49 protein-coding genes and 1 tRNA gene (2 of these 50 cut by a window edge) are annotated in these 57,671 nt (G+C 56.3%); 18 read left to right on the forward strand and 32 right to left on the reverse strand.

Annotated elements, in window-relative coordinates:
• The 18 genes from AC2D8V_RS07300 to AC2D8V_RS07385 form a co-directional block, all read right to left on the reverse strand.
• Positions 1-4,256 carry the beginning of an Ig-like domain-containing protein gene (locus tag AC2D8V_RS07300; RefSeq protein WP_484732872.1) on the reverse strand. 8,767 nt of this gene lie to the left of the window's left edge, so 4,256 of the gene's 13,023 nt are visible here — the first part of the coding sequence; the start codon lies at positions 4,254-4,256; its stop codon lies beyond the left edge, outside the window.
• Positions 4,257-4,957: 701 nt separating this feature from the next.
• Positions 4,958-5,188 carry a hypothetical protein gene (locus AC2D8V_RS07305; protein ID WP_484732873.1) on the reverse strand — a complete coding sequence of 77 codons (231 nt, stop codon included), beginning with the start codon at positions 5,186-5,188 and terminating at the stop codon, positions 4,958-4,960.
• A 625-nt stretch (positions 5,189-5,813) separates the two neighbouring features.
• Positions 5,814-6,458: a sugar transferase gene (locus AC2D8V_RS07310; protein ID WP_484732874.1), complete on the reverse strand. Its 645-nt coding sequence runs from the start codon at positions 6,456-6,458 to the stop codon at positions 5,814-5,816.
• A gap of 27 nt (positions 6,459-6,485) precedes the next feature.
• Entirely contained in the window at positions 6,486-8,543 is a 2,058-nt protein-coding gene (locus AC2D8V_RS07315; protein WP_484732875.1) for a GumC domain-containing protein, read from the reverse strand.
• A 4-nt stretch (positions 8,544-8,547) separates the two neighbouring features.
• Positions 8,548-9,390, reverse strand: a complete 843-nt coding sequence (locus tag AC2D8V_RS07320) for a glycosyltransferase family 2 protein (RefSeq protein ID WP_484732876.1) — start codon at positions 9,388-9,390, stop codon at positions 8,548-8,550.
• Positions 9,387-9,929, reverse strand: a complete 543-nt coding sequence (locus AC2D8V_RS07325) for a glycosyltransferase (protein ID WP_484732877.1) — start codon at positions 9,927-9,929, stop codon at positions 9,387-9,389. Before AC2D8V_RS07325 ends, AC2D8V_RS07320 begins: the two co-directional genes overlap by 4 nt.
• Before the next feature lie 23 nt (positions 9,930-9,952).
• Positions 9,953-10,420, reverse strand: coding sequence for a UDP-N-acetylglucosamine--LPS N-acetylglucosamine transferase (locus AC2D8V_RS07330; RefSeq protein WP_484732878.1), 468 nt, complete (start codon positions 10,418-10,420; stop codon positions 9,953-9,955).
• Between the two features lie 85 nt (positions 10,421-10,505).
• Positions 10,506-11,762, reverse strand: coding sequence for a glycosyltransferase family 4 protein (locus AC2D8V_RS07335; RefSeq protein WP_484732879.1), 1,257 nt, complete (start codon positions 11,760-11,762; stop codon positions 10,506-10,508).
• Positions 11,759-12,694, reverse strand: coding sequence for a glycosyltransferase family 2 protein (locus AC2D8V_RS07340; protein ID WP_484732880.1), 936 nt, complete (start codon positions 12,692-12,694; stop codon positions 11,759-11,761). Before AC2D8V_RS07340 ends, AC2D8V_RS07335 begins: the two co-directional genes overlap by 4 nt.
• A 23-nt stretch (positions 12,695-12,717) precedes the next feature.
• A complete protein-coding gene (locus AC2D8V_RS07345; protein WP_484732881.1) occupies positions 12,718-14,025 on the reverse strand; it encodes a hypothetical protein in 1,308 nt (435 codons plus the stop codon).
• A gap of 3 nt (positions 14,026-14,028) precedes the next feature.
• Complete coding sequence (locus tag AC2D8V_RS07350) at positions 14,029-15,006, reverse strand: acyltransferase family protein (RefSeq protein WP_484732882.1); 978 nt, start codon at positions 15,004-15,006, stop codon at positions 14,029-14,031.
• The gene (locus AC2D8V_RS07355) at positions 15,003-16,262 is read right to left on the reverse strand and encodes a Coenzyme F420 hydrogenase/dehydrogenase, beta subunit C-terminal domain (protein ID WP_484732883.1); all 1,260 of its coding nucleotides are present in this window, start codon (positions 16,260-16,262) and stop codon (positions 15,003-15,005) included. Before AC2D8V_RS07355 ends, AC2D8V_RS07350 begins: the two co-directional genes overlap by 4 nt.
• Positions 16,259-17,497, reverse strand: a complete 1,239-nt coding sequence (locus AC2D8V_RS07360; protein ID WP_484732884.1) for an oligosaccharide flippase family protein — start codon at positions 17,495-17,497, stop codon at positions 16,259-16,261. The genes AC2D8V_RS07355 and AC2D8V_RS07360 overlap by 4 nt, the downstream gene beginning before the upstream one ends.
• A gap of 4 nt (positions 17,498-17,501) precedes the next feature.
• Positions 17,502-18,755 carry a polysaccharide pyruvyl transferase family protein gene (locus tag AC2D8V_RS07365; RefSeq protein ID WP_484732885.1) on the reverse strand — a complete coding sequence of 418 codons (1,254 nt, stop codon included), beginning with the start codon at positions 18,753-18,755 and terminating at the stop codon, positions 17,502-17,504.
• 779 nt (positions 18,756-19,534) lie between these two features.
• A complete protein-coding gene (locus AC2D8V_RS07370; protein ID WP_484732886.1) occupies positions 19,535-22,525 on the reverse strand; it encodes a calcium-binding protein in 2,991 nt (996 codons plus the stop codon).
• A gap of 440 nt (positions 22,526-22,965) precedes the next feature.
• Positions 22,966-23,055: transfer RNA gene (locus AC2D8V_RS07375), tRNA-Ser, on the reverse strand.
• 89 nt (positions 23,056-23,144) lie between these two features.
• Complete coding sequence (locus tag AC2D8V_RS07380) at positions 23,145-24,026, reverse strand: DNA adenine methylase (protein ID WP_484732887.1); 882 nt, start codon at positions 24,024-24,026, stop codon at positions 23,145-23,147.
• Between the two features lie 58 nt (positions 24,027-24,084).
• Entirely contained in the window at positions 24,085-25,566 is a 1,482-nt protein-coding gene (locus AC2D8V_RS07385) for an alpha/beta hydrolase (protein WP_484732888.1), read from the reverse strand.
• Between the two features lie 105 nt (positions 25,567-25,671).
• Between AC2D8V_RS07385 and AC2D8V_RS07390 the strand changes: the two genes are divergently transcribed.
• Complete coding sequence (locus tag AC2D8V_RS07390; RefSeq protein ID WP_484732889.1) at positions 25,672-26,067, forward strand: c-type cytochrome; 396 nt, start codon at positions 25,672-25,674, stop codon at positions 26,065-26,067.
• On the opposite strand, the gene AC2D8V_RS07395 is transcribed toward AC2D8V_RS07390, so the two are convergent.
• Positions 26,036-29,314: a chemotaxis protein CheB gene (locus AC2D8V_RS07395; protein WP_484732890.1), complete on the reverse strand. Its 3,279-nt coding sequence runs from the start codon at positions 29,312-29,314 to the stop codon at positions 26,036-26,038. The two genes, AC2D8V_RS07390 and AC2D8V_RS07395, sit on opposite strands and share 32 nt — an antisense overlap.
• 294 nt (positions 29,315-29,608) lie before the next feature.
• On the opposite strand from AC2D8V_RS07395, the gene AC2D8V_RS07400 reads away from it, so the two are divergent.
• From AC2D8V_RS07400 to AC2D8V_RS07410, 3 genes are all read left to right on the forward strand, one after another.
• Positions 29,609-30,247: a hypothetical protein gene (locus AC2D8V_RS07400; protein WP_484732891.1), complete on the forward strand. Its 639-nt coding sequence runs from the start codon at positions 29,609-29,611 to the stop codon at positions 30,245-30,247.
• Between the two features lie 50 nt (positions 30,248-30,297).
• On the forward strand, positions 30,298-31,242 hold the full coding sequence (locus AC2D8V_RS07405; protein ID WP_484732892.1) for an aldose epimerase family protein: 945 nt from the start codon (positions 30,298-30,300) through the stop codon (positions 31,240-31,242).
• A gap of 283 nt (positions 31,243-31,525) precedes the next feature.
• Positions 31,526-31,918 carry a TfoX/Sxy family DNA transformation protein gene (locus AC2D8V_RS07410; RefSeq protein ID WP_484732893.1) on the forward strand — a complete coding sequence of 131 codons (393 nt, stop codon included), beginning with the start codon at positions 31,526-31,528 and terminating at the stop codon, positions 31,916-31,918.
• On the opposite strand, the gene ndk is transcribed toward AC2D8V_RS07410, so the two are convergent.
• A complete protein-coding gene (gene ndk / locus AC2D8V_RS07415; protein ID WP_484732894.1) occupies positions 31,915-32,337 on the reverse strand; it encodes a nucleoside-diphosphate kinase in 423 nt (140 codons plus the stop codon). The two genes, AC2D8V_RS07410 and ndk, sit on opposite strands and share 4 nt — an antisense overlap.
• A 173-nt stretch (positions 32,338-32,510) precedes the next feature.
• Between ndk and AC2D8V_RS07420 the strand changes: the two genes are divergently transcribed.
• Genes AC2D8V_RS07420 through AC2D8V_RS07430 form a run of 3 tightly spaced genes read left to right on the forward strand, consistent with a single transcriptional unit; the run spans position 32,511 to position 35,712 of the window.
• A complete protein-coding gene (locus tag AC2D8V_RS07420; RefSeq protein WP_484732895.1) occupies positions 32,511-34,376 on the forward strand; it encodes an ABC-F family ATP-binding cassette domain-containing protein in 1,866 nt (621 codons plus the stop codon).
• Between the two features lie 55 nt (positions 34,377-34,431).
• Complete coding sequence (locus tag AC2D8V_RS07425; protein ID WP_484732896.1) at positions 34,432-35,070, forward strand: MarC family protein; 639 nt, start codon at positions 34,432-34,434, stop codon at positions 35,068-35,070.
• A gap of 60 nt (positions 35,071-35,130) precedes the next feature.
• Complete coding sequence (locus tag AC2D8V_RS07430; RefSeq protein ID WP_484732897.1) at positions 35,131-35,712, forward strand: retropepsin-like aspartic protease family protein; 582 nt, start codon at positions 35,131-35,133, stop codon at positions 35,710-35,712.
• Here AC2D8V_RS07430 and AC2D8V_RS07435 read toward each other — a convergent pair whose 3' ends face one another.
• Positions 35,713-36,174: a DNA polymerase III subunit chi gene (locus AC2D8V_RS07435; RefSeq protein WP_484732898.1), complete on the reverse strand. Its 462-nt coding sequence runs from the start codon at positions 36,172-36,174 to the stop codon at positions 35,713-35,715.
• Between the two features lie 4 nt (positions 36,175-36,178).
• Positions 36,179-37,648 (reverse strand): leucyl aminopeptidase, encoded by a 1,470-nt coding sequence (locus AC2D8V_RS07440; RefSeq protein ID WP_484732899.1) that lies wholly within the window; start codon positions 37,646-37,648, stop codon positions 36,179-36,181.
• Between the two features lie 138 nt (positions 37,649-37,786).
• On the opposite strand from AC2D8V_RS07440, the gene lptF reads away from it, so the two are divergent.
• The 6 genes from lptF (at position 37,787) to rsmA (ending at position 45,231) form a co-directional block, all read left to right on the forward strand.
• A complete protein-coding gene (gene lptF / locus AC2D8V_RS07445) occupies positions 37,787-38,917 on the forward strand; it encodes an LPS export ABC transporter permease LptF (RefSeq protein ID WP_484732900.1) in 1,131 nt (376 codons plus the stop codon).
• Complete coding sequence (lptG, locus tag AC2D8V_RS07450; RefSeq protein ID WP_484732901.1) at positions 38,914-40,011, forward strand: LPS export ABC transporter permease LptG; 1,098 nt, start codon at positions 38,914-38,916, stop codon at positions 40,009-40,011. Before lptF ends, lptG begins: the two co-directional genes overlap by 4 nt.
• Positions 40,012-42,129: an LPS-assembly protein LptD gene (locus tag AC2D8V_RS07455; RefSeq protein ID WP_484732902.1), complete on the forward strand. Its 2,118-nt coding sequence runs from the start codon at positions 40,012-40,014 to the stop codon at positions 42,127-42,129.
• A gap of 61 nt (positions 42,130-42,190) precedes the next feature.
• A complete protein-coding gene (locus AC2D8V_RS07460) occupies positions 42,191-43,357 on the forward strand; it encodes a peptidylprolyl isomerase (RefSeq protein WP_484732903.1) in 1,167 nt (388 codons plus the stop codon).
• Positions 43,354-44,334 (forward strand): 4-hydroxythreonine-4-phosphate dehydrogenase PdxA, encoded by a 981-nt coding sequence (pdxA, locus tag AC2D8V_RS07465; protein WP_484732904.1) that lies wholly within the window; start codon positions 43,354-43,356, stop codon positions 44,332-44,334. Before AC2D8V_RS07460 ends, pdxA begins: the two co-directional genes overlap by 4 nt.
• A gap of 54 nt (positions 44,335-44,388) precedes the next feature.
• Complete coding sequence (gene rsmA / locus AC2D8V_RS07470; protein ID WP_484732905.1) at positions 44,389-45,231, forward strand: 16S rRNA (adenine(1518)-N(6)/adenine(1519)-N(6))-dimethyltransferase RsmA; 843 nt, start codon at positions 44,389-44,391, stop codon at positions 45,229-45,231.
• A gap of 5 nt (positions 45,232-45,236) precedes the next feature.
• On the opposite strand, the gene AC2D8V_RS07475 is transcribed toward rsmA, so the two are convergent.
• The 3 genes from AC2D8V_RS07475 to prfA form a co-directional block, all read right to left on the reverse strand.
• Complete coding sequence (locus tag AC2D8V_RS07475; RefSeq protein ID WP_484732906.1) at positions 45,237-45,788, reverse strand: DUF4167 domain-containing protein; 552 nt, start codon at positions 45,786-45,788, stop codon at positions 45,237-45,239.
• A 221-nt stretch (positions 45,789-46,009) separates the two neighbouring features.
• Positions 46,010-46,825, reverse strand: coding sequence for a peptide chain release factor N(5)-glutamine methyltransferase (gene prmC, locus AC2D8V_RS07480; protein WP_484733873.1), 816 nt, complete (start codon positions 46,823-46,825; stop codon positions 46,010-46,012).
• Between the two features lie 14 nt (positions 46,826-46,839).
• Positions 46,840-47,892, reverse strand: a complete 1,053-nt coding sequence (gene prfA, locus AC2D8V_RS07485) for a peptide chain release factor 1 (RefSeq protein ID WP_484732907.1) — start codon at positions 47,890-47,892, stop codon at positions 46,840-46,842.
• Between the two features lie 62 nt (positions 47,893-47,954).
• Between prfA and AC2D8V_RS07490 the strand changes: the two genes are divergently transcribed.
• The gene (locus AC2D8V_RS07490) at positions 47,955-48,242 is read left to right on the forward strand and encodes a hypothetical protein (RefSeq protein ID WP_484732908.1); all 288 of its coding nucleotides are present in this window, start codon (positions 47,955-47,957) and stop codon (positions 48,240-48,242) included.
• On the opposite strand, the gene AC2D8V_RS07495 is transcribed toward AC2D8V_RS07490, so the two are convergent.
• From AC2D8V_RS07495 to AC2D8V_RS07510, 4 genes are read right to left on the reverse strand one after another with little or no spacing between them, the layout of a single operon-like run.
• Positions 48,180-48,587: a DUF1499 domain-containing protein gene (locus AC2D8V_RS07495; protein WP_484732909.1), complete on the reverse strand. Its 408-nt coding sequence runs from the start codon at positions 48,585-48,587 to the stop codon at positions 48,180-48,182. The two genes, AC2D8V_RS07490 and AC2D8V_RS07495, sit on opposite strands and share 63 nt — an antisense overlap.
• 34 nt (positions 48,588-48,621) lie before the next feature.
• The gene (speB, locus tag AC2D8V_RS07500; protein WP_484732910.1) at positions 48,622-49,572 is read right to left on the reverse strand and encodes an agmatinase; all 951 of its coding nucleotides are present in this window, start codon (positions 49,570-49,572) and stop codon (positions 48,622-48,624) included.
• Positions 49,572-50,540 carry an agmatinase gene (gene speB / locus AC2D8V_RS07505; protein ID WP_484732911.1) on the reverse strand — a complete coding sequence of 323 codons (969 nt, stop codon included), beginning with the start codon at positions 50,538-50,540 and terminating at the stop codon, positions 49,572-49,574. Before speB (AC2D8V_RS07505) ends, speB (AC2D8V_RS07500) begins: the two co-directional genes overlap by 1 nt.
• A 3-nt stretch (positions 50,541-50,543) precedes the next feature.
• Positions 50,544-51,713 (reverse strand): M20 aminoacylase family protein, encoded by a 1,170-nt coding sequence (locus tag AC2D8V_RS07510; protein WP_484732912.1) that lies wholly within the window; start codon positions 51,711-51,713, stop codon positions 50,544-50,546.
• Between the two features lie 63 nt (positions 51,714-51,776).
• Between AC2D8V_RS07510 and mazG the strand changes: the two genes are divergently transcribed.
• Positions 51,777-52,589 carry a nucleoside triphosphate pyrophosphohydrolase gene (mazG, locus tag AC2D8V_RS07515; RefSeq protein ID WP_484732913.1) on the forward strand — a complete coding sequence of 271 codons (813 nt, stop codon included), beginning with the start codon at positions 51,777-51,779 and terminating at the stop codon, positions 52,587-52,589.
• Here the strand turns inward: mazG and AC2D8V_RS07520 are convergent.
• The gene (locus tag AC2D8V_RS07520) at positions 52,586-53,038 is read right to left on the reverse strand and encodes a hypothetical protein (protein ID WP_484732914.1); all 453 of its coding nucleotides are present in this window, start codon (positions 53,036-53,038) and stop codon (positions 52,586-52,588) included. The genes mazG and AC2D8V_RS07520 overlap by 4 nt on opposite strands.
• 44 nt (positions 53,039-53,082) lie before the next feature.
• On the opposite strand from AC2D8V_RS07520, the gene AC2D8V_RS07525 reads away from it, so the two are divergent.
• From AC2D8V_RS07525 to AC2D8V_RS07535, 3 genes are read left to right on the forward strand one after another with little or no spacing between them, the layout of a single operon-like run.
• Positions 53,083-54,024, forward strand: a complete 942-nt coding sequence (locus tag AC2D8V_RS07525; protein WP_484732915.1) for a nucleoside hydrolase — start codon at positions 53,083-53,085, stop codon at positions 54,022-54,024.
• On the forward strand, positions 54,021-54,470 hold the full coding sequence (locus tag AC2D8V_RS07530) for a GNAT family N-acetyltransferase (RefSeq protein ID WP_484732916.1): 450 nt from the start codon (positions 54,021-54,023) through the stop codon (positions 54,468-54,470). Before AC2D8V_RS07525 ends, AC2D8V_RS07530 begins: the two co-directional genes overlap by 4 nt.
• A gap of 43 nt (positions 54,471-54,513) precedes the next feature.
• On the forward strand, positions 54,514-55,926 hold the full coding sequence (locus tag AC2D8V_RS07535) for a protein adenylyltransferase SelO (protein WP_484732917.1): 1,413 nt from the start codon (positions 54,514-54,516) through the stop codon (positions 55,924-55,926).
• On the opposite strand, the gene AC2D8V_RS07540 is transcribed toward AC2D8V_RS07535, so the two are convergent.
• Positions 55,923-56,813, reverse strand: a complete 891-nt coding sequence (locus AC2D8V_RS07540) for a DMT family transporter (protein WP_484732918.1) — start codon at positions 56,811-56,813, stop codon at positions 55,923-55,925. The two genes, AC2D8V_RS07535 and AC2D8V_RS07540, sit on opposite strands and share 4 nt — an antisense overlap.
• A gap of 58 nt (positions 56,814-56,871) precedes the next feature.
• Positions 56,872-57,671: the 3' portion of a DEAD/DEAH box helicase gene (locus tag AC2D8V_RS07545; protein WP_484732919.1), read on the reverse strand. The gene runs 520 nt beyond the window's last position; only the last 800 of its 1,320 coding nucleotides appear in the window; its start codon lies beyond the right edge, outside the window — the gene reads right to left on this strand; it ends in the stop codon at positions 56,872-56,874.

Here is a 57,671-nt window from a genome sequence, read left to right on the forward strand (position 1 = left end):
AGACCATCTATCGTGTATTCGTCGATCAGTGTCAGAACAATATCTGTCATCCGTTCGACTTCGGCATCGCGTATCGCGTACGCACTGGGTACGTCTTCTTCAGGCAAGACGCCATTGCCGTCTCGTCCTTGGTAAAAGGTAGAGGTTTCGATCTGCTCACCGTCAAATCCGCGGAACGTACCAACTGCACTGACCGCGTCGCCAATGGTCTCCCCGATCGCTTCGATCAGTGTCAGAGTGTTTTGTTGAAATTCATTCCAGGTCGACAGACCGTTTTCGGACAACCAATCGAGCAGGTTATAGCCTTTGCCGATAACAACATCATCATTGTCACCGCCAAACGAGCGCGCAATACGGCTGCCGATATTGATAACATGGTCTTCGCCCGCGCCGCCGTCCAGTTCAGTATCCCGACCAAAAGCAATCAGCAGATCGTCGCCTTCGTCACCGTCAACCCTGTGGTTGGCGCCAAAAGCAAAGATCGCATCATCCCCACCCTGACCGTAAACATTCGAGCGTTCCCCGGACACAACGATGAAATCACCTTGCGCCCGATCGTCCAAATCATCCCCATCCGATGCAGCTTCAGGGTCAAACACGTTAACGCCGACGTCGCCAAACACCTCCATGTCCGTTCCATTGACAAAGATCAGGTCGGAGCCCTTGCCGCCCTGCACATCTCCGCCGTCGAAAAGCAGTTGGGTCAGTTCATTGGATTTGATCCCTTTGTCGCCGACTTTGCCTTTAGAAAACAGGATGTCGTTGCCTGCACCGCCATCCATGGCGGTTAGACCTTTATGCGAGAAGAGAATATCGTAACCATCCCCGCCTTCAACAAAACTCAGATCACCCGATGCGATGACTTTATCGTTGCCTGTGCCACCATCGATAAAGACATTGCCCCCTTTGGCGATCAGCAGGTCATCGCCAAAGTCACCAGCCAGATCGACTGAGCCATCCGAACGAATGTCGGCTTGCGACAGCACCGGATCTGACCCACCCCCGTCACCGTCACCCTCATCGTTATCTCCGCCACCATCATTCTCTTCAGGCTCTTTGCGTCCGAACCCGAACAACAAGTCGTTTCCAGTCCCCCCAGAGAAAAGATTTCCGACACCTGCGCCGAGGATGATATCAGCGTCCTCTTGCCCAAAGACAAAGTTGAGGTTTGAGGCAAAAGCGACTGCAATGTCTTGACCCGTGCCCAAAAACGCCGTGTTCAGTTCACCGCCGATAAAGGCCAGATCGTCGCCCGCGCCCGCAAAGAATGTATTGTATTTACCAGCGGTCAGAACGATGTCGTGATCAAGCTCATCCGCGTCATCCTCGACGCCAGCCATAAAGATATTGAACTTACCGCCACCGACCAAAAGATCAGTGCCAGAGCCAGCAATAAACGTGTTGAACGTGCCGCCGCCAAGTAGCGCGTCATTGCCAGCCCGCGAATACAGCAGGTTAAATTTGCCACCACCGATCAGAAGGTCATCACCTTCGTCACCATCGATAATGTTGAACTTGCCACCACCGACTGCGATGTCGTTTCCTTCACCGCCAAACTGAGTGTTGAATTTTCCGCCACCCAAGATGAGGTCGTCACCGACCCCGCCCAGCATGGCATTCAGAGTGCCTGCGCCGAGCATAAAGTCATCGCCCGCACCGCCCAGAGCCACATTAAACTTTCCGCCCCCAAGAACGATGTCATTGTCCGCTCCGCCAGCAACGATGTTGAGCTTGCCGCCGCCGCCGACGATGTCACGACCGGAGCCGCCGATCAGAATATTGGCGAGGCCACCGCCGATCAGAATGTCAGCGTCCGTACCACCAGTGACAATGTTGAACTTGCCCGCTGCCCCCAGAATATCAGATCCTTCACCACCCGAAATGAGGTTGAGCAAGCCTACGCCCACAGCGATGTCGTCGTCCTGACCACCGGAAATCAAATTACCCTTGGCAATAGCGACCATGATGTCCGAACCATCGCCACCGAACTGCAAATTTGCCAGACCGGCGCCAATGATCAGGTCATCATCTTCCTGACCGAACAACAACGACGCCCCCGCCACAGAAACAAGGATATCACCGTCATCACCGTCAACCCGGTCATAAAGGTCAAAGTCAGGGAACGACAGATTTGGCAGACTGATGTCTGGCAGTGAAAATGATCCGCGCCCTTCGCCCGGTTGAAAAAAGCCCGCGCCTTCAAAGAGGCCAGACAGGTTGGACATGGTGTCGCCAAACGCGCCGAGCACGGCGCCGGATGGCAATCTCAAACCGGTCAAAAGATCAAGTGCTTTGCTCGGGTCAGGCAATTCAAAAGAGGGAAGCCCATCCAACAAGTTCGAGAAACCAAGATCAGGCAATCCACCTGTGCTGGTGTCCTCTCCGGGGAAATAGCTCAACACGCCGGACAGCGAAGACGATGAAAAACCAGAGGTGAAGTCGGTGAGAAAATCGCTGGCACTTGGTGGCTGCAACGAAGTAGTATCTAAGTCGGGCAACAACAGGCTGTTGGCCGCAATACCCGGGTCTGGCAGATCGATGATCCCGTCTACGCCGAGAATAATGTCATCCAGTTCGCTAAAATCGGGGGTTGCGGGCGCGCTAAACCCATCCAGCGCTTCAAACCCAAGCCTGTCGATGTCAAAAGGGTTGAGCGCGGGCAAGATAACGCCCGAAAAGTCAGGTTTAGAAAAGCCTGGGAACTCGAGTTCCGCAAAAGCATCCACCAACGGGTCGACACTATAGTTGTCAGGGTCAAAGAGCTCCGTGACCAGCGACAAAGAACCAAAGACATCCTTCATGCCTTCCCAGATGCCTTCGATAAAGGTCCCAGCCGCATCCAGACTACCGCTGTCGAAATCATCAAAACTTGGCAGGGTCGGCAGGCTCAGATCTTCAAACTCAAAGTCAGTGAACTGGAAGTCCAGAAATGTTTGCTCGGCAAATCCAATCAATCCATCAGTTTGGGACTGCTTGGCATCTTCGTCTTCGCCTTCTTCCGCAGCGACAAAATCAAACGGATTGTCGCCAAACATGATCCGCAACGTTCCGCCAACGCCGACAATCACATCTTGGCCAACGTCACCCAACTGGAAGGCAATGGTTGGCACACCGAGGCTGACCAGTACATCATCACCCGCGCCGCCTATCGCAAGATCCAGAGTTCCAAAGGACACCACTACATCATCGCCATCACCGCCCCAGATGCCATTTGCACCACCGACTGCAACGACGAGATCATCACCCTCACGACCAAAGACAAAGTTTCCCCCGCCCAGAGCAACAATTTTGTCATTGCCGGATCCGCCATCCGCCTTAACGCCTACGGCAAAGGACGTGATAATATCATTGCCGCCCATACCGTAGAGGAAGTTGGCACCACCAAAGGCCACGATGACATCATCGCCACCGGTGTTTGCGTTTTGGAACCTGCCAGACCCCAGAAAATCTCCGGTATCTGCGTCACCGTAGATTACATTGCCTGCACCGATGGCGACCAGCGTGTCGCGTCCGATGCCACCGTAAATCCTGTTGTCCAGACCAGCTGCGGCAATGACGTCGTTACCTTGGCTCCCGTACCCTTTGTTAAAGCCAAGACCAAGGAACAACCTATCATCGCCGGAGCCACCTCTTGCGGTGTTACTTCCGCCCAAAGCAACAATCAGATCGTTATCATCTCCACCATCGATGTCATTGCTCAGCCCGGCAATCGTCAGGATGTCATTTCCTGCTTCGCCCCTGATCGTGTTTGAGCCGCCCAAGGCAATGACGGTGTCACGACCCGACCCGCCATAAACAGTGTTTATGAAACCCGCACCCACTATAAAGTCGTTGCCGGTACCGCCATAAAGTCGGTTGTCACCTCCTAATGCGATAATCCTGTCATTGCCGCCGTCACCATAGATCGTAGGCAGACCCCCAAAAGCGAACATCGTGTCGTCACCACCATTTCCATCTAAAATCAGGCGGTTGTCATTATTATCGGCAAATTCTTCGACCAAAGAAGGACGCGTGTTACCGGACCAAAAATCAGCTGAAAAAAGCGTAGAGAAAGACAGTTTTAGAAAATTCGCGATTGAATTAAAATCAAGCCCGACAATCAGGTCGTTTCCCGACCCTCCCGACACAGTACCCGAAACGCCAAATTTGGTTGATGCCAGACCGGCAATAAAATTCCCGGCCCCTTCAAGGACGTCGCCAACCTTGTCGAAAAAACTTGGTACCGTCTCTGTTACGAACGTCGTAACTGGTTTCACGACCTTTTTCTTGACCCAATTAACGGCCGATGAAAATAAACCCACGTAAATCTCCTAAATCAATGACCCAGACTTTAGGAACCAAATTAACTTTGGGAAAGAATTTTTTTGCCCCAAAAAAACGGCGCCAAGTCAGTAGCTAAGCACGTCGTTCAACATAGCGTCGTCACCACGCCGCCCGAGGCGACCGCCTCTAATTGCGTGGCGGAATTGAGCACAAAGTGACCAGTTTCTGCCAGCTACGTTACGAATTGACGGTTTCTGGATTTCTTTCGATAGGCCAAAACCAACCCACCTAAAGAAATTGCTTGGAGCGCCCAGCTTGCGGGCAACGGGACCGGTGCAATTTCCGTCGTCGGAGTGATGCTTTAACACGAAAATACGCCGTTTCATCTACATTTCGAGCAAAGGCAAAATCGCCTGAAAACAATATGAGAAATGCGTCGCTGAACTCGTCCAGTTCAATAAAAGGTGGAAAATCTCGTGTTGAATACAGTCGTCGTATAATCGGAAAACTAAATAAATACAGCGGTATACCGGCCATTATTCAAGGGCATGATACTGCTCCGTATTCTGTTTACAGCAATCTCTGTGGGAAAGCTTTGCAAAACAAAGTTGTTTAGCACGAGGGTCGAGTTCTGCTCAGATAGAAGGTCATTGTACGAAAAGTCATCGATACTGAAACGGGAAGCGCTGAACTGTTAACCAGCCGGCGGCAGAAAGTCTTCTAGAAACATCGTACCAAACGATATTGTCCCAGTCAGATTTCTCTTCGCCACAGCGGTGTCCACATCAGTTGTTCGTTCAGGGTTATTCAAGCCAAGCGATCCATCGTAAGTAGCTTCAAAACTATATACTGAAGCAGGCAAAGCGGGTGTAGCCAAAGCACATAGAACACTGAAAATCATCAATAAAAATGAACGCCCATTCATTGTTCAACCCCTGTTCAACAGCCCATTACCTACCATTAATCGGTTGTGCGACCAACAAAACGGTGTTCTGAGAAATCATCGCCTTTTTCTCGTGCCTCCATGGAAGATGCCAAGTAAAAAAACCTGCGGGGCAAATTGCCTTCAAAGTCGAATGTTCGAATAATCTCGCTGCAAACTGTCTGGTAGCAGGACAGTTTTACCATCAACGAAGCACCTGATAGCACCCCCGAAAACTATGCGCGAAAATATTGTCAGTTCACGGGATAACGGTCGTCTGCCTGAAAGTTGGAATACTCCATATAATCTTCGCAATACCCTCGTGCGCCTGCCACTTCCTAATCAAAATTTCTGGCAGGTATTGGACCCGTATCTGTTGATCTCTGAGGCCAACATCGGGACAAGCCCGTTTCTCCCGTGGCGCAAAGATCCAAGCAGCTCCCTGTCGCTGCGTTTTCCACAGACGGCCTTTGAAAAAGTTAAACAATGCCGGAGACAGCCACGCAACATCACCACCATGCGATCTATCTCGGGTTGTTTTTAAAGTCTTTGAAGTGGGCAGGTTTGGTCATGGCCAATCGCCAAAGGACCGACCTGCCCCACTTATCACCAGTTGACGCTAATTGTGCTAATACGCTCCCTCACCGCTCGCAACCACACGAAATGTGCGAAGAAGTATGTTAAAGTCCGTTTTAGTGGAGCTGCGGCGAACGTAGTCCAAATCAAGCTCAATCATCTCGTCAAAACCGATGTCTGCCCGACCTGACACCTGCCATAATCCGGTGATACCTGGCGGAACGGCATGCCGAGCATGCGCATGGTCCGGATAAGCAGCAACCTCTTCTACCAGAGCCGGACGGGGCCCAACGAGTGACATATCTCCGCGGATCACGTTGAATAGCTGAGGAAGTTCATCCAAAGACCACCGCCTGATAATTCGACCGACAGGGGTGATGCGAGGATCGCACTTGATCTTGAGGCACAACCCGTCACGGTCGCTTGTGGCTGCGACTTCTGCACGACGCGCTTCTGCGTCCCGGTACATGGATCGGAATTTCAGCATATTAAATGTGCGACCATTCAGGCCCACTCGGGTTTGAACAAAAAAGACCGGTCCCGGCGAGGTACAGGCCACTGCTATGGCAACGCCCAGAAGGACGGGCCAAATCAAAAGCAAAATCAATGCGGTTAGTGAAACATCAAGAAGGCGTTTTGGTCCGATCAGGCGCGTTTTTTTGCCTGGCATTGTTGGTGCGAAGGTGATCATCGTCATCTTAAATCTCCAGATTTTTTTGTAATTTCAGGTACGAACTGCGACCCAAGGGTCACCGCGCAACGCGTTACGCATCACGGCGACACTCCCGTTTCGCGGCAGTTCGTTAAGGCGGTCGATTTGACCAAAAACATCGGCGCGCAGGTCCGAAGGCGATATTGCCAGGGTACCCAGATCGGAGTTCGACAGGATAAGCTGGGCGGAAAGACGGTCTTTCAGGCTCCCTGCAGACACGATGACTACATCAAAGGATTCTGAGGCTTTTTCGATAGCGCTCCTGACCATAGGCGCGGATACCATTCGATCTTCCAGAGCGGTCGGCGTTCCTTTGCCCAAATCCCACAACCCTTCGGTATCGGCGTTCGGACGTGGTTCCGATGCGTGCCCTAAGAGCATATCTCGCCAACCGGTAGTGCATGCCTCTGTTGCTGGTGCGCCGATATCAGCATCGATGAAAAGCGTCTTCATGCGCGCTCTGGCAAAGCTTTCGGCAAGCGATTGCGCCAAGGCCGTGGTTTCTCCGTCGCCAGCCTTGGTGACAGCAATTACCGGAGGTTTGCCGACGAGGCGCGGCTTGCGAAGGTTTTGCAATTGCAGTTCGTTGCGCAGCAGGTCAGCCGCGTGCGGATCTGCTTCATCTGCATCAGACACCTGCTGAACCGGGACACGGTTTTTAAAGGGCACCATTGTTTCGGCAAACCGCACTCTGCGCTCGGCCAATGCAAGGGCGAGGACAAGCATCGAAGCAAGACCAATGCCTCCGACCACTCCAGCTGCCATCAGCATTTTTCTGGTGTCTTCCGCAGGATCAAGAGCTTGAGACGGCGGCGACATGACTACCGCGTAGCCAGGGAGTGCGCGCCCGGACTCAAGCCGGATGACTTCCAAAGCCCGTTGCGTCTCTTCGAAAAGCCTCTCGGCCGCCTGGATCTCGTTCTGGACGCGGTCGAGGTCAATGCGCCGTCTGTTGAGATCACGAGCTTCTTCGCGCGCGACTTCCAGTTGACCGGAGACTTTATCGAACAGCGACCGGATTTCTGTAAGCGTGGTATCGTCGCTGCCTTCGGTGACATCCGTCAGGGCACCTGTTTGCCCCAGCACACGTATCTGTTCTCTGCGGTCCGACATTGCCTTTTCGATCACGGCAATTTCTTCAAGCTTGGCTTTTTGTTTTTGCTCGAAGCGAAGATTTGTATGTTCGGTGTAACCGGAGCGAAGTCCCGCCAATTCGCTCATGAGCTTGGCACGTTCAAAATTGAGGTCCGCCATTGCGCGATCCAGAAGTGTGGCGCGCATGATTTCCTGATCGGATGTGTCCGCAGAAGAGCCGGTGCTCTCAGCCTCAAGCGTTGCAAGCGTCGCCGCAACCTCGGATTTTCGGGCAGCCAAGCCGTCGATCTGAGCGATTTTCTCGATATGGGCCTTGGCAAGGGCGTTCAGGCCAAACTCGCCTCCCACTTCAAGCTGGTCTGCCCTGAGTGCCGTAAGTCGTTGTGAGAGTTCTGTTTCTCTCGCGTACAACTCTGACAGTCGCACGGCGGAACGTTTTTCCTCCGCTTCAGATTTCAAAGCCAAGTAGGACGCAATTACCGCATCCAGCTTTTCGTGAGCAAAATCACGATCTTTGCTGCGGGTTTTCAACACGATCAGACTGTCTGAACGTCTGATTTCAATTGATCCGGACAGGTCGGAGGTTTTCAGTTCATTGGCCAGATCCGGACGGGATTGCGCCAATGCTTCGACTGAACGCGCCATCACGGGTTCGGATGCCACATAGGTTGTTTCGGCTTTAACAAAACTGTCAAAAGTCTTGAGGACAGAGTCATTTCCCGTCGCGTAGAGAATGTTCGACTCTTGCGGGTAAACGCGGAGAATTGCCTGTGATTCATAGAGTTGAACACCGGCGAAGTACCCCGCCGCGGACAGTGCCGGCCCGAGCAGGACCGCACCGGCAGCCACGACTTTCCAGCGCCCGCGCATGGCGCGTGCGAGCGCCGCAATTGGGTTCGGTTGAGGGGCCTCAACAGCCGGAGGCATGTGAAATTCCTGCCTCTCATCGATAATGGGTGAAGCCGCAGCAACCATGGTGTTATCCTTCCACTCGCGTTGTCAGATCGCGTTCCCAATCGGCCTTCGGTTGAGACCTTTGGCATGCAAGTGCCGTGCGCACCCAGGCGTTGACGGCGAGGTAGACAGTTACCGGATACAGGCGCTTGGGATCGCAAATCGCGCGCCGTAACACGACGCCAATGCTCCCTCGTTCAGGGCTTGGGAAACCAAGATCGGCGACTTCACGTGCACCACGCAAACTGCGGCGACGAACGCGGATCAGGCTGTTGAGCGTCTTGGGGGCTCGCGCAGTAAACCGGCAGTCTGGGGCGAATACGACTTCCTGCAAAGCAAAGCTGCGACGAACAAATTCGTCGTCAGCTGTTATGTGAGGAAGTGGAAATACCCGCGCTGCGCCTGCCGGCGATACCGCAAAGAGGCCACCGAACTTTCCGCGGTCAAAGTATGGGTTGGTCTTCCAACCGTTGTAGTAAGCCCGTACAAAGTGTTGCGACGCACAGGTCTGGACATCCATACGTCCGCACGCAGCAAGCGCATTTTCCCTTTCCAAGGCTTCAATGAGCGACAGCAGCGCATCCAGAGTTACGTCAAGATCGGCGTCGAGGCAGATCACGGGTCGTTGCTTGTCCGCTTCGTGATATCCAAGATTGAGAGCGTTGCACTTGCCCGGCGTCGCAGTCTCCAAGACCGTTGCATGGGGTAGAACAGAGCGTGCTTTCGCCGCCGTCGCATCAGAGCAACCGTTCGCGATTACGACGACTTTGAATTCATTGCGAAGCGGACCGGTTGACAGGTTCATCAACGTTCTGCCGATAACTGCAACTTCGTTATGCGCGGGGATGAGGATCGTCGCCCGGGTCATGCCGCTCGTTTCCCGAATGCAGGGATTTGGGTTTCAGTCGCTTCGAACCCGGACCAAACGAAGTCCCGCACAGCCTCTATCAAAGGATCAAGTGCATTGATTTGCGAAACCGACGGCTGTGGTGCCATCTCGAAACCGCGCGAAACCGCAAGATCAAGCGCCTCGTGCAAATCGTCGTTGTCCTGCGCGACTGTCACATTCGACAGACGCGCCATCTCATTGGCCGTGTCTTGTTGATGATCGTTTCTGTGTTCTTGAAACTTGGCCCGACGCGGCATCAGAATGATTGGCTTGCCCAACTCGGCCGCCGAAAGGATGGATCCCATACCAGCGTGTGCCACGACCAGCCGAGCGGCTTCAAAACGTGCGCGGAACTCCGACTGGCTCAGGTGAGAGACTGTCTCGATATGAGGAAATTCATGAGTGCTGGATCCGGTCTGAGCCATGATTGGCACATCCGGATTTCGCATGGCCCAACTGTTGAGCCCGATCAGCAGACGGTCGAAAGGCAGCTGTGTGCCCACAGTAGCAAAAATCATGGTGAAATCCTTTGATTGATTTGTCAGATGACAGCGCCGCGGTATTCAGCGTCGGTCAGAGCGGCGACGCCCGGCCATTGCGAAAGCACCTGGTCTGCGACGCCCAAAGACAGGCGGGCCGAAATTGAGAGTTCGCGAGCATTTGCAATTGAGTCGATGAACATCGTGCGCGCACCGATCAAGCGTGCCAGCCTGATTGCAAGAAACCCGCCAGCTGCACCCGTTGAAATGACGACTTGCGGACGCAGTCGCAGTACAATCCAGGCAAGCTTCAAGACACAGATCAAAAGACGAATTGGCGTGTCTTTGTTTGCGTCAGGATACACATGCAACCGCGACGCGCCGACCTGATCTGCGGCGGATGCATCGGTTGTTGCGTAATGCACGTCTGCCCCGGAAAAGGCCGGTGCCAAACGTTGCATCTGGACCCAATGGCCGCCGCCGGATGAAACCGCGAGTACGACTGGGCGTTTATTGTTTGATCCAAGCATTTTCGATCTCCATGTGCCTGCATTCAAGTGCTGACAGATGGATAGCCCGGATTAAGTCACTGATGTTAATGCGTAAAAGTCGTTCTTAGACCAATTTGGTAGTGTCCACACTATCCTTTGGTAGTGGTGATGCAGCCAGTTGGTTAGCGATGACATCCTTATAGAGAGAAACAAGTGCCGCCGCCTTGACGGGCCACAGACCTTCCCGTTCGACTTTCGCTTTGGCCTGTTGCCCCATGCGCAGCCGCTTTTCCGTATTTGTGGCCAATTCCCTGAGAGCCGACGCAATGTCATTGGCAAATTCGCGGGGTTCCGTGACAGGTATTTTGATCCCGGACAGATCGTCGACGATCCAGGCGGGACCGCCTCGATCCGCGGTTATAATGGGCAGCCCGTGACGCATGGCTTCGTAAAGAACACCGCCTGCTGGTTCTCGAAACGAGGGGAAGCAAAAGACATCATGGGATGCATACAGTTCCTCTACCTTTTCGCGTGGCACCTTGCCGAGGAAGGTAATCCGGTCGCTAATTCCCAAGCGCTCGGCCTCCGCGCGGCAGGCTTCGATTTCTTCGCCCGCGCCTGCGCTTGTGAGAGTGACACCCCCTAAATCGCGAAGATGTGCCATCGCGCGAACGGTATCTCTCAGGCCCTTGGTCCGCACTCCGCGTCCAACATGTAAAATTTTCAATTGCCCTGCGCGGAAATCACGATTGCTATTTGGTGCAACTCGATCGATGCCAAGCTCAAGTACCGGCTCAAATCTGCGCAAAGGCGCGTCGCTCAACACATCCCTTACATAAGGGGCCACCCCCAAAACACATGCAGACCGCGAATAGGTGTCGCGCAGCCAAGGGTCGTAGCGAAACCGAAACCGGTCAAGCGCGCGCAGGCGGGTAAACAACGGGGCATTGCTGGCCTCTTCTCGGAACGCCGCCGGCGTATCAAGCGCGCCGCCTAAAGGTCCGATGATATAAGGCGTATCAAAGTGACGTAGCGGCGATGCATAACGCGCCGCTTGTGGCATCAACTGGTGCGCAACATCGAAACATTCACCACGCTTGTGTGCGGCTTTAATCCACCGCCGGACGTGGCCTGAAAAAACCGGCCATGCCGGCTTCAACATGGCATTCAATCGCTCATTCCTTCGCGCCCATGCAGGCTCGGGCCATGTCACGACGCTGGCTTTGGGGAGTTGTTTCGCCAAACACTCGCGACCGGGGCGTTGAAACGACAGGATTGTCAAATCAACCAGTTCAGCCAAAGCCTGCGCCCACTTGAACGCGACAAAGGCTTCACCGACGTCAGTACCATCGACATTGGGTGCGATCAGCAGGACCTTCATGCTTTTGCCGCCTCTTGCGTCGACGGCCAGGCTTTTGGCAGGTCCAAGGTCACTTTGGCAAAATGAAATGCGCGCGCTTTTGCTCCGGGTCGGCGCAATACTCCCATCAAGGACCATAAAACCGCGCGAGACGCATTGTGGGCAGCGAGCAGTAAAAAGCAGGTCAGACCTGCGAAAAACCCACCATGTTTCAGGTGCAATCTGGTCGTACCTTCGGTCATCAGGACATCGCGGCGATGGTTCAATTTTCCTGCAGACCCATTTCCGAAATGTGTGATTTCCGGGATCGGCGCAAAAACAAGCTCCCACCCTGCTTGCGCAAATCGACGGCACCAGTCGGTCTCTTCGCCATAAAAGAAAAACGCTTCGTCAAGTAAGCCGACCTTTTCCATGGCCGCTGCTCGGACAAACATCGCCGCACCCGAAATGACCTCAACCTGACGTTCTGACGCTCTGTCCCAACCCGTCATGCGATAGGTGTCCCAACGCGAAAACTTTGTAAGACCCATCGTTTGCATGGCTAAATGGCCAAGACTTGGAAAGGCGCTGCAAGACGGCTGTACGGACCCATCGGAATTTAACAGTCGAGGTCCCATCACACCAACGCTGGGGTGCTCGTCAAGCCATGCAATAGACTGCTGCAGAACCGCGCCATGGACCAGCGTATCCGTGTTTAGCAGCATCACATAGCGTCCCGAAACTTGCTTGAGCGCGACATTGTTCCCACCAGCAAATCCCAAATTCTCTTCACTCTGAATGAGCAAAACCGCGGGGAATTCAGCCTGAACCATAGCGCAAGAGCCATCAGTGGAGGCATTGTCGACTACCAGAACTTCGGCATTCAGCGAACCAAGGCCCGCATACACCGAACTCAGGCAATCGCGCAGCAAAGCTTCGGTGTTCCAGTTCACAATGACGATTGAAAGATCCATGGCGAGTGTCCTATCGATAAGAATTAAAAAAGACGTGTCGGGCGCAACGCTGCGCGAGGCGTTTGCGGAACCGAGCGTTGGTTTTTTCCTTCCGGCTTCGCATCAAGCAACCAGGCCCCCGCCCCCAGCAGGAAGAAAAACAAAACGAAAAGTGCATTCCAAAGATGAACGGTGGCAGCGGCAACCGTGATCCCGAAGAGCGTGAAGGCCCATGCGTGACGCGCACGTTTCCAATCGGCTGGCAGGTTCTTTCTTTGCCCCACGGCCCAAACAAGCCCGAGAAGCAGCGCCAGCAACAGCAGCAACGCAGGCAGGCCATAACGTACCGCAGTGGCGAGCCAGAAATTGTCCATGCTGTCCGACATCCAGACCGGCCTTTCCCATTCACCCAGTCCAATCCCGAAAATCGGGTGCCGCGCGACTTCTGCCGTACCGAACTCGAAAATCAAAATCCGATTGTAAGCGGACTGCTTTGAAAACGTGAAGTAATTTACAAAGACATGAAAAGGCGTTTTCGTCGAGAAGAGATCGATGGCGATGTACGCCAATGCGAAAAGCGAGAAAAGCGCGGCCCACCGCCCTTGCACCTTCCCCAACACGCGCTCCCATCCGGCAACGAAGCCTTGCATCATCAAGACGACGTAGGGACCGCCCGAGGCAGACATGAAAGTGGCAAGCACCACACCTGCGACCTTGCCCATTCCGCCAAAATTCATCAGCTTGCGCTGCGCCAGAACGAAATACGCAAGCGAAAAGGATGACGCGCAAAAAACACCATATAAAATCGGGTGGTCGAAAGGGCCAAAAGTGCGCTCTAGTCCCATGCGGGGTTCGATAAAGGGGGCTTTGGGGCCACCAACGGCGCTGGAGATTCCGTCGTGCAATATGTGAATACCCGTTAGTGCTTCGGGGATGGTGAACACCAGCGTGGCCAGAACCATGCCCACATATGCATGTGCCATCGCGGTAAAGTCAGCACAGGATCTGATGTAGAGACGACCCAACAGGTAGGCCCCGGCACATTCGACGATGTAGATGCCGCCGGATTCGATGCCTTGTGAAACACCGCCCCATTTAATCAAAGCCAGCAGCGCCCATCCGCAATGGCCAAAAAGAAGAAGATCGAAGATGTGTATGCGGCCACGCTGCCCAGAGAGGAGTTGCACCAGCATTGGGACAATCATCACGATGAGCACGACCCGGTAAGCTGAAAGCCTCAGGCCGCCAAGATTTAAAGATACGGCCGTAGGCAGCATCATCGCCAGAAAAAAGATAGCGACGACCACGGGGACACCAAAAACGGTGCGGGATTTTGTACGCGTCGCAGCCATCCTTTATGCCACCGCCGGACGTTTGGCGAGCGCAGGCCGTTCAAAAAAATGCCAGCTCAATAATGCGACTGGATAGGTCGCCAGAAGGCTCAAAATAGCCAGTTGCACAGGCCCGATCCCCGGCAAAACGGCCACGAGCATCTGTGCGATGGGCCAGCCGTAAATATACATACCATAGGACGCGTCGTTTCTCAGCGTCATGACTGGTGCGCTCATGGCAAACAACACAAGGCCGGCGCCAACGACGCCAAGGCTTAAGTGTTCAGGCAAAAAATATGCCAGCAGCAATGCAACAGCAACGGACGCTGGGCGCATAACGATCCGGTCTCGCCAGATATTCGCAGCCATGCCAAGAGCAAAAGAAGCAAAGAGCGGTGCAAAGGTCGCCATGCGCGCCGGCAACGCACTGTGCACAAGGCACATCATGGCGGCAAGCGCCATAAATACCCAGACAGCCATGAGGTGGCGTGTTCCGCCTGCCCAGACGAAAGCCGCACAAATCGCATAGGCCAGAACCTCATAGAACAAGCTCCATAGCGGCCCGTTCAAAACTTCCGGATACGGGTTTGTCGCAAATGCGCCTGTCAAACGATGCTCTATGGAGACCAGCGTGAGCGCGCGAAAAAACCACGATATCGCCTCCGGCAGATCCGCCGTGGCGCCGCTTGCGAAAGCGAGCGCAAGCGTAACGAAAAGGGCCGCGCCCAGACCGGGAACGATACGTCGAACACGCGAAACCCAAAACCGGGCAGCCGATTTACGCTCGGCGCTGGCCGTTATCAAAAGTCCGGAAATAAAGAAGAAAACGCCAATGGCCCAGCCTCCGAGTGAACGTCCAGTAAGATGTTCCAGCGGCTCTGCCGTTCCGGGACCCAAAGCAAGCGGCCAAGCGTGGCTGACAATAACCGCTGCTGCCAACAACAGTCGCAGAAGATCAAGGTTGCGGCTGCGGTCCGAGGCCAATGCGTGTCCAAGTGTCATTGCGCCCGCTCCGCAACAGAAACGCCACGCCACAACTTGTCGCGCAGCACCCTTTTCCACGTCCCGAGGACCGATTGGATTTTTTGTTTCGTTGGCAAGCCCAGCCAGAGGCCGAAAAGCCTCTGGCCCCGATCCTGTGGAGGGGACAGGCGAAGGGCGCGCATGGCAATGCGACGCCCCCAGACCGCGCCATTTGTGGCGCTCAGGTTCGGTTGGGCTTGCGCGATCACATCTCGTGACCGCGGTTCTGCAATGATAGCGCCAGCTTCAATCGCCGCTTCCAAAAAAGCGCGACCGCGCGCGGTGCGTGCAACAATAAGCGAGCGCCCGGCGTCAGTGTCACCTTTGGGCGGGGCATGCCATGGGTCTCCGACTGATATGTCAGCAAAAGCGCCTGTGTGGTCTGCACAGACACGGCAACGCCACCGGCGGCTGGCTTGCAGGATTGTTCCCCAGCCTTCCGCGTAGGAGATGCCTTCACTTGTGCGTTCCTGACCGTTTTCGTCCTGCCATGTTGCCTGCATCAAACCGGGCCAACCTTTTCCGCGGTACCGCAGGTCGGTCAGTTGGGCCTGCTGCGGAACGCCCAACCGGTCAAGCAACGCATTGGTTGCGACAAGATTGGGTGCACCGGCGCAAAAAATCGCGATGGTCAGAGGGATCCGTGCAGCCAGCGACGGATCCGCTGTTGCGGCCTTGTGAATGGATGCCACGTCACAGGGTTTGCCGACGAAGACTGTGGGCTCTTGACCAGCGGAGATCTCTGCGATGGCCTCTGCTGGACTGGCCTGCGCGTAACGAGACCCCGACGCGCGACGCAGTTGATCGGCATTTCGGCTGATCACGGTTTCGTTCAGACGTGGGTCATCACTGCGTGCCGCTACATGCGCAACGCCCGAAGCCACCCCCTGCGCAAGAGCAAACTCAGAAAGGGCAGTCACTGCCCCACCGGACGAGCCGCGAAACCGTGTTTCCGGATCGCTCGCCCACCCTTCCCATGCGCTAAGAACCGGCCCCCACGCTTCATCAATCTCGTCCTGAATTGGCAGAGTTGTCCAATCCGTAGACGCGCCGGCACAGATGTTTGCCGCAGCCTTGGAGGCTTCATGACCTTCGGCAGTTTGCGTGACAACCGGACGGCGACCATTCTCCGGGTCGTCTACCATCCGGATGAAGTCAGGAAAGCCGCCGGCGCAGGCACCACATCCGGTGCAGAGGTTGCAAGCTACGATCGAAGTGATGGGATCATTGGTCACGCGTAAGCTTCCTTTTGGTTGAGGCGATTGAATGCCGTTGATGAAAGTTGAAACGCCCGGATGGTTGCGCCTGCTTCTCCCAAAGCTGCTGCGGCAGCGATGGCGGCCAAAGGCAATCCGGCAATGGCGAAAACTATGGCAGGAACCAAAGCAGCGGCGCGAAGGAGATTTGCGCGCGCTGGGTCTCCTGTGCGGCCGGTTGCGACCGCAAGCTGGGAGAAGGGTGTTCGCAAAACTCTGAACGCCGCCGCAAAAGCGAGTGCTACAACCAGCAGCAAGTCTGGCCGGAACGCCTCGCCATAGACAAGAGCAATCGCTGCGGGTGCGATCCCCACAAAGCCTACCCATATGGTGCAGGCCAAGATCAGATGCGTGTTTAAACAGCGCGCCCAGGTTTTTTGATAATCGCCGCCCGCCAACGCCAAGCGCAAGTCTGGCAAAACCAGAGAGGCCGCGGCCCGCCCGACGATCTGGGACGGAAGCATTGCGAGTTGCAAGGCAACACCGTAAAGCGCCAGAGAAGCCCAACCGTACGCTTCGGCAACGATGAACCGGTCAGCGTAGAAAGTGAGAAACAGCAGGCCTGCATTCAGAAGCAATGGCGCACCAAAGGTCCAGCTTCTCCGCAACGTCTTACTTGAAAGTCTCGCGGTGTATTTTCGATCCGCAAGCAGATGCGACAAAACGGTGTGGCAAACCGCATGCACGATCAAAACCAGCCCCATCGCACGGTGATCGGCGAACAGCCAGACAGACGGCACCACACTTACAACCATCGCGACCGTCGCCCCACCCTCTACGGCGCTCATCTTTATATAGCGGAACTGCCTCTCCACGCGGCGATAGTCGAGATGCACGAAGCCTCGGATCATCGGTATAATCGCCAGCAATGCGTAGGACGTGATGTCTGGACCATCGGAAAAAACCATCGCCAGAACAGGTGCAAAACCAAGTAAAATGGCGGCGCCCGCCACCCCGCGCACAAGCGCAACGCCATGAAGCTCCGATTGCAGACGCTCTGCATCGCCATCGGCTGCCTGAACCATCAGACGGTCAATCCCGAGGTCCGTTGCCATTTCCACGAGGCGTACGGTCAAGGCGAGCATCATGGCACGGCCCAACTCGTCAGGCCCGATTGCCCAAGCCAGGGCAATGGACCGGCCCAATGCGGCGGCTTCCGCCATCACTGGAATAGCCCATGCCAAAGACCTGCCCGATTTCGCCAAGAAACGCATATTCTCAGACCCCAATCTGCCGCGCCATGATGTCCATTTCGCGATTTGCGCGGGCTCGAATACCTTCGAGACGGGACACCAGGTAGGATTTGTTCTCTTTCGATGACAGGTACGAAGCAGCGGCACGTACGCCCAACTCTTGCGCGTTCAAGCGGCGCAAATCTGCAACCTCATCTCCAATCCCGCACTCGTCAAAGACGCCTTGCGCCTTGTCCGTGTATCCCAGACCCAAGGTCGGCACGCCCGAAGAGAAAGCCCCGATTGTCGCGTGCATGCGCGCACCTGCAAACCAATCAAGCTTGGACAAGATCCACTTGAGTTCCATCGCGTCCAACCGCTGTTCGAGGATGTAAACGCGGTCGTTCCCCAACCCTCCCAGGCGCCGTAGCAGGCGGCGGCATGCTGCCAGATCGCTTTCCGCGTCTGTCTCGGGTTTGTGGACGTGCGGGATCAAAAGAAGGTGCAGGTTTGGATCCGCTTTCAAGAGCGACCGCGCAAGCGCTTCGGATTGTTCGTTATGAGGAGCCGCAAGGTCAAAGGTACGGCGCGCCACGGATGGGTCGTTGCAAAGCAACCCGGATACATTGAGACCTGCGAGAGGAAAATCCGACTGCAAGGTTGGTTCAAGCAGGCGGAGAACCTCGACGGATAAACCCTGCGGCTTCTTTTTTGGAAGTGTGACGGCAACATCCACAGCGAGGCGGTGCCGTTCGGGGTCAAAGTCGCGACCGAGATTGTCTTGCAGAAATTGGAAGCTTTGCGCATCTCTTACCCAAACGGCCGTTGCGCGTCGCAGAATACTGACGGCTTCGGCAGCAAGCTCCGGATCGCGAAACGGGCCAAGTTTTTGCGGCAGGAGTATAAGCGGCACCCCCGCGTTCAGCGCCATTTGCTTGGTCAAAGCCATCGCCTTGAACCGTTTCAGGCCGTAAATGTCGGTGAAGCTGTCGCCGCCGGAGATGTCGAGCACGGCACGTGACCGCGCAATCGAGCGGGCGGGCGCGCTGATCATGCCGCCAATACGTGTCATGGCATGCGCCGTGCGCAAGTTGTCGCTGCGCCAGTACCGTCTATTGTGGGTCAAACCCACCAGATCGACGGCCGCATAACCCCAATCTGCGCGTCGCAGACCGCGACCATGATCAGCAACCGTAATTCCTTTAACTCCACGTTTCGAGAGCCCGGCGACAACGGAATGGCACAGCGCGCTCACTCCCTGGTTCCCGGTGTCTGGTGCAGCATTTAAAAGCGTAATCATGTCAAACCTCATTTATCTGAGGTTGTGGTACGACGGCGGCGCCTGTTTGTCCGCTGTGCAACAGGTTAAAAAACGCCCAGTCGGACAGGCCGATCTATACGATAGGATAGGATTCGTTAAAAAAACCTGATGAGGTGCCCAAGTTTGGATTTCCCCACCGCTTTTTTTCACGTTCAGACCGGATCGAAGCCTCGCTCGATACCGATTGAAGACAATCTGTTGTTGGCCCCTGGTCGCCCGACACGGTGCGCCAGCGTGTGCTTTTGCCACTTTTGCTTGCGGACGAATGGGCCATAAATGATGTCGGCCGTCACTTAGCATGCAGTATTGCTCGGTTAGCTTGATCAGAGCATGTCGAATCCGACGCTTGCGGCACTTTTTGAAACATTTGCTTCGACAAAAGCGCGTTGTGCAGTCTCGAACAGCACAACGGCAGGCGGTCTATGCCAGTATATCAAAGTTTGGTAAGACAAGATCGATCTAACATTTTCCCGCCGCTTCGTTGATCGGTTCAGAAAATGAGATCATCTTGCGATGATTGTCTGTTCTTCAGCGACCAAAGACGCACGCTCGTTTTGAGCCAAGGATCATTGATTTCCGGCACAGAAACTTTCAGAACACACCTTCAGTCGTTTCAGCTGTGTGCGCTAATTGGCGAACGTGTGGGCAACAATGATAACAAAGCCGCTCGTGCCTCAACAGATTGCGTATATGGAAAAGGGGCGGCCAGCTGACCGCCCCTGATGGATTGCACGCGCGAACCCAGCGCCCTGACCTACTCAGAGGAATATGAAATCGACGTCGTTCGCCTGTTCGAATGTCAGTCCGTACAGCAGAATGGACGCATCACTCCCATACTCCACAGAAATGCCGAGATCGTTTTCAACCAAGTTAAGATCAGTTAGGTCAACGTCGAAAAATTGCAGTGCGTCTTCGGCGGTGTCGAAACCTTTGATCTCATCACGGCCATCACCCGCAGTGAAAACAAATACATCCGCACCAGCATCACCGCACAAGAAGTCGTCCCCTAGGCCCCCGTTGAGGACATCAGCACCGTCGCCACCGCTCATGGTATCGGCGCCGGCGTCTCCAAAGATCAGATCGTTGCCCGCATCGCCCATCAGCTTGTCAGCGCCTTCGCCGCCGGACAGGTTGTCATCACCCTGCATACCGTTGATGTAATCGTTCCCGGCAGCACCTGACAGCGCATTATTGCCAACGTTCCCTACCAGGCGATTGTCCCCTGCATTCCCACTGCCGGCGAAGTCGCCATCAGCGAAGAACAACAGATCTTCTACATGTTCTGAAAGTGAAAAATCAGCCGTGGCGTGGACAACATCGTGTCCTTCATCAGCATATTCGACGACGGTGTCGAAGGCATCCGAAACCTTGTAGGTATCGTCTCCCAAGCCGCCATATGCTGTATCTGCGCCCGCGTTGCCGGACAGCAAATCCCGTCCGGCACCACCGAACATAATGTCATCGCCATCTCCGGGGCACAAAACATCGTCACCGTCTCCGCCGTATGCGATGTCATCGCCGGTACCACCGTGCAGTTTGTCGTTCCCGGACCCACCCCACAGCTCGTCTGCACCGTCGTTTCCGTGCAGCTTGTCGTGCCCGTCACCACCATAGATTACATCATTCCCTGCCCCACCGATCAGGTTGTCGTTGCCACCTTTTCCATCGATCAAATCATCGTTCTTGTTGCCAACGATCATGTTGCGCAGGGCGTTACCGATGCCGACGTCCGCTTCTGAACCTTTCGAGAGCCAAAGATTTTCCAGACCCTCGCCCAAGGTAAAATCGACTTTCGACTTCACCGTGTCGGTGCCGTCTCCACCTTCTTCGGAGACGATATCGCCCTTGGAATCAACGAAATAGGTGTCATTTCCGGTGCCGCCGAACATCAAGTCGTCACCGGCTCCGCCATCCAGTACATCGTTATCGGCTTCACCGTAGATGACGTCATTACCACCCTGGGCTCGGATAAAGTCGTTCCCGGCACCGCCATAGATGTCATCATCGCCCAGACCTGCGTAAATCTTGTCTTTGCCGCCATACCCCAAGATAACATCGTTTACACCGTCAGGCCCGTCGATATGTGTGCCATCGGCATCGGCAAACCCAACCATGTGATCGCTTCCGGCTGTACCTTGCACGGGGGACGTCTCGATCGTGAGTGTTGCTGTATCGGTGATGCCACCCTCATTTCTGATCGTGTATGCCAGTTTTGCCACGACATCGTCAGGGGTGCTTCCGGGGGTGACAGAAACCAGACCGTTGCCAAGATATGTGACGACCTCTCCATTGGTCAGCGTTAAAGTTTCACCTTCCGACACCTCAGCGCCATTCAGATGGGTCAGCGTCAGGCTTTCTCCTTCACTGACTTCATCATTTGACAAAAGATCAATGGTAACCCCATCACCTTTCGCAGCTAATTTCACGTAATCGTCTTCAGCTACGGCAACAGACAGGACAGGCGCACGCAACAAGACAGTTGACGACGTGTCAATGCCGAGAAATGGATCGATCCCACGCGTGTCGAGCGCACCGTCATTGCTGGAAACTTTTGGCGCCTCAGCGAGCAGTTCCATGTAGAGCGCACCATCTGCTCCGGTCGTAACCTTGTAGAAGCCACCTTCGTTTGGCGTTGCTGGATCGAGATCGTGATCCGCATTGTTTGCGCCGATATAGACGTTGCCGTCACCATCAACCATTGTCGCGCCGAAAGCACTGGACGGGATGCCTGACTTCATTTCCCCGTCAACAATCGTGCCGGCGATTTGCTGCACCGATACGACAGGATCACCACCCAAGCTGACTTGCGAGATGTCGATGGCAACCAAGTTGCCGGGCTGTCCGGCAGACCCGCCATGAGCGACACCGAAAAACGTTTGGGTAGACGGCAAGTATGCAAGATCGGCCAGACCTTTGGTAGAGACCCCAAGTGATGGCAAGTTCAGTGTCTGATAGGCAAGAGTTCCATCCGTGTTGGTGTCTGAGAGGTCGTAAACAACGGCCGTGCTCAGATTGCCACTAAAGGTCCAGAGATTTCCCTGATCATCAACATCGCCAATGTATGATCCCATGACGCCTGGCGATACTGCGTAAGTGGCACCGGTTGCGTCCATTGCGATTACATCGTTTCGGGAAATTGAATTTCCTAGAGCATCAACGCCTTCAGAGCGTGCGATACCATAAATCAGGTCTTGTTCAGCGGAGTAACCGATCGCGTTTACATTGACCGCGGCAGACGTCTCTGTTTCGGTATAGCTACTGGTCTCCAGATCGAATTTGACCAACTGGCCGTTCAGGACCTGATAGATATAGTTTTGCCCGGGGGCAAAGGCATCAACGGTCACTTCACTCCCGAGAAAGTTTACGGTTTTGGAGTACGAAGGAATAACTCCGGACGTATCGATTGACCCGTCGGTGCCCAAGTTCACGCTGGTGATGCGGAACTCCAGTTCCGATACGTCACCGGTTCCCGTCAGATCGAAGGTGTAGGTGTCAAAAATGCCGCCTTCGTGGAAAAAGCCGCCTATGCTTTCACCGGCGAAGAAGACTTCCACTGTCACGCTTTCGACGTCTGCCGAGAGGTTGGCTGCCAAGTTGAATTCCAGTTCGTAGGGCACATCCAGCACTGTTTCCACAGTTGTTGACAGCACTGGCTGGCCATTCGCATCGACTTCGCCGATCCAATAATCTGAAACTGCGTAGTGCTCAAAAGTGAGCTTTTCGTCCGCGTCCCGAAGCAAATTTTCCATTTACGGTGTATCCTTAGTAATAACGTTTGCGCGGGTCCGCCGCTACTTCGTGCGCCCACAATTCTGGCCATTACTATGATGTAACCGAGCGGTCGTGCCTTGCTTGCAAAAGCACAGACCGCATCAGATTAAGTAGCGATCGTCACTACTTTTGAGTGGGTCGAGGTATCTTTAGAGGTAGGCGGTGCCCGATGCCTCACGACGTAACGCGGATCGAGAGATCGCGTCGCCCAGGTTATCGCGAGCCTTGCTGCCCCCCCCTGGACTTTTTACCCAGTAGATTGCCGTCCTGTGGACAGGAAATGATAGCCGGCCCTTGCGGGTCCTGCATCGTGACGCATCGCGGATCGCTGTCGTGAGCCTGACGCTGATCCAAAGTGGACCAACGATCCTCTGTCATCGCGACAAAAACCATGAGAATAACATGTCTGTTGGATAGGTGGCGGAGACGAAGGGATTCGAACCCTCGAGACCCTTCCGGGCCTACTCCCTTAGCAGGGGAGCGCCTTCGACCACTCGGCCACGTCTCCGCAGACGGGTCTATCCTTGGCGGTATGGGAAAACAAGTGCAAAACCCTTGTAGAACGGCACCTAAGGAATTTTTTGAAACGGCAGCGCGTTAGTAGGAAAGCAAAAGCCGGTCCGCGACCTCTTCGGTTTCCAGCGTTTGACCTTCCATTTGGAACCTGCGCAGCATCGAACGGCCCATGTTCACGAACTCCTGACGTTTGAAAAGCCCGTCAGGGATTTCCAGAGGACACGACCGCCGGCCAGACTTTTTCGAGCCGTCGAGGCTCAACGCAACCCGCACGCCTCTGGTAACGAGACCTTCGACCTCGTGAAAAAGCTCATCAATATCAAATGATTGCGCCCCGTACAGAATGGTTTGGGAATGCACGTACGGTGGGTCGCAGTAGACCAGGTCTCCCGGTTCTGCCGCGCGCATCGCCTGACGGTAGTCTGACACGGCAAAGCGGGTCGTTTTCGTGCGCGCCGCCCACAGATCGACGCGATCATTGAACCTTTTCGGCGTCATGAGAGGATGCGTTCCACACGGCGTGGACATGTAGCCATCCTTTTTGCGGAATCGGACGACCCCGCCGTAACAGGCCCTGCTGAGAAACAAGAAATCTGCACCGTTGGGTGCAGCGTTGTAACGCGCCTTGACCTGCTCGTAGACGGCAATGCGGTCAACGGATTGCGCCTCGTCGTAGCGCTCCTGATACCACCGTTTGACCACCGCGGGATTGTCCGACAGTTGCTGCCACACTGACATTAGCGGAGCAAAGGCATCAGACCCTACGGCGCGGGCGGGCTGCAACGTTCCCAACACGGCACCAGAGCCGAGGAACGGCTCTCTGTATGTGCGAATTTCAGAGGGAAAATAGCTTGCAATTTCATGCGCGTAACGCTGTTTGTTGCCAACCCACTTAAAGAGCTGCCGCTTGAACGGGGCGACAGTGCGATGGCTTTCTATGTTAACAGGCGTATCGAGGGTCATGGCTCATCTCATGCGGCGCAGGTGCGAGTGTCGGCGTGATGCGCGGCATTGGCAAGGGTCATCCTGAAAACATGGGCGTACTGGATGCGATCGCCCATGCCAGTACGATGCCCTGGGCAAGGCCTGCAGTTGTCGGCCCGGTGCGAACGGCCAGCACGTGTGCCATCGTGCCATACACAAGGTAAAATAGCAGCAAGACGGGAATAACCGTAAACACCAGCCCCCAGTTTTGCGGTGCCAGTATCACGCAGACTGTCAGCGCCGCCAAAACAGCCACCCGGGCGATGATCCGGGTCAGAAAGGCTGCATTTGTGACCAGCAATCGGTCTGCTAGCGCAAAGGGGATACATCCGGCCAGCATCGCGACAAACAAAACAGCACGCGGACCTGACGGCACAAAAGAGGCGGCATACCGATCCAGAGCAACAGCAAATACGCCAAGGCCCCAACAAAGAAAGATCAAGACACCAGCAGACACAGGCCGGTCAGACACCCTGCCCGCCCATCCGAGCACACCCAGGCCAATCAGCCCGTATCCGGCAAAGAACGCAAAGACCCCGGACATTCCGGCAAATCCCAATATCTGTCCCTGAAACAAAACACCTAAAGCCATCGCTCCCGCTACCGGCAAAAGAATGGCGCATATTGTCGGCCCCCATGTCAAAGGTGCGAAGGTTCGCTTTTCACACCAACGCAAGAGCGCAAAAACGGGGCAACTGAGTGCAATTATCCCAGCCAACGCACCCACAATTGCAAAACCTATGCCGCGCGGCGGCACCTTTCCTGAGAGTTCCAGCCACGACCGGACTTCCTCTCGCGTCTTGTCCGCGAACAAGACGGCAACATGCTCGGTATAAGGCACCGCAGCGGCCCGGCGTTCCGCTCCTGCGGACTTTGCGGTCACGCCTTCGACCGGGGTTGCTGTCAACTGGCTCAGCTTTTCCAACGCGACTTCGCGTAATCGCTCTTCCCAAGCGCCGGACAACATCAAAAGTTTTTGAGGGAAAGTTGGCGTAACAGCGTCAGAATACATGGAAATCGCCACGATCCGATCAACGTTTTCAACCTGTTGAGCGGTGCGAATAATGATGTCCGTCGCCATTGAGTGACCGACGAGCGATATTGGCAATCCATAGGAAAGCGCATCGCGGGTCACAGCAATCATCGTTCGGGTTTGCGACACCAGCTGAGAGGTCGTGCCATCAATTCGGCTGATGTCTGGTGAAAGCGATATGTCGTTTCGCCCGTGTCCATAGAAATCGAACATCGCGGCCGTTGCGCCAGCGCGGGCAAGGTCACGGGCGATATATTGCATCATTTGACGCGAACCGGCGAAGCCATGAGTTAGGAGAACGAAAGGCCCACCCTTTTCTGCCGCCGTACCGTTCAGAATGGTGACATCACCGAAAGAAGTTTCAATAACTTCCGAGGTAACCGTTGCACGCTCTCTTTCCAAAACAAAGATGCACGCGAGCGTCACAAACACAACTAGACCCCAGCCAATAGCACGTAAGACGGCGGATTTGGTGATACGCTCCATTCTATGTCCATTCAGCTTGTGCAACGGTACTGCTTGATATGCATCAATGACCTCTCGACGCCGCTTCACCTAGCATGAGAGAGGACCGGCGCAATAGGAACGAAGATGATTGTACGTGCTATAGTGATATTGCTGGCTTCGGCGGGCGCGCTTTGCGCTCAGACGACGAATTCCGGACAAAAGCTGTTTCATCTGCATTGTGCGGCATGCCATGGTCCGGACGCGCGCGGAAATGGACCGATGGCAAACGTCTTGCGTATTGCACCTCCTGATCTGACGCGCCTCGCACAAAGGAACGCAGGCCGGCTCCCAGCCAAGGCCATAGCCGCGCAGATTGACGGCACGGCATCACTGCCCGGGCATGGTGACACCATGCCCGTCTATGGCTATTTCTTCGCCGACGACGCCAAGATGAGCCAAAGCATCGGGGGTCAGCGGATAGAAGCCGCCCAATCCATCCTGGATCTGATCATTTGGCTGGAGCAGATTCAGGCAAGGTAGTTGCAGTATCATCCGCTACATCATCAAGCGCTCTGAAGACGCCAACTACCCGAGAAACCTCGCCCTTTCCGTTAGGCCGCGCAACGCCGACTGATTCCACGGGCACGGTTTCACCCTGCTTGTTGATCAAACGCAGCTTAAACCGAAACTGGCCGCCGTTTTCGCGCACCCTTTGCACGTGATCGTTGACCTTTTTTTGATCGTCCGGATGGTAGTTTCGCAATGCCTCGTCGTAAGGCGGAATCGGAGAACCCGGCTCTTCGCCATGGATACGGAATACCTGCTCTGACCAGAACAGTTCTTCGTTTTCGAAATCAATTGCCCAATAGCCGATTTGCGCGGCTTCCTGCAGCAGGATTAACTGTGCCAGAAAATCCTCTGCTCGGTTACGCTCGTCAATGACGTCACTGACATCTGTTCCAATCGAATAAATCGACTGCTCGGCCGCGTCGCAATCGCCAAACAAAAAGTTCTGCATATTGATCCAGATATCGGATTTGTTTTCGCTGTTGACGATTTCCATAAGGCTGCGCTTTCCGGCCTGCTCGCGGCTAGTCAGAGCGGCATCCGCCTTTTTGGTTTCGGCCGCGCGTTTACTGTCCACCAGATCAAAAAAGTTTGACCCTTCCGCTTTATGTCGCGTTGTCCCGTAAAGCGAAGCGGCACGCTCGCTTATTCGCAGGATTGTTCCATCTTTGGACCGGTTGAGCATATAGGCGTCGCCGTGGTCGAGAATGAGGTCAAGTTCGTAGGCCAGACCGGGAAATTCTGACAGCACCATCGTCACACCGTTCATTTGCCCGCGCATGTCGAAAAACGGCGAACAGGTCAGCTTTAAACGCGAGCCCTCTGAAGTGAACTCCCGACTGATCGGCTCGCCGAGCTTTAGCGCCTCGTTGCAAATCGGCGCCAGATTGGGAAAGTTCTCCGGCAAGGCGCACTGGCTGACGTGCGGGTTCGCAATCGGACGCGGCAGGCCGAAGAAATCTGCAGCCGCGTTCGTGGCCTGACTGATCTGCAAGGCGGTATCCAGAACCATAATCGACAGTGGTGCTGTCTCCAGAACCGACATCAACTCGCCGGTGCGACCGCTCAACTCCGCGGCTGTGACCTGCAATTCCTCGTTCACTGTAATCAGTTCTTCGTTGGTGGATTGCAGTTCTTCGTTAGAAGTTTCTAGTTCTTCGTTGGTTGCTTGCAATTCCTCGTTGGTCGACTGCAGTTCTTCGTTCAGCGACTGCAGTTCCTCGTTTGAGGTTTCAAGTTCTTCAATGGTCTGCTGCAAGGCCTCCCGCGTCGTCGCAACTTCGTCTTCAAGCAGTCGAATGCGGTCCGAGTCCATTTCCCCAGATCTGACGGAAGCCGATGTTTTGGCCCCCTTGCTCCGGTCAATCTGCACCTCTCGAAACACGATGAGCGCAGCGCGCTCGTTGATGTCGCGCGCAATGATCGGGTAGACATCCAGCCGGATCTCTTCTTCATCATCCTCTGCCAACAAATGGCGCACACCTGTCCTGTGCTCTCCGTTCTTAAGAGCAAGCGTGACGAGGCTGCGGGCTTCTTCTCGAAAAGGACGCCGCAAGAGGTCAATGTGCATTTTCAGGCTGCTGGATTCGTTCATTTCGACATAGGGCGACACGTTGCCAAAAATTCGCACGATGCCGTAATCCTCGGTCACCAGCAGAGAGTTTTTGCCCAGTGATAACGCAAGCGCCTCAAACATCTGGCGATCTGTAGAATTGCCCACAGGCTGGACACTGCGCATCGGTATCGGCGGGCTCGACTTAGGCAAATTGCGTACGTTGGAAAATGGCGCATTGTCGGCGCGCCGTATCGATCTGCGCCTGTAAATATGGGCGGAATTACCGTCCTGAATGAACATTTCTTCGGAGCCGGCAACCGTTTCAGCAGTGCCCAAGAACATCAGCGAAGATTCCCGCATCGCGTAGTGGAACCGCGACATGACCTTATGTTGCAGCGCATTTCCAAAATAGATCAGCACGTTGCGGCAGCATAACAGATCGACCTTTTGAAACGGCGGATCCTGGCAGACGTTGTGATCTGAGAACAAAATTGCTGACCGGAGGGAATCGATAACCTTGATCCCGTCGTTTTGCTGGATGAAATACTGATCGGACAGCCGATTTGGTATATCGTTCAATGCGGCAAGCCCGTAGACACCTTTGCGCGCTACCTCCAATGCATCCTTGTCGATGTCCGTTGCAAAGATTTGCACATGGTCTTTAAGCTGCACCTTTGGACCACCAAGAGCTTCGGCCAAAAGAATGGCGATGGAGTATGCTTCTTCTCCGGTTGCACAGCCCGCAATCCAGACCCGCAAGGGGGCGCTGCCCCTCTTTTGCAGCAATGAAGGCAGGATATCTCTGAGTTGGTCAAATTCTGATTTGTCCCGAAAAAAACGGGTGACGGAGATCAGCAAATCCTTGAACAGCGCATCAATGGCGTTGGGATTCACCCGGCAAAACTGGGTGTATTCCTCATGGCTGTCGATGCCCAGCGCCACCATGCGTCGCTCAATTCGGCGATTGATGGTGGTTTGTTTGTATTCGCGGAAATCCACTCGCGTGCGCGCCAATAAGATTTGCAATAGGTCGGATGACGGACTGCTCTGAGCCGTCTCTTGCCGAAAAGCGTCAAAGTCACGTGGCGAGGTCAGTATTTTCCTCAGGTGAGTGCCGATTTCAAAGGGTCGCAAAACGAGGTCCACGCAACCGGTTTGCATGGCGGACATCGGCATGCCGTCATATTTGGCGCTGTCGGTGTCTTGCGCAATAGTGATACCGCCCGCCTCCCGAATGGCCTGCACCCCATATGCGCCGTCTGTGCCGGTACCAGACAGGATTATCCCCATCGATCTTTCGCCGTGCTCATCAGCAAGGCTTAGCAGGAAACGGTCAACTGATGGCTTGGGTGACGCGACCTCTGTGCTTGGGTCGACAAGATGCAGCTGTCCGTTGCGAAAGATGACATCTGTTTTCGGCGGCGTTACGTAGATGACGCTGGCTTCTGGTTCCAGACCATCGGTAACGTCCATCACCTTCAAACTGGTTTGGCGCGCCACCAATTCAGTCATCAGGCTTTTGTGATGTGGCGACATATGCTGGACGACCACATAGGCAACACCCAGATTTGTAGGAAGTGTCGCGACCAGTTCACGGATCGCTTCTAACCCGCCCGCCGACGAGCCAATCCCGATAATCGTCAGATCGCTTGCGTGGTTTGCCAAATGAATAAATCTCTCGCTGGCCCGATGTGTTCACGAGATGTTAAGGCAATCACCATTCGCTCGCAATCAGCAACTTGAGGTTGCGGTGGAAAAATTTTCTCCCTTTTTAATTTGCAATCAACGAAGGTCAGGTAACAACGCTGTCAGCACCACTGACGCAACACCGAGCGTACGGTGCATTTACACATGCTGAACCTCTTGAAAGCACTGTGCCGTTCTCATCAGTAGGCGGATTTTGCTATGCAGTCGTTGCACAAACCTCGTACGCTCGCCTCCGACCTTTCGGATCGGACAATGACGCTGAACCTCGTATTGCAGGCGCCAGACACCGTCATTGTGCGGTCCTCGGAGATCCTTGGCAAAGGATATCGGCACCGCCTGTCTTTTCACACAGACAGGCAGCTGAAAGAGGTGTTGGCTGGATCGCTGGCCGAGGCTATCCTCGATTCTCTCAGGTCTGTGCCGTCGGGGGCATACGTCTTGTCCCGGCCGGAATTCTTTGTCGAGCTTCCCGGACTGATTCTTAGTGGCATCCACATCATGGTCACCGAAGCAAAGGATGGTGTGCGTAGTGCTATCTTGAGGTTCAAAGAGGCAGTTGGCGCTGTAAACCGGGCATTTTTGAAGAATGTCGGGTTCGATGAAGGATTTGCCACCCATAGCGAGAAACTGGCAATGAATGTATTGGCGGATATCTGCATGCCGCTCCTAAATCTTTGCGAAGCGCTGGATGAACACAGCCGACAGGCGGGCAACCCGGTGCCCGCGATCGTCAAGGACCGCGCCCGTGAATTGCAATTTCAAACTGAACTGCTCAAACGTTTTATCTATAACGGCGTAGACGGCCATGCGGATGGCACAGACAGCCATCTGTTCCGCGACCCGGATGGCGGCCTTACAACATTGGATTTCTATCCGCTGATCGACGAGTAGTCACTTCTGCGCCCGCGACTTATAGTTGCGGCGTATGATGAGGGCAGCGCATGATCATTCTCAAATCCGGACAGCTAACTGCACATGTTTCCCGCAAGGGCGCTGCTCTCATGGGTCTGTGGCATGCATCGTTTCCTTTCTGTCTGACGGTCTCGCCTGCCAACCCGGAGGAATTTTCGCTCGAGCCTTACTATTGCGGTGCGCTGGTCGGCCCTGTTGCCAACCGCATTTCAAACGCTTGCATTACAATCAAGCGGCAAAAGTGGCGCCTTGCCCCAAACGAAGGCACTACAACACTACACAATGGCCCGGACGGTTTGCACAGCAAGGTCTGGCAGGTGACTGCCCAGACTGAAACCTCGGTCACACTGGAAGTCGTACTGCCACATGGAGACGCAGGTCTGCCAGGACACCGCAGGATTACCGCCCGCTATTCCTTGGAGCCCGAAAACTGCGTGGTGCTGGACATAACAGCGCAGACTGACCGAACCACGGTCATGAACATTGCGCATCACCCCTATTGGAACCTCGACGGCGCAGACACGGTGGCAAATCACCTCTTGCTGATTGCTGCCGAAAAATTCACGCCTACGGATCCGGAAAACCTGCCCACAGGCGAAGTTATGCCGCTGAACGGCAGCAGTTATGATTTCCGAGAGCCCAAGTTGATCCCGACAGAGCAAGCGCTTGATGCCAACCTCTGCCTTGCCGATTTTCGACGCGCCGCCACTGAATTTGCTGCGAGACTGAGCGTTTCAGGTGGGCCAACGCTGGAGATTTTCACGACAGAGCCGGGTCTACAGGTATACAACGGCAGTGGTCTGTCAGACGACGGCACTAAGCTTCACGATGGGCGCAAGTTCGGGCCGTTCGCTGGCGTAGCACTGGAGCCGCAAGGCTGGCCCAATGCGCCCAACACACCGGGGTTTCCACCAATATCGCTGACCCCGGAACAGGTATATCAACAGCAAACCCGGTATCATATTTCACAATAACTGTGCACAATCGTCACCGCGGTGACACGCGACCGCCGCGGGATCGGCAGAAAAATACTGAAACCTTTCTTCATCCGGCAACGTTATTGCCGGGAGCTTAAGAGGAAAAGGTCATGGAAGATCCGAAACCGAAACCTGCGTCGCAAGGCAGCGCCCCGGCGCCTCAGCCCGAAACGTCGCGAACAGGCGAAGATCAAAAACCGCAGCAGCCCATCACCGACTGGGCGAGCATATAAGCGATTTGACACTGGAGACGCTGGACGCTGCGCGATAAGCTGTGCGCATGCCTGAGCCCGTCTCGACCATTCGCAACCTTGGCCCTGCCTTTGAGGCGGCCTGTATCTCTGCCGGAATACCCGACGCAGAAACGTTAAGATCCCTCGGGCCAGACGCAGCCTATGCCAAATTGCTACGGGCCGGCACCAAACCTCACTTCATCGGCTATTACGTCCTCGTAATGGGGCTCCAAAACCGACCTTGGAACGACTGCAAGGGGGAAGAAAAGAAAGCACTTCGCAAACGTTTTGACGCCATCAAGGCTGATGCCTTTGACACCGAGCGCGACGCTTTCGAGAAGATGATGAACCTGATCGGCGTACGACCTGCAGACCCTGCCGAACAAAAAAGGGCCAGCCGTCAGGCTGACCCCAGAAATTTTCTTTACGTCAGACGTTAGCCGACAAGCTCGAGACCTGAAAAGAAGTAGGCGATTTCGACAGCCGCCGTTTCCGGCGCGTCAGAGCCGTGAACAGAATTCTCGCCAACGCTTTCTGCAAATTCTGCGCGGATGGTGCCAGGAGCAGCGTCCGCAGGGTTTGTTGCGCCCATGACTTCACGGTTCTTCGAGATGGCACTCTCGCCTTCCAGAACCTGAACCACGACTGGCGCAGAAGCCATGAACTCGCAAAGTTCGTCATAAAACGGGCGCTCTGCGTGTACCGCGTAAAAAACGCCGGCCTGTGCCTTGGTCATGTGGATACGCTTTTGCGCGACGATGCGCAGACCCGCCTCTTCGAACTTGGCGTTGATTTTGCCTGTGAGGTTGCGACGCGTCGCATCCGGCTTGATGATGGAAAAAGTGCGCTCAAGGGCCATTTCAGCTCTCCTGCAAGGATTGAATTCGCCGCGCATTTAGCACGCGTCCCTAAAGGGCGAAAGGGGGCATCACGTATTAATTGTCACTTGCGGCATTCGCGGCCACGCCCACAAAAATCCGCCAGTCGCAGGTTGCATTGACAACTTGGGTAAATGAGGTCAGTCCAGCGCACATGTTACGCGTATCCGACATCTCTTATTCCGTAGAAGGCCGCCCCCTGTTTGAAGGGGCAAGCGCGGTCATCCCCAACGGCCACAAGGTTGGGCTAGTCGGGCGCAATGGCGCGGGCAAAACGACGCTGTTTCGGATCATTCACGGCGAACTTGCGCTTGATGCGGGCGACATTTCCTTGCCCAGCCGCGCAAAAATCGGCGGTGTTGCCCAAGAGGTGCCGTCGTCTTCTACGTCACTGCTCGACACAGTACTCGCTGCAGATACCGAGCGCGCCAGTTTGATGAAAGAGGCAGAGACCGCACAGGATGCAGCCCGCATCTCGGAAATTCAGACGCGGCTTGCCGATATCGACGCATGGTCAGCCGAGGCGCGCGCAGCAACAATCCTCAAGGGCCTTGGTTTCGAAGATGCAGAGCAGCACAAGCCCTGTTCCGATTTTTCCGGCGGCTGGCGCATGCGGGTGGCACTGGCGGCGGTCTTGTTCGCGCAACCCGATTTACTGCTGCTGGACGAGCCTACCAACTACCTCGATTTGGAAGGCGCGCTGTGGCTTGAAGCCTATCTGGCGAAATACCCGCATACGGTCATCATTATCAGCCACGACCGCGGCCTGCTGAACCGGGCGGTTGGCGCAATTCTGCATCTCGAAGACCGCAAGCTGACGCTTTATCAGGGTCCTTACGATCAATTCGCCCGCCAGCGAGCAGAGCAGCGCGCGGTCGAAGCTGCGCTCGCCAAAAAGCAGCAGGCCCGCAAGGCGCATATGCAGGCATTTGTAGACCGATTTCGCTACAAGGCGTCCAAAGCCAAACAGGCGCAGTCCCGGCTGAAGATGATCGAAAAGATGGACATGGTGGCCAGCCCGGAACAGGCCGCGCGCCGGGTCTTTACCTTTCCTGAGCCTGAAGAGTTGTCGCCTCCCATTATATCGATCGAAGGCGGCGCGGTTGGATACGACGATACGCCAGTGCTGAGCCGCCTCAACCTTCGGATCGATCAGGACGATCGGATCGCGCTACTGGGAAAAAACGGTCAGGGTAAATCCACTCTGTCAAAGCTGCTGAGCGACCGGCTAAAGCTGATGCAAGGCAAGGCCGTGCGCGCGGGCAAGCTGCGCATTGGCTATTTCGCCCAGCATCAGGTCGACGAACTGCAAGTCAACGATACACCGCTGCAACACATGATTTCCGCACGCCCGGATGTGCAGCATTCCAAGCTACGCGCGCAGCTGGCTGGCTTTGGCCTCGGTCCAGAACAGGCCGAGACACGTGTCTCAAGGCTGTCGGGCGGGCAGAAGGCCCGCCTGTCATTGCTGCTGGCTACCTTGGACGCGCCACATCTGCTCATCCTCGACGAACCAACGAACCACCTTGATATCGAAAGCCGCGAGGCATTGGTGGAAGCACTGACCGCCTACTCAGGCGCGGTAATTCTTGTCAGCCACGACATGCATCTGTTGTCGATGGTGGCAGACCGGCTGTGGCTGGTGTCCGGTGGCACCGTTGCACCCTTCGACGACGATCTTGAGGCATACCGCCGGATGTTACTGGCGACGGACAAGCCGCGCCCGAAATCGGCAGATGGTAAGAAACAGCCAGCACCACGTGCCAAAGTGGCAAGCCGTGAACAGATACTGGCCCTGCGCGCGGAAGTGCGCAAATCGGAAGCCCGCGTCGAAAAGATTAATGACATGCGTGAAAAGCTGGCAACGAAGCTGGCCGACCCTGAACTTTATGAAGACGCGAACCAGAATGAACTGGAGGTGTGGAACCGCAAATACGCGGAAGTGATGGATGGTCTTGAGCGTGCCGAAACGCTGTGGATGACCGCACTGGAAAAGCTGGAGCAGGCAGAAAACCGATGACCGTTACAGAAATGTATATTCAGCGGCATTGCACCCGGGCTCTGGACAGCAAGAAATGATCGATACCGCATTCCTCATTACTGCATTCGTGACGATGTTCGTCGTGATTGACCCTATTGGTCTTGCGCCGCTGTTTGTGGCGCTGACCCAAGGTATGTCCGATAGCGCCCGTCGCCGCATTGCCCTGCGCGCGACGTTCACGGGCGTCCTGATCCTGATTGCTTTTGCGGCTTTTGGTGAAGCGCTACTGGGGTTCATCGGGATTTCGATGCCCGCGTTCCGGGTCGCAGGCGGCATTCTTCTGTTTCTGACCGCGCTCGATATGCTCTTTGAGAGGCGCACGAAACGACGCGAAGATCAGTCCGAAGGATCAGAAGAAGATCACCGCGAAGACCCATCGGTTTTTCCGCTCGCGATACCGTTGATTGCCGGCCCCGGTGCGATTGCGTCGGTTATCCTGCTGATGGGGCAGCGCCCGGGGATAGAAGGCACTGTCATGGTTTTGGGCGTAACCGGGCTGGTATTGCTAATAGTTCTGGGCTTTTTCATGATCAGCGGGCCGATCGAGCGCGCGCTGGGAAAAACCGGCATTACAGTTGTGACCCGGCTGCTTGGCATGCTTCTCGCCGCACTGTCGGTGCAATTCGTGCTCGACGGGCTGGCCGCGTTCGGTTTTGGCCCCGGTGCGGGCTGACAAAGCATTGCTTCGCCCCTATCTGTAATTACAGACCTGCCAAAACCCAGAGGGGCACCGATGGACAGCTACGATACAGGACGCCTTGTTTACCTTGTGTTGCTTGGGCTTATGGTGGTCGGATGGTTTGTCGCTCAGGGTCGGTTTTCGTGGAACAAGACACTGCAGCAAGCGGCCGCATGGGGTCTGATCTTTTTGGGTGCGATTGCGGCCTACGGATTGTGGGGGGATATTTCGCAGTCAGTGCGCCCGCAGCAGACGGTCTTTGCCGAGGAAAACAGCATCGTTGTTCCGCGGCAGGCTGACGGGCACTATCACATCAATACCGAAGTTAATGGTGCTGCGGTCCGTTTCGTTGTCGATACGGGCGCAACGGCGCTCGTTCTGACCAAGCAAGACGCGCAAGCGGCCGGTATAAACCCAGACGATCTGGCCTATACAGGACGCGCGACCACCGCAAATGGTGTCGTGCGCACCGCACCGGTCCGGTTGGATACGCTGACACTTGGCCCCTTCACCGACGCAGGTGTGCGTGCTGTCGTTAACGACGGCGACATGGCGCAGTCGCTGATGGGGATGGAATACCTGCAGCGCTGGGGACGTATCGAGATTTCAGGCGGAACGCTGACGCTGACCCGATGATCAGGTTGATGCTTTCATCTCCCACGTTCCGCTTTCTTCTGACCAGTACTCGGCCGTCGCCCCCGCGACTTTGAGCGTTTTCCATTGGCTTCGCGCCACGTCAAGCGCATCCGGATCATTGCCGTCGAACAGAATGCACACACGATCAAGATCGGTGACCTCTTGTGCTGTCACCGCTGCGCCGTCGACACTCATGACACAGGAAAAGCCCGCGGGAATGTCACCCTGTGCGCTGAGCAAAACCGGTTGAAGCGCGTCATGCGGCCCCCCTGCCACACCATGCGGCAAAAATCCCATTTCACGGTCACCCGTCCAAAGTTTTTCATCCAGCCACGCCATACGCTCCGGTGCGGTGCCACGAACAAGAGTGCGCCAGCCCGCCTGCTGCGCCCGGCCCAACAGCATGACCAATGTCTCCTCCATCGGACGGCGTGTCAGATGGTAGAACATCGCTTTGCCCACCGGGTTACTCCGTTTCGAATTTGTCCGCGACAAGACGGTCAAGTGCACGCACACCCCACCCTGTCGCACCTTTAGGTGCCAGCGCTGTTTCCGTCTTGACGGAGGCGACGCCGGCGATGTCGAGGTGGATCCACGGCATGCCATCTTTGACAAACCGTTGCAGGAACTGTGCGGCTGTAATGGAGCCGGCAGGCCGACCGCCGATGTTTTTCATATCGGCAATGGGCGACTTCAACATGTCATCATAGGCTTGGCCAAGCGGCATCCGCCATGCGCCTTCGCCTTCCGCCTCTGCGGCCTTGAGAAACGATTTGCAAAAGTCATCATCGTTGGAAAACACACCAGCGTTTTCATGTCCCAGTCCGATAATGATGGCGCCGGTCAGGGTGGCAAGGTCTACCATCGCCGCCGGGTTAAACCGTTCCTGCGCGTACCACAGTGCATCGCAAAGCACCAAACGGCCTTCTGCATCGGTGTTCAGGATTTCGACCGTGTCCCCTTTCATCGAAGTCACGACATCGCCGGGCCGGATGGCCGTGCCGGAAGGCATGTTTTCAACGAGCCCCACGATGCCGACGACGTTTGCCTTGGCCTTGCGCAGTGCCAGCGTCTTCATCACACCAGACACAACGCCCGCGCCGCCCATGTCCATGGTCATGTCTTCCATGCCGCCAGCGGGTTTGAGACTGATACCGCCGGTGTCAAAGACCACGCCTTTGCCGACCAGCGCCAGAGGCGCCGCGTCCTGATCACCGCCGTTCCACTGCATCACAACAACTTTGGACGGGCTCGCCGACCCCTGCCCGACAGCCAGAAGCGTGCGCATACCCAATTCTTCCAGTTTGTCTTCTTCGAGGACTTCTACAACGAGGCCGAGGTTTTCCAGCTCACTAAGACGATCGGCAAACTCGGTCGTTGTCAGTACGTTCGCCGGTTCGCTGACGAGATCGCGGGTAAAGAAGGTGCCCTCAGCCACAGCCATGAGTGGCGCCACCTGCTCTGACAACTTGTCCGGCGCAGAGCACATAACAGTGATTTGGCCTACCGCTTCGTCGCCGGATGTCTTGTGATCACGGAACGTGTAGTCGCGCAACACAATGGCCAGAAGTACCTGCGCGGCCCACTTCGAGTTGCCTGCAGCGAACAGCACATCCGCCTTGCCGCGCTGCCGCCCGACCGAAGCGCCTGCAGCGCGCGCTTTGGCCAGCGAGGCGTTGCGCGGCACACACAAAACGTCCACAGCATCAGCGGCCATGCCAGCCGGATACGCCAGAGTGAACACTGCACCGGCTTTGAGGTCATCGGCTTTAGCTTCAAGCGCGCGCTTCAGCGCCCCTTTGGTCAGGCGGTTCACACGTCGGCCAGCGACGTCGAGCTTACCCGCGTCGTCGACGAGAATGGCAATGCGCCCTTGGGCCTCCGCCAGCGTTTCGATATCGGTTTCGACAAAGGAGACGGGTGTCGGCGCAGTCATGGCAAGAACCTTCTGATTAATTGATGTTCTCTCCGACGTAGCGCGGCTGGGCAGCAAAGACCAGATAGCAGTTTTACCCAGCGCGGGTTTGGTCTATCGTGCCGCCAACAGGCAGAAAGCGACAGGCGGGGACGAAACGTGGCCAGACTTGACAGATATATGCTGTCGCAACTTCTGGTTCTGTTTGGCTTTTTCGCGCTCGTGCTGGTTGCGATTTTTTGGATCAACCGTGGCGTTTCGCTGTTTGATCAATTGATCAGCGACGGCCAATCGGCGCTCGTATTTCTTGAATTCACAACTTTGGGATTGCCCGCGCTGATCACGACTGTGCTGCCGATCGCAACTTTTGCGGCGGCAACATATGTCACCAACCGGATGAGCAACGAAAGCGAACTGACTGTGATGCTGGCAACGGGCACTGGGCCGTTCAGGCTGGCGTGGCCGGTTCTTATCTTTGGTTTTATTGTCTTTGTGATGGCCTCTGCCCTGCACCACCTTTTGATGCCGATGGCCGAAGAACAGCTCAGCCAGCGCCAAAACGAGATCGCACAAAATGCCACGGCGCGTCTGCTGACAGAGGGCCGTTTTCTGCACCCTTCGGACGGCGTCACATTCTACACGCAAACGATCGACGACGACGGCGTGCTGCGCGACGTTTTTCTCTCTGATGGGCGGCGCACCGACGAGGGCGTCATTTACACGGCGGCCCAAGCGTATCTGATCCGAAATGAAGATCTCACAACGCTGATCATGGTCGATGGCATGGCGCAGCGGCTAACCACCGCTGACGACAAGCTGTCGACAGCAACGTTCCGCGACTTTTCCTTCGACATTTCGGCGCTGGTGCAGAACGATGCGAACCGTTCCGTCAGGCTGGACGAAATGGCGACGCTTGACCTGTTGCAGCCTTGGGACGAGCTGTCAGCGCGCACAGGGGTCGATATCGGTGCCATCACGCAAAAATTTCATGCCAGATTTGCCGAACCGTTCTTTTGTATCGCTGCGGCATTGATCGGCTTTTCGACCTTGCTTGTTGGTGGGTATTCCCGGTTCGGCGTCTGGCGCGAGGTCGCAATCGCCTTTGGCATACTGGTCGCCATTGACGGTGCACGCAGCACGCTTCAGGGACCTATTCGCAGTGATCCGGCTTTGTGGCCACTGCTGTATGCACCTGCGGCGTTCAGCATGGTCCTTGTGGCGCTGATGCTGTTTTACGCAGCCAAACCGCGGGGAAGCTTTCGGCGCCTGTTCAGGAGGCAGCCTGCATGATCCTGCATTTCTACTTTGCACGTCGCTTTATGACAGCTTTCGCCATCACGCTGGGCGGACTCTACGCACTCATTGCGCTTGTTGATTTGATCGATCAGACGCGACGGTTTGCCACGCGCGGGGTCAGCTTTGGCGGTTTGATCGAACTGGTGGTCCTCCACACGCCACAAACCCTCGCACAACTGCTGCCCCTGATCATTCTGCTGGCGACCGTCGCGCTGTTTCTTGGGCTCTCGCGATCGTCCGAAATGGTTGCCACCCGTGCGGCCGGACGCTCTGCGCCTGCCGCCCTGCTCGCGCCAGTTTCGGTCGCGTTTCTGATCGGCATCGTCTCGACAGCAATCTTTAACCCAATTGTTGCGGGAACGTCGAAAAAATTTAGCCAGCTGGAACAGACATACCGTTCCGGGGGCGCTTCTACGCTGTCGATTTCAGACGAAGGTCTGTGGCTGCGGCAAGGATCAAGCGAGGGACAGATTGTCATTCGAGCATGGCGCTCCAACCCAGATGCAAACGTTCTCTTTGACGTCACCTTCCTCGCTTACGAACCGCAGGTGGGACCAATACGCCGCATCCACGCCGACAGCGCAGAGTTGCGCGAGGGTGAGTGGTTTTTGCGCAACGCCAAAGAGTGGCCGCTGGCCGCTGGCACCAACGCCGAAGGCAACTCCGTAGAACACCAGACCCTTGTCATCCCCTCCAGTCTGACCGTTGATCGCATCCGCGAAAGCTTTGGCCGCCCAAGTACGATCTCTATCTGGGATTTGCCGGAGTTCATTCGACAACTTGATCAGGCCGGGTTTTCGTCGCGACAGCATCGCGTCTGGATGCAATCGGAATTGGCGCAGCCATTGTTCTTTGTCGCCATGGTTCTTGTTGCGAGCGCGTTTACCATGCGGCATACCCGATTTGGAGGGATCGGCATTGCGGTGCTGACAGCGGTGCTATTGGGGTTCACCTTGTATTTTATTCGCAGCTTTGCCCTGATCTTGGGTGAAAACGGGCAAATCCCCGTCCATCTGGCGGCCTGGGCGCCGCCCATTGCCTCTATCCTGCTAGCTCTTGGACCTCTATTGCATCTGGAGGAAGGTTAGGTGCTACGGATCGTCCTGACCGCACTCGCGCTTTTATTGCCGGCCGCGACTTTGGCCCAACAAGAGCCTGCGCGACCCGCCGTTCTGGTCGCGGACGAGCTTTTCATTACGTCAGACAGAGAGCTTGTGGCGCGGGGGAATGTCGAGGCCTTTCAAGGGGGCACCCGGCTGGAAGCACGCGAAATACGCTACAACCGCGAGAGCGGGGCGCTGACAATAACGGGACCAATCCGCATCTATGACGGTCAAAGCGGTGTCATTCTGGCAGATGCTGCCGATCTTGACAGCACGTTGCGGATTGGCCTGCTGACGGGCGCGCGGCTGGTTCTGGATCAGCAACTGCAACTGGCAGCGGCCAGCATTGAGCGCGTCAGTCCGCGCTATGATCAGCTTTACAAAACCGCTGTGACGTCATGCAGGGTCTGTGAAGACGGCAAACCACCCTTGTGGCAAATTAGGGCGCGTCGCGTCATTCATGACAAGGAAGAAGGACAACTATATTTCGATCAGGCACAGTTCCGTATTCGCAATGCGCCAGTGTTCTATATCCCACGATTGCGGCTACCAGATCCGACTGTTGAACGCGCCGACGGTTTTCTGATTCCGACCGTGCGTACCACTTCAGAACTGGGCGTCGGCATCAAGTTACCCTATTTCTTTACCCTCGGCGATGACCGTGACATTACGGTTACCCCTTATATTGCCAGCCGTACCACCACGCTCGAGCTGCGTTACCGTCAGGCCTTTGAGAACGGAAGCATAGAACTGAATGGTGCCGTCAGCCGCGACGACGAACGCCCAGGTGAAACCCGCGCATACCTGTTCGGCACCGGAGCCTTTGATCTGCGCAATGACTTCAAGCTGGATTTCGACTTTGAACTGACAACCGATGACAGTTACCTGCGCGACTATGACTATTCCGATAAGGACAGACTAGACAGCGAGATCGTCATAAGCCGCGCGCGGCGCGATGAATTCATCTCGGGCGGTCTGATCAACTTCAAATCGCTGCGTGACGGCGAAGACAATTCGACCCTTCCTACCATCGTGGCAGATGCGATCTATGAAAAACGGTATTTCCCTTCGGCTATCGGGGGGGAACTGCGGTTAGGCGCCAATGGCCATACCCATATCCGGAGTTCCGACCAAGACATCGTGGGCAGAGACGTGTCGCGCATCAACCTTGATGCTGAATGGCTCCGCGGTTGGACCTTGCCCGGTGGACTGCGTGCGGAAGCCAGCCTTGGTGTTCTGGCCGACCTGTTTAACATCACGCAGGACAGCACCACCAACCAAAGCCAAAGCCAGGTGACACCCTTTGCTGCTGTCGCGTTGCGCTATCCTCTGGCCAAAACAACCAGTACAGGTGTTACGCATTTTCTTGAGCCGATGGCGCAGCTGGGGTGGACCGGCGGAAATGAACTGAACCTGCCCAATGAAGAAAGCACGCTGGTTGAATTTGATGGTGGAAATCTGTTGTCTCTCTCGCGGTTTCCAAGCGTCGATCGGCGCGAACGCGGGCGCGTAACCGCCCTCGGTGTGAACTGGTCACGCTTTGACCCTGCGGGACTGGAAACAACTTTGACCTTGGGGCAACTGTTTCGAAGCGAGGAAAATGACAGTTTTACCGTTTCATCCGGATTGGAGGGGAAACAATCGGACTTTCTCGTCGCCGGCCAGTTGAAGACCCAGAATGGCTGGTCCATTACCGGGCGCAGTATTTTCAACTCCAGCTTCGACTTCACCAAAGCCGAAATACGGGGGCAATACGACACGGAAAAGATCGGGCTGACCGGTACTTATTTGTGGCTGACCAGTGATACCGCAGAATCACGCCCCCGCGACACCTCCGAGATTTCGCTGGATGGTTGGTTCCGGATCGACGACAACTGGTCCGCCAATGCAGATTGGCGCTATGACACTGCTCAAAACCGCGCCTCGACCGTGGGTGTCGGTTTTGGCTATAACAATGAGTGCGTGTCCATCGATTTTTCCGTCAAGCGACGCTATACGACATCAACAAGCCTTGAGCCTTCGACCAGTCTAGGCTTTACAATCGGGCTACGGGGGTTCTCTGCGAAAAAGGGCACCGACACCTACGCCAGAACATGCGGATAACAAGCACATGAGCCTACTCAAAAATTTCAGCACCGGCCTAGCGGTCTGTCTCTGTCTCGCAGTGGCAAAGCCAGCATCGGCACAAGATCTGTTCAGCCAGGTTGCGACGGTAAACAACAAAATCGTGACGGAATACGAGGTGCAGCAACGGAGCGCTTTTCTTACTGCGCTGAACTCGCCAGAGACATCGCGGGAATTCGTGATTGAATCGCTTGTGGATGAACGTTTGCGCGCAGAAGCGGTGGAAAATGCCGGCCTTGAATTGACGCCGGAGGCATTGGAAGCCGGTCTGAACGAGTTTGCAGGCCGTGCCAATCTTGAATATTCAGAGTTTATCGCAGCCTTGGCAGATGCCGGTGTGGCCGAGGAAACGGTGATCGATTTTGTAAGTGTTGGCGTCTCTTGGCGCAACTACATCAACGCGCGCTACGGCCCCCGTTTGGAAGTGAGCGAGGCAGAAATTGACCGGGCACTTGGTGATGCTTCTGCCTCGACAGCCATCCGTGTTCTGCTATCGGAGATCATCATTCCGGCTCCGCCAGAACAGATTGATCAAGTGCGCGCAGTTGCCGAAGAAATCGCACTGACGACCTCGTTTGAGGAATTTTCGAATTATGCGCGGCAGTACTCCGCTACCCAGACACGCGATGCTGGCGGGCAGCTGCCGTGGCAGCCATTAGGTAACTTGCCGCCGGTGCTGCGCCCATTGCTGCTAAGCCTTGCACCGGGTGAGGTGACCGCACCTCTGACCATCCCCAATGCGGTCGCGCTTTTCCAGTTGCGAGACATCGAGGAAACCGGCGCCCCGTCGCCGCAATACGCAGCCATCGAATATGCGATGTACTATATTCCCGGCGGGCGAACGCCGCAGGCGCTGTCCAGAGCGCGCGAAGTCCGCGAGCAGGTTGACGTATGCAACGACCTTTACGGTGTCGCCAAGGACCAGCCCCCCGAAGTTCTGGAACGGGTCACACAAGCGCCTGGCGAAATACCAAACGACATTGCCATAGAATTGGCCAAGCTGGATCGCGGTGAGATATCGACAGCGCTTACGCGCTCTGGTGGCCAGACCCTCGTCTTTCTGATGATGTGCGGTCGTACTGAAGCCGCCAACGAAAACACAGACCGGGCAGAAGTTGCCCAAGCACTGCGGTCCAGTCGGTTGAATGCCATCGCCGAAACGGTCTTGGCACAATTGCGTGCGGACGCTCGTATCAGTTATCAATGAACCGCGGGCACAAACCTGTTGTCGTTAGCTGCGGCGAACCTGCGGGGATCGGGCCGGAAGTCGCCGTGGCTGCGTGGCGTGCGCTTGGTGCATCCATTCCAATGGTGTGGATCGGAGACCCGAGGCATCTGCCTGACGGCACACCGATTACCGAGCTATCCGACCTGAGCGCGCTGCCAGAAGCGCCGGCGCATGCCATGCCAGTTCTTTCCCGTCGTTTCAAGGGCGCAGCGACGCCCGGGCAGCCAGATCATGCAAATGCCGCCGGGGTCATTGATGTTATCGCGGAAGCCGTCGATTTGGTGCAGTCCGGGGCCGCCTCTGCGCTCTGTACTGCGCCAATACACAAAAAGGCATTGAAAGACGGCGCCGATTTTCCCTACCCGGGACATACTGAATATCTGGCGGCTTTGGCGGGCGGGCATCAAAGCGCGGTCATGATGCTGGCCAGCGATGCCTTGCGCGTTGTACCGGCAACGATCCACATTCCGCTGAGCGATGTCCCGACACGGCTGACACCTGATTTGTTGCGTGAGACGATCGAGATCACAGCCGCGGCCTTGCAGATGCAGTTCCGTATTGAGCGGCCGCGGCTTGCCATCGCAGGTCTCAACCCGCATGCAGGCGAAGGCGGCGCCATAGGTCATGAAGAAGTAACGTGGATCGACGCCTTGGTAGCGCAAATGCGAACCGAAGGGCACGATCTGATCGGCCCCTTGCCGGCGGATACGATGTTTCACGCCGCCGCGCGCAAAACCTATGATGCCGCTGTTGCGATGTATCACGACCAGGCCCTCATTCCGATCAAGACACTGGACTTTGACCGCGGCGTGAATGTCACGCTGGGTTTGCCGTTTGTGCGCACCTCGCCAGACCACGGCACTGCCTTCGACATTGCCGGCCAAGGTGTGGCAAACCCAACCAGCATGATTGAGGCGATCAAGCTCGCCGCGCGTCTGGCGGCACCTGATGGGTAATATAACGGCGCAGTTTAAAGACCACCGGCGCAGATTTGGGGGGGGCAAAGACACATGAGTGCGATCGACAATTTGCCGCCCTTGCGTGATGTCATCAAAACGCATGATTTGCAGGCGCGCAAATCGATGGGCCAGAATTTTCTGCTTGATCTCAATCTTACCGCCAAGATCGCGCGTCAGGCAGGCGCTCTTGATGCGTGTGATGTGCTTGAAATTGGCCCCGGCCCCGGCGGCTTGACACGCGGGTTGCTGTCTGAGGGCGCGCGACACGTGTTGGCCATCGAAAAAGACGCCCGGTGCCTGCCAGCACTTGCCGAGATTGTCGCGGCCTATCCCGGGCGGTTGAGCGTCATCGAAGGCGACGCGCTGGACATCGACCCGTTGCAACATCTGACACCGCCGGTGCGCGTAGCGGCCAACTTGCCGTACAACGTGGGCACAGAATTATTGGTGCGCTGGCTAACACCGCAGGAATGGCCGCCCTTTTGGGAAAGTTTAACGTTGATGTTCCAGCGCGAGGTTGCAGAGCGTATTGTGGCCCAGCCCGGGACCAAGGCTTACGGGCGACTTGCAATTCTGGCCCAGTGGCGGGCCGACGCACGCATGGTCATGACTTTGCCACCGGACGCCTTCACCCCGCCTCCCAAAGTGGCAAGCGCCGTTGTTCATCTCTCCGCACTGCCAGAGCCACGCTTTGAGGCTGACGCTGCGGTGTTGTCACGAGTTGTGGCCGCCGCTTTCAACCAGCGTCGCAAGATGCTGCGCGCAGCCCTCAAGGGCCTTGGTCACGATATCGAGGACAGGTTGATCGCTGCTGGCATAAAGCCCACGGAACGGGCGGAACAGGTACCCTTGGAAGCGTTCTGCGCGCTTGCGCGCGAAGTCGCTAAAGGCTAGCCAGATTATTCCGCAGCTTTTGGCGCATCGTCATCGCCGCCTTGATCGGGTGGTGATGGCTGGTCGTCGCTCTGTGCATCCTGTTTCTGACGCGGTTTGCGACGTGTGTTGCGCTTGGGCTTTTGCTGGCTTTCCGGTGTTTCGACAAGGTTGCTTTCGCCGTCGCTTTCAGACGCATCCGGCGAAGGCTGTTCCGCTTGCGGTGCATTGGCCTCGCGCTCCTGACGCTCAGCCCGTTCGCGATCGCGCTCAGCCTGACGCTCGCGGTTGATACGCTCCTGCTCTTCGCGACGGCTTTCGATCTCGCGCTGCGCCTCGCTCAGAAGCCGCAGGTAGTGCTCTGCGTGCTGCTGGAAATTTTCTGCCGCCACGCGATCGTTGCCCAGCTGCGCATCTCGCGCCAACTGATTGTACTTTTCGATGATCTGTTGCGGCGTGCCGCGTACCTTGCCCTCGGGACCAGAGCTGTCAAAAACCCGATTGACGACATTGCCGCCCTGGTTATTTGACCGGTTGCGATTGCCCTTAGAGCGGGAGCGAGAACGCGATGATTTCATGGAACAGGCTCAGCCTTCATGCTGTTGATCGTGTGACCGGATTGGCAAAGCAGATAAGCGAAATCCGGGATGTCGATTTGTTGGGCATAATGCCGCGCGGGACCGCCGTGTGGCATCCACCGCTGCAACATCTTCGAATAAACATGCAACGCCGCAGGCTGCAAGGGAAAAACCGCAAAATAGATTGATTTCGGCTCATTTATGCCTGCAATGCACGAAAATCAGTTGGGATTGGCGGCGCTGACGACACGATCCCGCCCGTCCAGATCAGGGAGAATCACGACCTGCGCCCACCCCTGATCCCGGAAGATCTCCAGCACATCGTCACCCTGTTGCCAGCCGATCTCGGCCAAAACCCGACCCTGAGCACTTAGGAAAGACGGTGCCTGCGCGGCTATGGTACGGTAGGCGGACAAGCCGTCGCCCTCGTCTGTCAGTGCCAGTCGCGGCTCATGGTCGCGCAACTCTGGCTGGGCGTGCGCCATTTCATCGGCTGTCAAGTACGGTGGGTTGGAAACGATCAAATCAAAACGCCCCTCCACGTTGTCAAACCAGTTCGATTGCTCGAACCCGGCGCGTTCCGCGACACCGTGCATCACAGCATTGGCGCTGGCTTGCAGGCAGGCATCCTCGCTGAGATCAATACCCAGCCCGGTGACGTCCGTGCGCTCTGCCAGCAGCGTGATCAGGATACAGCCGGATCCTGTGCCAAGATCCAGAACACTACGGAAACTGTCAGACAGCGCCGCATCGATCAGCGCTTCGGTCTCGGGGCGCGGGTCAAGCACGGCATTGCTGATATCAAACCGGCGTCCGTAAAACTCGCGCGATCCGATCAGTTGAGACACAGGAACACGCACCGCCCTTAGCGCCACGAGGTTGTCATAGCGTTCCGCAATATCCGGTGCGATATCCTCAGGCGCGATCAACGTCACTCGTGCCGCATCCACCTGTGCCGCGTGTGCAAGGAGCAAACGCGCATCGCGTGCCGGGTCAGGAACGCCGGCGGCGCGCAGTCGGGCAACCGCAGCAACCATGGCTTCGGCGGCGGTCACTGGCCCATCTCCGCCATAAGTCGCGCCTGAGCATCTGCCGTCAGCGCATCGACAATTTCGTCCAGATCCCCCTGCAGAATCGCATCCAGCCGATACAGCGTGAGGTTAATGCGGTGGTCTGTCATGCGACCTTGCGGGAAGTTGTATGTCCGGATCCGTTCGGACCGGTCCCCCGATCCGACCTGCGCTGCGCGATCCGCTGCGCGCTCGGTATCGGCGCGGTTGCGCTCCAGATCATAAAGGCGGGCCTTGAGCACCTGCATGGCGATCTCGCGGTTGCGGTGCTGCGACTTTTCCGAACTTGTAACCACGATGCCTGTCGGCACGTGGGTGATCCGAACCGCGGAGTCCGTGGTGTTGACGTGCTGACCGCCTGCACCGGATGACCGCATTGTATCGATCCGCAGGTCGCCGGGATTGATATCGATATCAACATCCTCGGCTTCGGGCAGAACAGCGACAGTCGCGGCGGATGTGTGAATACGACCGCCGCTTTCGGTGCTTGGGACGCGTTGGACACGGTGCACGCCACTTTCGAACTTCAACCGCGCAAATACATCCTGCCCTTTGACGTGAACCACCGCCTCTTTGATTCCGCCCAATTCGGTTTCCTGCAGTTCGATCGTGTCCATCTTCCAGCCCTTGGACTCGGCGTATCGTTGGTACATACGCAGCAAATCACCGGCAAAAAGCGCTGCCTCGTCTCCTCCGGTACCGGGCCGGATCTCCAGCATGGCAGGTTTCGCGTCGGCTTTGTCCTTGGGCAAAAGCGCAAGCTGCAGCGCTTCTTCGGCATCGGGCAGCGCGGCTTTCAAACGTGGCAGCTCTTCCTCAGCCAAGGGCGCCATATCCGGATCGTCAAGCATATCGCGGGCTTCTTCCATGTCGCTGAGAAGCTGCTGGTATGCTGCGATCTGCTCCACCACTGGGCGCAGGTCAGAGTATTCCTTTGACAGCGCGGCAATATCGCCCCCGTCGCCAGAGGCCATTGCGGCCTCCAGATACTGGAAGCGATCGGTAATTTGGCGCAATCGGTCTAATGGGATCATACCGTTGCAATCCATTATTGAATCGAGTTGGTCAAGGCCCGTGAACATGCTACACTTGCTGCATGAAACGATTGGCCATCTTTTTGTGTTTTTTGAGCCTGCCTGCTGTAGCCGATGTGACATCTCCCAGCGGGAAAACCGTGGAGTGCTATTGCACGGACAAATCCGGTTCGCGTGTCGAACTAGGCCAGACAATCTGCATGCAAGTGGACGGGCGCATGTTTATGGCGCAGTGTCAAATGTCGCTGAACGTGCCGATGTGGCGTGAAATCGAACAGGGCTGTCTGTCATCCGGCCTTGATCGCGGCGAGCAGCCCCTCCAGTCTTTCTCGGTTGACGCCCATATCTGACTGTCCAAACCGCACACGCGCGTAGGCCTTGAGTGTGCCATCCGACAGTTGCAGCGTTGTGTAGTCGGGGAACCCGAAAACACGAGAGCGCGTAACAAAAGAAATCCGCCGCGACGCTACATCGCCTGCCAGCACGTTTGTGCGGGGCAAGTTTTGCATGTAGGCAGAGGCGGCCTCGAACATCTCTTCATCCGCTGGAACGACGCGCAATGCGCTATTGGCTGTATCTGCAGATTGCGTATCTGCGATCGCCGCATGCACTTGTGCTGCATTATGCGGAGCAAGGCGAACGTAGGCGGCACCACCCGCGGCAACCAGCGCAACGGCCCAGAATAAAAGTCGCATGACGTTTCCCCGTATTAAATCCTGTACCACCCTGTCATCGGTATGCCACACCGGGCAGGACGCATAACAACTCGAACAGGATGTTCGCACCGACGAGCGCTGTGTTGCCCGAGGTATCATAAGCTGGAGATACCTCGACAAGGTCACATCCCACGATATTCAAACCCTTGAGAGCGCGAATAAGTTCCATCGCCTGTGATGTTGTCAGCCCTCCGATTTCGGGGGTCCCTGTACCCGGGGCAAAAGCCGGATCCAGACTGTCAATGTCGTAAGAAACATAAACCGGCATGTCAGCGCCGATGTCGCGCCGTATCTCGCCGCCCAGCGTTGTCAGGCTGCGATGCCACAGATCTTGCGCGGGAAACTGTTGAAAGCCCCAACCCTGCGCTTCGGTAAAGTCCTCGGCCGTGTAACCGGTGCCGCGCAGCCCGACCTGATAAGTTTTCTCAGGGACGATCAGCCCTTCTTCAAAAGCGCGCCGGAAAACGGTCCCGTGGGTTTCCTTTTCGCCGAACATCTCGTCGTTGACGTCCGCATGCGCGTCGACATGCACCAAGGCGACGGGGCCAAACCGTTTGTGCATGGCCCGAAGGATCGGCAGAGTTATGGAGTGATCGCCACCAATCGCCACCGGCATCGCATCATAGTTGAGTATTGCGTTATAGCTTTCTTCGATAATCCGCAGGCTGTCGGTCAGTGAGAACGTATTGATCGCCAGATCACCGATATCGGCCACCTGCAAGCTGTCAAAAGGAGCAGCACCGGTCCCCATGTGATAGGGCCGTATCATCGCGGATTGAGAGCGCACCTCTTTCGGACCGAAACGGGTTCCGGAGCGCCACGATGTACCTATGTCCATCGGAATCCCCAGCACGGCGACGTCAAGTCCTTTGAGGTCATTGACCATCGGCAGGCGCATAAAGCTGTTGGGCCCGGAAAAACGTGCCAGATCATTGCCACTGATCGGTTGGTTCTTGGCTGCCATCAGGCCTTGCCCCGCAAGTTGTGCCAAAGCAGGCACAGTATTTCCGTTGCGACATGTGCCCCCGCAACAGCTGTCGCCCCGGTCTGGTCAAAGGGGGGCGATACCTCGACGATATCGCCGCCAACAATGTTGATGCCGGCCAGATCACGCAACATGATGGCCGCCTGCGCCGAGGTCAGACCACCCCAAACCGGCGTCCCGGTGCCGGGCGCATAAGCCGGGTCGAGCGCGTCGATGTCAAAGGTCAGGTAGACGGGCGCGTCGCCCAGTACGTCCTTGATCTTGGCAACCGCCGCCGCCGCGCCTTGTTCGTGCACCTCACGCGCATCAATTGTCGTCACCCCAAGCGGGTCAGGATTGGTTGTGCGAATGCCCACCTGTACTGACCGCGCCGGATCGACGATGCCTCCCTTGATCGCCTTGTACACAAATGTACCGTGATCAATGCGGCTTTCATCGTCATCGGGCCAACTATCAGAATGCGCATCAAACTGCAGCAGGCAGATCGGCCCGAATTTATCCGCATAAGCTTTCAGGATGGGATAAGTCACAAAGTGATCGCCGCCGAGCACCACTGTCGCCACGTCCTGAGAAATGATCCCTGCAATATGATCTTTGAGCGCTGCAGGAAATTCCGCAACCTGCGCATAGTCGAACGCCAAGTCGCCATAGTCGGCGATGGCACACTCGCTGAAAACATCGAAAGGCCAACCGTAAGGCGGGTCACAGGGCTGTAACAAGCTTGCCTCACGAATGGCACGTGGGCCCAAACGCGTTCCGGTGCGGTTTGTCACCGCCTGATCGAACGGCACACCGGTTACGGCGATATCCACACCGGCAAGATCCTTGGTGTATTTGCGCCGCAAGAAAGATGCCGCGCCGCCAAAAACATTCTCGTGACTGTGCCCCTTCAGATCGTCACGCGTAAAGGCGTGGTCGATCTGGTTTTTTGCTTCGCCAAGTCCCACTGTTTATGCTCCGGCAACAGGCTGAGCGCGTTCAACGAGGCGCGCCAGGAACGACGCACCGATCGGCGCGATCTCGTCGTTGAAGTTGTAAAGCGGGTGGTGGCACATGGGGCTGTCGCCTTGGCCCAAAAAAACATACGCGCCAGGACGGGCTTCTAGCATATAGGCAAAATCTTCGGCCCCCATCACCGGTGCTACGTTTTCGTCGACACCCGTGTCACCGGCAATCTCTCGTGCGACCTCTGCCGCAAAGGCGGCCTCTTGCGGCGCATTGATTGTAGGCGGGTAGCCGTATTTGTACTCCAGACGCGCAGTGACACCATAGGAAGCCGCCTGCCCGTTCATGATTTCCTCAATACGGCGCACAGCCATGGCCTGCACGTCTTTGGAAAACGTGCGCACGGTTCCGTTGATATGACAGGTTCCTGGGATCACGTTGTGCGCGGTACCGCCGTGGATCTGTGTCAGCGACACGACCAGTTGCTGCATTGGGTCCACATTGCGGCTGACAATGCTTTGCAGGGCCTGAACCATCGCGCAGCCAGCCAACACAGGGTCCGCCGTCTCGTGCGGGCGCGCCGCGTGCCCACCGATCCCATCAATGTAGATATTGAACTCGTCCGCCGCTGCCATGATCGGCCCGGGGTTCAGATTGAACGTGCCGGTCTCGAACGCGGGCGCATTGTGCATGGCAAAGACCTGTCCGATTTTGAAGGTGTCCATGATACCTTCCTGCACCATGGCCTCACCGCCGCCCGTATCCTCTTCGTCAGGTTGGAAAATCAGCGCCACCCGCCCCGAAAAATTCCGCGTCTCGGCAAGGTATTTGGCCGCGCCCAACAGCATCGCGGTGTGCCCGTCATGCCCGCAGGCGTGCATTGCGCCGGGATGCGTGGATGCATACTCCAGATCCGCTGTTTCCGGCATCGGCAGCGCATCCATATCCGCACGCAAGCCAATAGTCGGCCCCGCGCCCTTGCCGTTTATGATCGCGACGATGCCTGTTTGCGCGATCCCCTCGTGCAACTCGTCCACCCCGAATTCCCGCAGCCGGTCGGCGACAAAGGCTGCCGTCTTATGGCAGGCGCGGCCAAGTTCTGGAATGGTATGCAGGTGCCTGCGCCATTCAGTGATCTCATCACTCATCGCAGCGATGCGGTTAACAACTGGCATGGTCTGGACTCCCCGATAAAATGTCTGTCTGCTGCATCAGACAAGAAAGAGGCCCGCCCTGCAATGGCAGATGATCTGATCCACGACCCCGAAGCGGGAATTGAACGTTTGCTTGAGATCATGCGCCGCTTGCGGGATCCGGAAAATGGCTGTCCGTGGGACATCGAGCAGGACTTTGACAGCATCGCGCCCTACACCATTGAAGAAGCGTACGAAGTTGCCGACGCCATCCAGAGGCGTGATTGGTCAGAATTGGAAGGAGAGCTGGGCGACCTGCTGCTTCAAACCGTCTATCACACGGCTATGGGCGAAGAAGCAGGGCATTTCAGCTTTCAATCTGTCGTTCGTTCCATTTCAGACAAAATGGTAGCCCGGCATCCGCACGTGTTTGGCAACGAGTCGCGCGAGAAATCCGCCGAGCAGCAAACCGCGGACTGGGAAGCGATCAAGGCAGCAGAACGCGCAGGGAAAAAGCAGAAAGGAACGCTGGACGGGGTCGCGATCGGCTTACCCGCCCTGTTGCGCGCGCTCAAGTTGCAGAAACGCGCAGCGCGCGTCGGTTTTGACTGGCCGGATACGGCGCATGTAATCGACAAGATCACCGAAGAGGCTGCAGAATTGGTTGAAGCGCAGGCTCAACTCGGCCCCGCAGAGATTGAGGAAGAGTTCGGAGACCTTCTATTTGTCATGGCCAATCTTGGCCGACATCTTGGTCTTGATCCCGAAGCGGCGCTGCGCGCAGCTAATGCTAAATTCACCGCCCGTTTCGAACGTGTGGAACAAAAACTGGCTGAACGCGGCAAGACACCCAGCGACAGCGATCTGGCAGAGATGGATGCGCTATGGGATGAAGCAAAACTGGAAATGCGCGGCTAACGTTCGAAAACTGGAACGCCCAAAGCTTCCAGCTTGCTCATAAAAGGTTCTTTGGGCGGGATATCGCCGGAAAAAACGCGGATCTTGCCACCATCTGCGGTATGTATTTCCATGTCGGTGCTGTCGCTCCAAGATACAAAAACAACCCTCTGCACGTCTTTCAGCATGATTTCGCGGGGCTTTTGCCACGGCGACAGGATCAACCTGTCCCGCATCAACCTGACACCTGAAGTTGGGTTTTTAATCAGCAAGAACAGCAACATAGCAGCGCATGGAAGCCAAATCGCCCAAATGAACCATGGCGCTTTTTCGTAAAGTGCAAGCATACACAGCATGGCAATGGCCACCGCTGACGACCAAACGACAAGGCGACGCCCTTGCAACCGATATGAATATACCTCTTCCATGGCTCCTGCCGTAGCACGCGAATGTGGCGTCTCTTTGACCACTTTGGGCGCTGGACATCCGCCATGCTGCCCTGCAAACAGGGCGCATGACAGTACGCAAGATCATCATAGACACCGATCCCGGACAAGATGACGCCGTTGCGATCCTTTTGGCACTTGCCAGTCCAGAAGATCTCGACGTTTTGGGCATCACCTGCGTTGCGGGTAACGTGCCGCTGGAGTTGACGGCCAAGAACGCGCGCATCGTGTGCGAACTGGCCGGAAAACCGCAAACGCGTGTCTTTGCTGGCTGCGACAGCCCATTAGGTCGCCCGCTTGTCACCGCAGAACATGTCCATGGAAAAACCGGGCTCGACGGGCCCGACCTGCCGGATCCCAAGATGCCGCTGCAGGATACACATGCTGTGGATTTCATTATCGAAACACTGCGCACCGAACCGCCCGGAACAGTCACCCTGTGCCCGCTGGGCCCACTCACAAACATTGCTACCGCGTTCCAAAAGGCGCCTGACATTGTGGAAAGAGTTCAGGAAATTGTCTTGATGGGAGGTGCCTACTTTGAAGTTGGTAACATCACGCCCGCGGCGGAATTCAACATTTACGTTGATCCACAAGCAGCTGATATCATTTTCAAATCAGGAATCCATATTGTCGTGATGCCACTGGATGTCACGCACAAGGCACTGGTGACACAGGATCGCAATGACCGGTTCCGCGCACTTGCGACAAAGCCCGGCGTGGCCGTGGCGGAGATGACGGATTTCTTTGAACGGTTCGACAAGGAAAAATATGGCTCAGCCGGTGCGCCACTGCACGACCCTTGCGTGACGGCCTATCTGCTACGGCCGGAACTTTTTTCTGGACGCCACATAAATGTCGAGATCGAAACGTCCTCGGAATTGACCATGGGCATGACCGTCGCAGACTGGTGGGGCGTCACCGATCGCGCGCCGAATGCTCTGTTTATCGGCGATCTGGATGCAGACGGTTTTTTTGAATTGCTGACAGAACGGATTGCGCGGCTATGAGCGCCGCATTGACACTCGCGACACCTGAGCATCTCGACAAGCTGGATGCACTTGTTGGCGCCTTTCACACAGAACAAGGCATCACACTTGCGCCCGAAGCCCGACGTGCGGGGCTTGAACCGCTGTTATCAGGCATCCCGCACGGCGTCGCCTACCTCATCGGACCAGCGCGTGCGCCCATCGGCTATCTGATCGTCACATTTGGCTGGTCGGTCGAATTTGGCGGGCTGGACGGGTTCATAGACGAGATTTACGTCCGTCCCGGCGTGCGCGGACGTGGTATCGCGTCAGAAACCTTGCAGTCCCTGCCCCGTGCCTTGGCGGGCGCAGGCCTGAAGGCGCTCCATCTTGAAGTAGACCGCGAAGCAGAAACCACCCACAAACTCTACGCGCGTGCGGGCTTTCGTGCGCGGCCTCGTTACATGCTCATGACGCGAAACTTCTAGGTCGCGACTGGCACTAAGGCGAGACAGGGCATATATCCGTCTCATGACACTGACCCTTCCTTTCGATAACAGTTTTTCCCGGCTGCCAGAGATCTTCTATTCTCGTCTGGATCCCACGCCGGTGCGAAACCCCAGACTTGTCGCCTATAACGAAGATCTGGGCGCGCTTTTGGGCGTGCCAGACGCGACGGACGCAGTTCGCGCGCGCGTCTTCTCCGGCGTTGACGTCCCGCAAGGGGCGAGCCCTCTGGCGCAGCTATACGCAGGCCATCAGTTCGGTAACTATAATCCGCAGCTTGGCGACGGTCGCGCAATCCTGCTGGGCGAAGTGATCGGCAGCGACGGCATCCGGCGTGACATCCAGCTTAAGGGATCCGGCCCGACGCCTTACTCGCGCATGGGTGATGGGCGCGCGTGGCTGGGGCCTGTGTTGCGCGAATATGTGGTGTCCGAAGCGATGCATGCGTTGGGCATTCCAACAACACGCGCACTGGCGGCGACACTGACCGGCGAGGACGTCATTCGAGAGACAGTTCTGCCTGGTGCCGTTTTGACACGCGTTGCGCGTAGCCATCTCAGGGTCGGCACCTTTCAGATCTTTGCCCATCGCGGGCAAACGGATGCTTTAAAAGAACTGACTGTTTACGCGATCAAGCGTCACTATCCGGATGCCGATGGCCCTCTTGGCTTGCTGCGCGCCGTTTGCGCGGCACAGGCAAAATTGATCGCGGCGTGGATGTCCGTCGGGTTCATCCACGGCGTGATGAACACCGACAACGCGGCCATTTCAGGAGAAACCATCGATTACGGCCCATGTGCATTTATGGATGAATACCACGCCGATATGGTCTTTAGTTCGATTGATCAGACCGGGCGATATGCGTTTTCAAACCAACCGCGCATTGCGGTGTGGAACATGGCGCAACTGGCCACAGCACTGCTGCAGCAACTGGATGATCCAGAAGCCGCGGTCGGTGAGGCAACTGAAATTGTACACGCGATGCCCGGATTGATCGAGCGGGCCTGGATCGGTCGGATGGGCGCTAAAATAGGTATTGGTGATGCGGGCCTTGACGATCTTCCGCTCATCGAGGCCCTGCTCAAGTTAATGCAGGAAAATCATGCGGACTTCACAAACACCTTCGATGCGCTGGCGCGTGCCGACGCGCGTGATCAGTTCCTCGATCGGGAGGCGTTCGACGCTTGGGCCTCGGAATGGCGTGCGCGCATCGCCAGTGAAGATGACCCGTACAAGGTGATGCAAGCCGCCTCCCCCCGCATCATACCGCGCAACCACCGGATCGAAGAGATGATAACGGCGGCCGTGGCAGGTGACTTTGCACCGTTTCACAGGCTGACGACAGCACTTGCCGACCCATTTGGCACTGATGATACTGAATTGATGCGCCCACCTGCCGCGTCAGAGCGCGTTCCGGCCACCTTCTGCGGCACCTAAGTCGGGCGTCGTGGCTTGCGGTTGATCAGGTATATTCCCGCCGAGACCAACCCGAGCGCAACCCACGCTTGCGGCCCGACCTCTTCTCCAAGCAAAAGCCAACCAAGGATCACCGCAAAGATCGGAGACAAAAAGCTGAACGAGGCGACCGAAGATGCAGGGTATATCGTCAGGAGCCAGAACCAGACCAAAAAGCCCAGAGACGCCACAGCAACAATCTGGAACAGGAGTGCAGCGTAGTGAATAAGTTCAGGATCGCGCAGCAAATCGCCACTGATGACCGCAGCACCCAGAAGGATGGGTGCAGACACCAAGACCTGAAACATCAGTTGTTGCGCCGGAGGCACTGTTTTTAACGGGGTAGTCTTGACCAACAGCGCAATGCCGGCCCAGCCGAGTGCGGCGCCCAGCGCCATCAAATCACCTTCAAGCGATGCAGACGTGTCACTTCGATCCAGCAACGCTATGGCAACGCCAAGCATAGCCATAGCGAGGCCGATCGACTTTATCCCGCTCAACCTGTCATCGGGCATCAGGAAATGGCTTGCGATCGCCAACCACACCGGCATCGAATAAAAGATGACCGACGCGCGGCTGACAGTGGTGAAATCAAGCGCTGAAAAGAGCACCATGAATTCAAAGCCGAACAAGACACCAGACAAGATACCAGCGGGCACTGCAGCGCGCGGTACTGTAAGTGGAATGCCGCGCAGCTTCATCCAGATCAGCAAAACCACGACGGCCCCCGCCGACCGAAGGCCAGCGGCATAGATGGGGCCAAAGCCACCATTGGCGACTTTGATCACCACCTGATTAAAGGCGAGGTGCAGCGCAAAGGCGATCAGGGCCGCAGCCCCAAAGGCATCCATATGTGATTTCGGCTCCATAGCGGCTCAAGATCGCCGCGAAGCGTCAATGTCAATCACATTTGCGCGCGACACCGGATTAACCCGCGTTGCCAACCGCTTTCGGTTTTCCGCCACGCCGCCGGCTCCGGCTTCCGCCGGGCTTGCCGCCACGCGCATTTCCGCCACTTGGCATGCCGGCCTGCGGACGGCCAGCGCCGCCTCTGCCGCGTCCACGGCCACGTCCGCCGCGGCCTTTGGGTTTTGTTTCAGAAACACTTTCTGCAGCTTCCCATGGCCGGCCCGACCCGACGGGAATACGCACACCCATCGTCTTTTGGATCGCGATCAATTCGCCCATCTCATCGGGTGCACAAAAGGCAATCGCCGCGCCATCCTTACCGGCGCGCGCCGTCCGCCCGATCCGGTGCACGTAGTTGTCCGGCACATTCGGCAGGTCAAAGTTGTACACGTGTTTAACATCGGGGATGTCCAAACCGCGTGCCGCCACGTCTGTTGCAACCAGCACCATGACTTCGCCAGAAGTGAAAGCAGCGAGTGCGCGGTCACGTTGTCCCTGACTTTTATTGCCATGAATCGATGCCGCGCCATAGCCCGACTTGACTAGCGATTTCATCAAACGCTCAGAACCATGCTTGGTGCGTGCAAACACAAGCGCGCGCTCGTCCCGGTGCTTGTCCAGCATTTCGACCAGCAGGTTCGTTTTTTCCGCCTTGGCAATGAAATGCACTTCCTGAGTAACCTTGTCTGCCGCTTTTCCCGGAGGTGACACCTCGATACGGATCGGGTTACGCAGGTAGCTTTGCGCCAACTCGTTCATCTGTTTGGGCATAGTGGCCGAAAATAGCATGGTCTGGCGCTCTTTCGGGATGACTGTCG

This window comes from Roseobacter sp. YIN89, from assembly GCF_057219365.1.

What these genes read in the sequence shown, in the direction of transcription:
- AC2D8V_RS07330 (WP_484732878.1), bottom strand. Translation starts at nt 10,420, where the DNA reads ATGCTTGGATCAAACAATAAACGCCCAGTCGTACTCGCGGTTTCATCC.
- AC2D8V_RS07350 (WP_484732882.1), bottom strand. Translation starts at nt 15,006, where the DNA reads ATGACACTTGGACACGCATTGGCCTCGGACCGCAGCCGCAACCTTGAT.
- AC2D8V_RS07510 (WP_484732912.1), bottom strand. Translation starts at nt 51,713, where the DNA reads ATGCCAGTTGTTAACCGCATCGCTGCGATGAGTGATGAGATCACTGAA.
- AC2D8V_RS07530 (WP_484732916.1), top strand. Translation starts at nt 54,021, where the DNA reads ATGAGCGCCGCATTGACACTCGCGACACCTGAGCATCTCGACAAGCTG.
- AC2D8V_RS07495 (WP_484732909.1), bottom strand. Translation starts at nt 48,587, where the DNA reads ATGCGACTTTTATTCTGGGCCGTTGCGCTGGTTGCCGCGGGTGGTGCC.
- AC2D8V_RS07370 (WP_484732886.1), bottom strand. Translation starts at nt 22,525, where the DNA reads ATGGAAAATTTGCTTCGGGACGCGGACGAAAAGCTCACTTTTGAGCAC.
- AC2D8V_RS07405 (WP_484732892.1), top strand. Translation starts at nt 30,298, where the DNA reads ATGATCATTCTCAAATCCGGACAGCTAACTGCACATGTTTCCCGCAAG.
- prmC (WP_484733873.1), bottom strand. Translation starts at nt 46,825, where the DNA reads ATGGTTGCTGCGGTTGCCCGACTGCGCGCCGCCGGCGTTCCTGACCCG.
- AC2D8V_RS07540 (WP_484732918.1), bottom strand. Translation starts at nt 56,813, where the DNA reads ATGGAGCCGAAATCACATATGGATGCCTTTGGGGCTGCGGCCCTGATC.
- AC2D8V_RS07345 (WP_484732881.1), bottom strand. Translation starts at nt 14,025, where the DNA reads ATGGCTGCGACGCGTACAAAATCCCGCACCGTTTTTGGTGTCCCCGTG.
- AC2D8V_RS07360 (WP_484732884.1), bottom strand. Translation starts at nt 17,497, where the DNA reads ATGCGTTTCTTGGCGAAATCGGGCAGGTCTTTGGCATGGGCTATTCCA.
- AC2D8V_RS07320 (WP_484732876.1), bottom strand. Translation starts at nt 9,390, where the DNA reads ATGACCCGGGCGACGATCCTCATCCCCGCGCATAACGAAGTTGCAGTT.
- AC2D8V_RS07425 (WP_484732896.1), top strand. Translation starts at nt 34,432, where the DNA reads ATGATCGATACCGCATTCCTCATTACTGCATTCGTGACGATGTTCGTC.
- AC2D8V_RS07410 (WP_484732893.1), top strand. Translation starts at nt 31,526, where the DNA reads ATGCCTGAGCCCGTCTCGACCATTCGCAACCTTGGCCCTGCCTTTGAG.
- AC2D8V_RS07385 (WP_484732888.1), bottom strand. Translation starts at nt 25,566, where the DNA reads ATGGAGCGTATCACCAAATCCGCCGTCTTACGTGCTATTGGCTGGGGT.
- AC2D8V_RS07440 (WP_484732899.1), bottom strand. Translation starts at nt 37,648, where the DNA reads ATGACTGCGCCGACACCCGTCTCCTTTGTCGAAACCGATATCGAAACG.
- AC2D8V_RS07305 (WP_484732873.1), bottom strand. Translation starts at nt 5,188, where the DNA reads ATGAATGGGCGTTCATTTTTATTGATGATTTTCAGTGTTCTATGTGCT.
- AC2D8V_RS07400 (WP_484732891.1), top strand. Translation starts at nt 29,609, where the DNA reads ATGACGCTGAACCTCGTATTGCAGGCGCCAGACACCGTCATTGTGCGG.
- AC2D8V_RS07315 (WP_484732875.1), bottom strand. Translation starts at nt 8,543, where the DNA reads ATGGTTGCTGCGGCTTCACCCATTATCGATGAGAGGCAGGAATTTCAC.
- AC2D8V_RS07340 (WP_484732880.1), bottom strand. Translation starts at nt 12,694, where the DNA reads ATGGATCTTTCAATCGTCATTGTGAACTGGAACACCGAAGCTTTGCTG.
- speB (WP_484732910.1), bottom strand. Translation starts at nt 49,572, where the DNA reads ATGGCAGCCAAGAACCAACCGATCAGTGGCAATGATCTGGCACGTTTT.
- AC2D8V_RS07490 (WP_484732908.1), top strand. Translation starts at nt 47,955, where the DNA reads ATGAAACGATTGGCCATCTTTTTGTGTTTTTTGAGCCTGCCTGCTGTA.
- AC2D8V_RS07380 (WP_484732887.1), bottom strand. Translation starts at nt 24,026, where the DNA reads ATGACCCTCGATACGCCTGTTAACATAGAAAGCCATCGCACTGTCGCC.
- AC2D8V_RS07325 (WP_484732877.1), bottom strand. Translation starts at nt 9,929, where the DNA reads ATGATTTTTGCTACTGTGGGCACACAGCTGCCTTTCGACCGTCTGCTG.
- AC2D8V_RS07390 (WP_484732889.1), top strand. Translation starts at nt 25,672, where the DNA reads ATGATTGTACGTGCTATAGTGATATTGCTGGCTTCGGCGGGCGCGCTT.
- AC2D8V_RS07525 (WP_484732915.1), top strand. Translation starts at nt 53,083, where the DNA reads ATGACAGTACGCAAGATCATCATAGACACCGATCCCGGACAAGATGAC.
- mazG (WP_484732913.1), top strand. Translation starts at nt 51,777, where the DNA reads ATGGCAGATGATCTGATCCACGACCCCGAAGCGGGAATTGAACGTTTG.
- prfA (WP_484732907.1), bottom strand. Translation starts at nt 47,892, where the DNA reads ATGATCCCATTAGACCGATTGCGCCAAATTACCGATCGCTTCCAGTAT.
- AC2D8V_RS07310 (WP_484732874.1), bottom strand. Translation starts at nt 6,458, where the DNA reads ATGACGATGATCACCTTCGCACCAACAATGCCAGGCAAAAAAACGCGC.
- lptG (WP_484732901.1), top strand. Translation starts at nt 38,914, where the DNA reads ATGATCCTGCATTTCTACTTTGCACGTCGCTTTATGACAGCTTTCGCC.
- ndk (WP_484732894.1), bottom strand. Translation starts at nt 32,337, where the DNA reads ATGGCCCTTGAGCGCACTTTTTCCATCATCAAGCCGGATGCGACGCGT.
- AC2D8V_RS07475 (WP_484732906.1), bottom strand. Translation starts at nt 45,788, where the DNA reads ATGAAATCATCGCGTTCTCGCTCCCGCTCTAAGGGCAATCGCAACCGG.
- AC2D8V_RS07365 (WP_484732885.1), bottom strand. Translation starts at nt 18,755, where the DNA reads ATGATTACGCTTTTAAATGCTGCACCAGACACCGGGAACCAGGGAGTG.
- rsmA (WP_484732905.1), top strand. Translation starts at nt 44,389, where the DNA reads ATGAGTGCGATCGACAATTTGCCGCCCTTGCGTGATGTCATCAAAACG.
- pdxA (WP_484732904.1), top strand. Translation starts at nt 43,354, where the DNA reads ATGAACCGCGGGCACAAACCTGTTGTCGTTAGCTGCGGCGAACCTGCG.
- AC2D8V_RS07535 (WP_484732917.1), top strand. Translation starts at nt 54,514, where the DNA reads ATGACACTGACCCTTCCTTTCGATAACAGTTTTTCCCGGCTGCCAGAG.
- AC2D8V_RS07335 (WP_484732879.1), bottom strand. Translation starts at nt 11,762, where the DNA reads ATGAAGGTCCTGCTGATCGCACCCAATGTCGATGGTACTGACGTCGGT.
- AC2D8V_RS07420 (WP_484732895.1), top strand. Translation starts at nt 32,511, where the DNA reads ATGTTACGCGTATCCGACATCTCTTATTCCGTAGAAGGCCGCCCCCTG.
- AC2D8V_RS07430 (WP_484732897.1), top strand. Translation starts at nt 35,131, where the DNA reads ATGGACAGCTACGATACAGGACGCCTTGTTTACCTTGTGTTGCTTGGG.